General features: G+C 73.2%; 40 protein-coding genes (1 of these 40 only partly in view). 21 read left to right on the forward strand and 19 right to left on the reverse strand.

Translation table 11 applies throughout. The features are described from left to right. Positions 1–453 carry the 3' portion of a MarR family winged helix-turn-helix transcriptional regulator gene (locus ROT00_RS12010; protein ID WP_404775139.1) on the forward strand. Its footprint begins 30 nt before the window's first position, so only the last 453 of its 483 coding nucleotides appear in the window; its start codon lies off the left edge, out of view; the stop codon is at positions 451–453. Positions 454–458: 5 nt separating this feature from the next. Beyond that, positions 459–1,916 (forward strand): MFS transporter, encoded by a 1,458-nt coding sequence (locus ROT00_RS12015; protein ID WP_404775141.1) that lies wholly within the window; start codon positions 459–461, stop codon positions 1,914–1,916. 220 nt (positions 1,917–2,136) lie between these two features. Here ROT00_RS12015 and gdhA read toward each other — a convergent pair whose 3' ends face one another. Both gdhA and ROT00_RS12025 read right to left on the reverse strand, forming a co-directional pair. Then, a complete protein-coding gene (gdhA, locus tag ROT00_RS12020) occupies positions 2,137–3,498 on the reverse strand; it encodes an NADP-specific glutamate dehydrogenase (RefSeq protein ID WP_404775143.1) in 1,362 nt (453 codons plus the stop codon). Positions 3,499–3,646: 148 nt separating this feature from the next. Beyond that, positions 3,647–4,153 carry a hypothetical protein gene (locus ROT00_RS12025; RefSeq protein WP_404775145.1) on the reverse strand — a complete coding sequence of 169 codons (507 nt, stop codon included), beginning with the start codon at positions 4,151–4,153 and terminating at the stop codon, positions 3,647–3,649. A gap of 74 nt (positions 4,154–4,227) precedes the next feature. Here ROT00_RS12025 and ROT00_RS12030 point away from each other — a divergent pair, with 74 nt between their 5' ends. Then, positions 4,228–5,166: a 2-hydroxyacid dehydrogenase gene (locus tag ROT00_RS12030; RefSeq protein WP_404775146.1), complete on the forward strand. Its 939-nt coding sequence runs from the start codon at positions 4,228–4,230 to the stop codon at positions 5,164–5,166. A 110-nt stretch (positions 5,167–5,276) separates the two neighbouring features. Next, on the forward strand, positions 5,277–6,254 hold the full coding sequence (locus ROT00_RS12035) for a serine hydrolase domain-containing protein (protein ID WP_404775148.1): 978 nt from the start codon (positions 5,277–5,279) through the stop codon (positions 6,252–6,254). A gap of 51 nt (positions 6,255–6,305) precedes the next feature. On the opposite strand, the gene ROT00_RS12040 is transcribed toward ROT00_RS12035, so the two are convergent. The 3 genes from ROT00_RS12040 to ROT00_RS12050 form a co-directional block, all read right to left on the reverse strand. Further along, positions 6,306–6,797 (reverse strand): DUF1707 SHOCT-like domain-containing protein, encoded by a 492-nt coding sequence (locus ROT00_RS12040; RefSeq protein ID WP_404775150.1) that lies wholly within the window; start codon positions 6,795–6,797, stop codon positions 6,306–6,308. 207 nt (positions 6,798–7,004) lie between these two features. Beyond that, complete coding sequence (locus ROT00_RS12045; protein WP_404775152.1) at positions 7,005–8,648, reverse strand: serine hydrolase; 1,644 nt, start codon at positions 8,646–8,648, stop codon at positions 7,005–7,007. Between the two features lie 128 nt (positions 8,649–8,776). Further along, entirely contained in the window at positions 8,777–9,769 is a 993-nt protein-coding gene (locus tag ROT00_RS12050; RefSeq protein ID WP_404775154.1) for an aldo/keto reductase, read from the reverse strand. Between the two features lie 66 nt (positions 9,770–9,835). Here ROT00_RS12050 and ROT00_RS12055 point away from each other — a divergent pair, with 66 nt between their 5' ends. The 4 genes from ROT00_RS12055 (at position 9,836) to ROT00_RS12070 (ending at position 13,964) form a co-directional block, all read left to right on the forward strand. Continuing rightward, positions 9,836–10,924: an NYN domain-containing protein gene (locus tag ROT00_RS12055; RefSeq protein WP_404775156.1), complete on the forward strand. Its 1,089-nt coding sequence runs from the start codon at positions 9,836–9,838 to the stop codon at positions 10,922–10,924. Between the two features lie 220 nt (positions 10,925–11,144). Then, positions 11,145–11,897 (forward strand): FadR/GntR family transcriptional regulator, encoded by a 753-nt coding sequence (locus ROT00_RS12060; RefSeq protein WP_404775158.1) that lies wholly within the window; start codon positions 11,145–11,147, stop codon positions 11,895–11,897. Between the two features lie 12 nt (positions 11,898–11,909). Next, a complete protein-coding gene (locus ROT00_RS12065) occupies positions 11,910–13,361 on the forward strand; it encodes an alpha-hydroxy acid oxidase (protein ID WP_404775160.1) in 1,452 nt (483 codons plus the stop codon). Between the two features lie 120 nt (positions 13,362–13,481). Then, positions 13,482–13,964: a peptidoglycan-binding domain-containing protein gene (locus tag ROT00_RS12070; protein ID WP_404775162.1), complete on the forward strand. Its 483-nt coding sequence runs from the start codon at positions 13,482–13,484 to the stop codon at positions 13,962–13,964. Positions 13,965–14,043: 79 nt separating this feature from the next. Here the strand turns inward: ROT00_RS12070 and ROT00_RS12075 are convergent, their stop codons facing one another. Next, complete coding sequence (locus ROT00_RS12075; protein WP_404775164.1) at positions 14,044–14,616, reverse strand: dihydrofolate reductase family protein; 573 nt, start codon at positions 14,614–14,616, stop codon at positions 14,044–14,046. Positions 14,617–14,688: 72 nt separating this feature from the next. Between ROT00_RS12075 and ROT00_RS12080 the strand changes: the two genes are divergently transcribed. Beyond that, positions 14,689–15,261: a TetR/AcrR family transcriptional regulator gene (locus tag ROT00_RS12080; RefSeq protein ID WP_376934347.1), complete on the forward strand. Its 573-nt coding sequence runs from the start codon at positions 14,689–14,691 to the stop codon at positions 15,259–15,261. A 95-nt stretch (positions 15,262–15,356) separates the two neighbouring features. Here the strand turns inward: ROT00_RS12080 and ROT00_RS12085 are convergent, their stop codons facing one another. After that, on the reverse strand, positions 15,357–15,995 hold the full coding sequence (locus tag ROT00_RS12085; protein ID WP_404775165.1) for a glyoxalase: 639 nt from the start codon (positions 15,993–15,995) through the stop codon (positions 15,357–15,359). A gap of 121 nt (positions 15,996–16,116) precedes the next feature. After that, complete coding sequence (locus tag ROT00_RS12090; protein ID WP_404775167.1) at positions 16,117–16,581, reverse strand: hypothetical protein; 465 nt, start codon at positions 16,579–16,581, stop codon at positions 16,117–16,119. A gap of 177 nt (positions 16,582–16,758) precedes the next feature. Here ROT00_RS12090 and ROT00_RS12095 point away from each other — a divergent pair, with 177 nt between their 5' ends. From ROT00_RS12095 to ROT00_RS12110, 4 genes are all read left to right on the forward strand, one after another. Beyond that, entirely contained in the window at positions 16,759–17,415 is a 657-nt protein-coding gene (locus ROT00_RS12095) for a DUF998 domain-containing protein (RefSeq protein ID WP_404775168.1), read from the forward strand. A 44-nt stretch (positions 17,416–17,459) separates the two neighbouring features. Continuing rightward, positions 17,460–17,831 carry a YciI family protein gene (locus ROT00_RS12100; protein WP_404775170.1) on the forward strand — a complete coding sequence of 124 codons (372 nt, stop codon included), beginning with the start codon at positions 17,460–17,462 and terminating at the stop codon, positions 17,829–17,831. 10 nt (positions 17,832–17,841) lie between these two features. Beyond that, the gene (locus ROT00_RS12105) at positions 17,842–19,116 is read left to right on the forward strand and encodes an RNA polymerase sigma factor (protein ID WP_404775171.1); all 1,275 of its coding nucleotides are present in this window, start codon (positions 17,842–17,844) and stop codon (positions 19,114–19,116) included. Positions 19,117–19,224: 108 nt separating this feature from the next. Then, the gene (locus ROT00_RS12110) at positions 19,225–20,259 is read left to right on the forward strand and encodes an NAD(P)-dependent alcohol dehydrogenase (protein WP_404775173.1); all 1,035 of its coding nucleotides are present in this window, start codon (positions 19,225–19,227) and stop codon (positions 20,257–20,259) included. A 91-nt stretch (positions 20,260–20,350) separates the two neighbouring features. On the opposite strand, the gene ROT00_RS12115 is transcribed toward ROT00_RS12110, so the two are convergent. From ROT00_RS12115 to ROT00_RS12130, 4 genes are all read right to left on the reverse strand, one after another. Then, entirely contained in the window at positions 20,351–20,977 is a 627-nt protein-coding gene (locus tag ROT00_RS12115) for a DUF4190 domain-containing protein (protein WP_404775175.1), read from the reverse strand. A 195-nt stretch (positions 20,978–21,172) separates the two neighbouring features. Further along, positions 21,173–23,455, reverse strand: coding sequence for a glycoside hydrolase family 3 C-terminal domain-containing protein (locus tag ROT00_RS12120; RefSeq protein ID WP_404775177.1), 2,283 nt, complete (start codon positions 23,453–23,455; stop codon positions 21,173–21,175). Further along, on the reverse strand, positions 23,452–24,204 hold the full coding sequence (locus ROT00_RS12125; protein WP_404775178.1) for a phosphatase PAP2 family protein: 753 nt from the start codon (positions 24,202–24,204) through the stop codon (positions 23,452–23,454). Before ROT00_RS12125 ends, ROT00_RS12120 begins: the two co-directional genes overlap by 4 nt. After that, complete coding sequence (locus ROT00_RS12130; RefSeq protein ID WP_404775180.1) at positions 24,201–25,526, reverse strand: MFS transporter; 1,326 nt, start codon at positions 25,524–25,526, stop codon at positions 24,201–24,203. The genes ROT00_RS12125 and ROT00_RS12130 overlap by 4 nt, the downstream gene beginning before the upstream one ends. Before the next feature lie 92 nt (positions 25,527–25,618). Here ROT00_RS12130 and ROT00_RS12135 point away from each other — a divergent pair, with 92 nt between their 5' ends. The 5 genes from ROT00_RS12135 (at position 25,619) to ROT00_RS12155 (ending at position 30,461) form a co-directional block, all read left to right on the forward strand. Further along, positions 25,619–26,215, forward strand: a complete 597-nt coding sequence (locus ROT00_RS12135) for a TetR/AcrR family transcriptional regulator (protein WP_404775182.1) — start codon at positions 25,619–25,621, stop codon at positions 26,213–26,215. Next, positions 26,212–27,426, forward strand: coding sequence for an ROK family protein (locus ROT00_RS12140; protein WP_376934355.1), 1,215 nt, complete (start codon positions 26,212–26,214; stop codon positions 27,424–27,426). The genes ROT00_RS12135 and ROT00_RS12140 overlap by 4 nt, the downstream gene beginning before the upstream one ends. A gap of 190 nt (positions 27,427–27,616) precedes the next feature. Continuing rightward, positions 27,617–28,702: a peptidoglycan-binding protein gene (locus tag ROT00_RS12145; protein WP_404775184.1), complete on the forward strand. Its 1,086-nt coding sequence runs from the start codon at positions 27,617–27,619 to the stop codon at positions 28,700–28,702. After that, on the forward strand, positions 28,699–29,352 hold the full coding sequence (locus tag ROT00_RS12150; RefSeq protein ID WP_404775186.1) for an ABC transporter ATP-binding protein: 654 nt from the start codon (positions 28,699–28,701) through the stop codon (positions 29,350–29,352). The genes ROT00_RS12145 and ROT00_RS12150 overlap by 4 nt, the downstream gene beginning before the upstream one ends. Continuing rightward, entirely contained in the window at positions 29,349–30,461 is a 1,113-nt protein-coding gene (locus ROT00_RS12155) for an FtsX-like permease family protein (protein WP_404775188.1), read from the forward strand. The genes ROT00_RS12150 and ROT00_RS12155 overlap by 4 nt, the downstream gene beginning before the upstream one ends. 30 nt (positions 30,462–30,491) lie before the next feature. Here the strand turns inward: ROT00_RS12155 and ROT00_RS12160 are convergent, their stop codons facing one another. Then, positions 30,492–31,772: an alpha/beta fold hydrolase gene (locus ROT00_RS12160; RefSeq protein ID WP_404775190.1), complete on the reverse strand. Its 1,281-nt coding sequence runs from the start codon at positions 31,770–31,772 to the stop codon at positions 30,492–30,494. Positions 31,773–31,933: 161 nt separating this feature from the next. On the opposite strand from ROT00_RS12160, the gene ROT00_RS12165 reads away from it, so the two are divergent. Then, entirely contained in the window at positions 31,934–33,244 is a 1,311-nt protein-coding gene (locus ROT00_RS12165; RefSeq protein WP_404775192.1) for an MFS transporter, read from the forward strand. A 9-nt stretch (positions 33,245–33,253) separates the two neighbouring features. After that, the gene (locus ROT00_RS12170; protein ID WP_404775194.1) at positions 33,254–34,876 is read left to right on the forward strand and encodes a carboxylesterase/lipase family protein; all 1,623 of its coding nucleotides are present in this window, start codon (positions 33,254–33,256) and stop codon (positions 34,874–34,876) included. A gap of 213 nt (positions 34,877–35,089) precedes the next feature. Here ROT00_RS12170 and ROT00_RS12175 read toward each other — a convergent pair whose 3' ends face one another. From ROT00_RS12175 to ROT00_RS12200, 6 genes are all read right to left on the reverse strand, one after another. Continuing rightward, positions 35,090–35,809 carry a polyprenol monophosphomannose synthase gene (locus ROT00_RS12175; RefSeq protein WP_404775196.1) on the reverse strand — a complete coding sequence of 240 codons (720 nt, stop codon included), beginning with the start codon at positions 35,807–35,809 and terminating at the stop codon, positions 35,090–35,092. Positions 35,810–35,838: 29 nt separating this feature from the next. Beyond that, on the reverse strand, positions 35,839–37,311 hold the full coding sequence (locus ROT00_RS12180; RefSeq protein WP_404775198.1) for a peptide MFS transporter: 1,473 nt from the start codon (positions 37,309–37,311) through the stop codon (positions 35,839–35,841). A 110-nt stretch (positions 37,312–37,421) separates the two neighbouring features. Beyond that, on the reverse strand, positions 37,422–38,585 hold the full coding sequence (locus ROT00_RS12185) for a glycoside hydrolase family 1 protein (protein ID WP_404775200.1): 1,164 nt from the start codon (positions 38,583–38,585) through the stop codon (positions 37,422–37,424). Positions 38,586–38,664: 79 nt separating this feature from the next. Then, positions 38,665–39,594 carry a carbohydrate ABC transporter permease gene (locus ROT00_RS12190; RefSeq protein WP_404775202.1) on the reverse strand — a complete coding sequence of 310 codons (930 nt, stop codon included), beginning with the start codon at positions 39,592–39,594 and terminating at the stop codon, positions 38,665–38,667. Between the two features lies 1 nt (position 39,595). Continuing rightward, positions 39,596–40,519: a carbohydrate ABC transporter permease gene (locus ROT00_RS12195; RefSeq protein WP_229781666.1), complete on the reverse strand. Its 924-nt coding sequence runs from the start codon at positions 40,517–40,519 to the stop codon at positions 39,596–39,598. Positions 40,520–40,526: 7 nt separating this feature from the next. Continuing rightward, positions 40,527–41,804, reverse strand: coding sequence for a sugar ABC transporter substrate-binding protein (locus ROT00_RS12200; RefSeq protein ID WP_404775204.1), 1,278 nt, complete (start codon positions 41,802–41,804; stop codon positions 40,527–40,529). 170 nt (positions 41,805–41,974) lie between these two features. Here ROT00_RS12200 and ROT00_RS12205 point away from each other — a divergent pair, with 170 nt between their 5' ends. After that, on the forward strand, positions 41,975–42,676 hold the full coding sequence (locus tag ROT00_RS12205; RefSeq protein ID WP_404775206.1) for a TetR/AcrR family transcriptional regulator: 702 nt from the start codon (positions 41,975–41,977) through the stop codon (positions 42,674–42,676). Positions 42,677–42,764: the final 88 nt, after the last annotated feature.

Genomic DNA, 42,764 nt, shown 5'->3' on the forward strand with positions numbered 1-42,764 from the left:
ACCGACGCACGCCGCCCCGAGGCATCCCGTCGCCGCACCCTCGCCGAGCAGTCGACCGAGCTGCGCATCGCGATCATGCGGCTGTCGCGCCGCCTCCGCCAGGAGCGCAGCGACACCGAGATCAGCGGCTCGCAGTTCTCCACCCTCGGCTGGATCCACAGCGAGGGGCCGCTCACCATCGGCCGGCTCGCCGAGCTCGAGCGGGTCACCGCGCCGTCGATGAACCGCACCGTGAACTGCCTCGTCGACGCCGGCTACGCCGAGCGCTCGAGCGCCCCCGACGACGGCCGCAAGGTGCTCGTCACGGTGACCGAGGCGGGCTCGCGCGTGGTGCTCGAGACCCGCAAGCGGCGCGACGCGTGGATCGCGAAGCGCTACGCCGCCCTCAGCCCCGACGAGCGAGAGACGCTCGCCCGCGCCACGACGATCCTCGGGAGGCTCATCGACCAGTGAGTGCCATGTTCCGTTCCCTCGCCCACGTCAACTACCGCATCTGGTTCATCGGCGCCCTCGTGTCGAACATCGGCGCGTGGATGCAGGCCACCGCCCAGAACTGGGTCGTCCTCACCGAGCTCAGCGACAACGACGCCTTCGCCGTCGGCATCACGATGGCCCTGCAGTTCGCCCCGCAGCTCCTGCTCGTGCCCGTCACCGGCCTGATCGCCGACCGCTTCGACCGCCGCAAGATCCTCGTCGTGACGCAGTCCTCGATGATGCTGCTCGGCCTCGCGCTCGGCCTGCTGCTCATCTTCGGCCACGCCGAGCTGTGGCACCTCTACATCTTCGCCGGCCTCCTCGGCATCGTGAACGCCGTCGACAACCCGGCCAGGCAGACCTTCGTGACCGACCTCGTCGCGAGCTCCGACATGTCGAACGCCGTCGCACTGAACTCCGCGTCGTTCAACACGGCCCGCCTCATCGGCCCGGCCGTCGCCGGCATCCTCATCGTGCTCGTCGGCTCCGGCTGGGTCTTCATGATCAACGCCGCCACCTTCATCGCGGTGCTCGCGGCGCTCGCGATGCTCCGCGGTCGCAAGCTCAAGCGGATGCCCCGGGCGCCCCGCGAGCGCGGCGCCTTCATCGCCGGCTTCCGCTACGTCTGGAGCCGGCCCGACCTCGTCGTCGTCTTCGTCATCGTGTTCCTCGTCGGCGCGTTCGGCATGAACTTCCCGATCTTCTCCTCGACGATGGCGGTCGAGTTCGGCCGGGGCGCGGGCGAGTACGGCCTGCTCAACTCGATCCTCGCGATCGGCTCCCTTGCGGGCGCCCTCCTCGCCGCGCGCCGCGAGCGCGCCCGGATGCGCATCATCATCGTCGCCGCGGCGGGCTTCGGCGTCGCCGCCCTGCTCGCGGCCGTGATGCCCGAGTTCGGCTGGTTCGCGGCCTCCACCGTGCTCATCGGCTTCGCCGCCGTTACGCTGCTCACGACGGCGAACGGCTACGTGCAGACCACGACCGAGCCCGTGCTGCGCGGCCGGGTACTCGCGCTGTATTTCGCGATCCTCTCGGGCGGGACCCCGATCGGCGCCCCGATCGTCGGCGCCGTGGCGAACAGCTGGGGCCCGCGCTGGGGTCTCGGGGTCGCCGCGATCGCCGCGGGGGTCGCCGCTCTCATCGGGCTCGGCTGGCTGGTCGTGTCGCGCGGCATGCGCGTGGTGCGGCATCCGGAGCGGCGCTGGGCGGCGTCCGTGAGCTTCGAGGAGCCGCCGACCGCGGCGATCGCCGTGGTGCCGACGTCGGCCATCCCGGCGGTGCGCACCGAGGCGGTGCCGGTCGTGCCGGCCGAGGCGCTCCAGGTGCCCACCGAGGCGAGTCCCATCGCGGATGCCTCGGACTCGGCCGTCCCGCCGGGCGCCGCGCCGCGCCGCGGCCTGTTCGCCGGCGCCCGCCGGGCCCGGGCCGCCCGGCCGAGGTAGCGCCCGCCCGCACTCCCTCTCTCTCCCTCTCCTCCTCTCCGTCGCCCCGCGGGAGGAGATTGTCGCCCCGGGAGGCCTCCGTCGCGCGAGTCATCCTCCCGCGGCGCGAATCTCCTCCCGGAGAGACGGGGAAGGGGCCGGGGAGCAGGAGCAGCCCGGGGAGCAGGAGCAGCCCGGGGGCAGGGAAGGGAAGCCGGGGCCCGGGGCCCGGGGCCCGGGGCTAGATGACGCCGAGCGAGAGCATCGCGTCGGCCACCCGCGTGAAGCCGGCGATGTTCGCGCCGACCACATAGTCGCCGGGGGCGCCGTACTCCTCCGCCGTCGCAGCGGTGCGCTCGTGGATCGCCTCCATGATCTCAGCGAGCCGCTGCTCGGTGTGCTCGAAGCTCCACGAGTCGCGCGAGGCGTTCTGCTGCATCTCGAGCGCGCTCGTCGCGACGCCGCCCGCGTTCGCCGCCTTACCCGGCCCGAACAGCACGCCCGCCTCGCGGAACACCCGCACCGCGCCCGGCGTCGCGGGCATGTTCGCGCCCTCGGCGACGGCGACGAGGCCGTTCGCGACGAGCTTCGCCGCCTGCGCCTCGCTGAGCTCGTTCTGGGTCGCGCAGGGCAGGGCGACGTGGATCGGCTCGTCGCTCTCGATGTCCCACACGGATGCTCCGGGCAGGAAGCGGGCGCGGCCGCCGCGCTCCTCGGCGTACACCGCGATGCGCTCGCGGCGGCGCTCCTTCACGTCGCGCAGGAGCGCGAGGTCGATGCCGTCGGGGTCGTGGATGGCGCCGGAGGAGTCGGATGCGCCGACCACGACGCCGCCGAGCTCGACGACCTTCTCGATCGCGTAGATCGCGACGTTGCCCGAGCCCGAGACGAGCGCGCGGGCGCCGTCGAAGGAGCGGCCGCGGGTCGCGAGCATGTGCTGGGTGAAGTACACCGCGCCGTAGCCGGTGGCCTCGGTGCGCACGAGCGATCCGCCCCAGGTGAGGCCCTTGCCGGTGAGCACGCCGGACTCGTACTGGTTCGTCATCCGCTTGTACTGGCCGAACAGGTAGCCGATCTCACGGCCGCCGACGCCGATGTCGCCCGCGGGGACGTCGCGGTACTCGCCGACGTGGCGCGACAGCTCCGTCATGAACGACTGGCAGAAGCGCATGATCTCGCCCTCGGACTTGCCCTTGGGGTCGAAGTCGCTGCCGCCCTTGCCGCCGCCGATCGGCATGCCGGTCAGGGCGTTCTTGAAGATCTGCTCGAAGCCGAGGAACTTGACGGTGCCGAGCCCGACGGTCGGGTGGAAGCGCAGGCCGCCCTTGTACGGGCCGAGCGCCGAGTTGAACTGCACGCGGAAGCCGCGGTTGATGCGCACCCGGTTCGCGTCGTCGACCCACGGCACCCGGAAGATGATCTGCCGCTCGGGCTCGCAGATGCGCTCGAGGATCGAGGCCTGCACGTACTGCGGGTTCCGCTCGAGCACCCGGTCGAGGGAGCCGAAGACCTCGCGGACGGCCTGGTGGAACTCGGGCTCGCCGGGGTTCCGGGCCAGGATCTCGTCGTAGACGTCGTCGATCAGATTCGGGGTCGCGGGCACGCGGAACTCCTTCGGACTTGGCGGACGGGAAGCGCAGGGGCGGGGCCGATGCGGGGTCGCCGGGCGACGCGCCGTTGCGTGCGGGCTGGGTCCACCATAGCCAGCCGGAGCGGAGACTCCGCAACTGTGACGAGCTCGGCGCCGAGGGCTAGTGCCCGTGCGCGAGCTGCTGCAGGAGCACGACGCCGGCGCCGAGGGCGACGAGGATGCCGAGGGCGAGGACCTGCTTCCACCAGGCGATCCGCGTGCGCCGCACCGCCGCGTAGCCGATGACGCCGAGGGTCGCGAGGTAGACGATGCTCGAGATGCGCAGCGCCGGTTCGAGCTCCATCACCCCGGCCCAGGCGAGCGCGAGCAGGATGAGCGGCACGCCGGCGGAGGCGAGCGCGGTGCCGGAGACGCGCACCATTCGCGCGGCCTCGGCCCGGTCCGGGAACGCCTCGTGCACCGCGAGATGGGCGATCACGTCGGCCACGAAGCCGGCCGCCGTGATCGCGACGATGCCGACGAGCAGCGTCAGGGTCGCACGCGCCGCGTCGAGGTGCGCGACGTTGGAGTGCTGCACCAGCACGATGGCGAGGCCGGTGAAGGTCGCGTACACGCGCTCCTTCAGGGCATCCGCCCGCTCCTCGCTCGCCCGATCGGACCTGGCCATGCGCCCCAAGCTAGCAGCGGGCGCGCGCCCCGCGCGCTCCTGCGGGTGCACGGCGGCTCTGGAAGGATGGCGGCATGAGCGACGCGCGACTCACGGTGACCGTGCCCGGCGAGACCCTGCTCCGAGCCCTCGAGGCCACGCCGGGCGGCATTCCGGCGGGAGCCGAGGTGCTCGTCTGGGGGCTGGACTCGCCGCCGCCCGCTCCGCGGCTCGATCTCGTCGTGCCGCCGTACATGGATGCCGCCGAGAAGGTCGACGCCCTCGCCGGCGTCGAGTGCCGGCTGGTGCAGTCGCAGTCGATCGGCTACGACGACCTCGTCGGGGTGCTCCCGCCCGGGCACGTCCTCGCGAACGCGGCGAGCGTGCACGAACCCTCGACCGCCGAGCTCGCGGTCGGCCTGATGATCGCGGCGCAGCGCGGCATCCCGGAGTTCGTCCGCGCCGCCGACGAGGGCCGCTGGGCGCCCGTGCGCCGGGCCAGTCTCGCCGACCGGCGGGCGCTGCTCCTCGGCGTCGGCGGGGTGGGCCGCGCGATCGAGGACCGGCTCGCCCCCTTCGAGGTCGAGCTCACCCGCGTCGCGAGCCGCGCGCGCGATGACGAACGCGGCCACGTGCACGGCATTGACGAGCTGCCGGCGCTGCTGCCCTCGGCCGAGATCGTCGTCGTCGGCGTGCCGCTCACCGAGGCGACGACGGGGCTCGTCGACGCCGACTTCCTCGCCGCGCTCCCGGACGGGGCGCTCGTCGTGAACGTCGCCCGGGGCAAGGTCGCCGACACCGACGCGATCCTCGCCGAGGCCCGCAGCGGGCGCCTCCGCTTCGCGCTCGATGTCGTCGACCCCGAGCCGCTGCCCGACGGGCACCCGCTCTTCGCGCTCCCGAACGTGCTGATCACGCCGCACGTCGGCGGCGCCTCCTCGGCGATGATGCCGCGGATGGCCCGGCTGCTGCGCGAGCAGATCGAGCGGATGCTGGCCGGCGAGGAGCCGCGCAACATCGTCTTCCGGAGCTGAGCCGCCGCGGCATCCGCCCGCACCCGGCATCCGCCCGCACGCGGCATCCGCCCCGCCCCGACCCGTCTCGCAGCACCGCCCCGTCTCGCAGCACCGACCGAGAGGACCGCATGCCCGCCTTCGACCACGCCCTCGACTGGACCCGCCGCCACGTCCGGAGCGGCGCCCTGCCCACCGCGGTGCTCGGCGTCGCCGACGCCTCGGGCGTCGTCGCGCTCGAGGCCTTCGGCGAGGCATCCGCCGACGACCACTACCCGCTGTTCTCGATCACGAAGCCGCTCGTCGGCCTCGCCGCGCTCGAACTGGTCGAGCAGGGCCGGCTCGCCACCACGACGCCGCTCGGCGCGGCGCTCCCCGGCTTCCGTCGCGCCGAGGAGGTGCAGCTGCGCCACCTCGTGAGCCACAGCTCCGGCATCGTCGAGGCGCCCATGGACCAGCCGGAGCTCCGCCGCACCCTGCTCGCCGCCGACTCCGACTTCGCCCCGGGCACGGCGACCCGCTACTCGACCCTCGCCTTCGAGGGCGTCGCCGCGCTCATCGAGCACGCGAGCGGGGAGCCGTGGGAGCGACGGGTGCTCGAGCTGACCCGACGCGCGGGGGCCGACGGGGTCACCTTCGACCACGAGTCCACCCGCCACGCGCCCGTCGACGCCGCGGCGTTCGGGCTCGACTGGGAGCGGTTCTCGACGCTCCGGCATCCGGGCGCCGGCGCGTTCGCCCGCGCGAGCGACCTGCTCGCGCTCGGCTCGTCGCTGCTGCGGAACGACGGGCGCACCGTCTCCCCGCTCGCCGTCGAGGCGATGCGCCGGCCGCTCACCGAGGGGCTCACGAAGCTCGAGCCGTTCACCGAGGACCGCGGACAGGAGTGGGGCTTCGCGTGGAATCTGCTCGTCCGCGCGCCGGGGCTGCTCGCCCGCGACACCTTCGGCCACGCGGGCTGGGCCGGCACGCAGTTCTGGATCACTCCGTCCCTCGGCGTCTGCTTCGTGCTGCTCACGAACCGCCCCGACCCGGCGCAGTTCGGCATCGTGATCGATGAGCTGCAGAACGCCGTCGGCGGCGCTGCATCGCGTCGCGCGCTCGACTGAGTCGTCCGCCGGGCTTCGCGGGCGGGCGGATGCCTCGACGACCGGCCCGGGTCAGCGGCGGCGCGTCGAGCCCGGGCCGTAGATGATGATGCCGGCGATCGGGATCAGCAGGAACCAGATCCACGACCAGGTGTAGCTGCCGTACGTCCCCGAGAGGAAGAAGAGCGCGAGCGCAGCGAACGGCACCAGCGCCATGATCGTCGCACCGACGGCCCCGCCGAGCGGACGGACGCCCCGTCCGCCGCCGTACTCGTCGGCATCCGCCCGGCCGGCGCTCGGCTGGGCGTACGGCTGCTGCGCGCTCGGCTGCTGCGCGTAGGCGCGCTCACCGTAGGCCGGCGCCTCGCCGGGCGGCAGATCAGCGAAGAGCGGCACCAGGTCGGCACGGGTGACGGCGCGTCGGGCGGCCGCCGAGCGTTCGCCGAACTCCTCGGGGGTGATGCGCCCGGCGAGCTGCGCCGCCGAGAGCCGGTCGACCGCGGCCTCCCGCTCGGCGGTGCTCAGCCGCTCCTCGGGCCGGTCTGGGTGCGCGTAGTCGTTCACGGGGTCACTCTCCCGCACTCGCCGCCCCGCGTCGACCCCCTTTCCCGGCGTCCTTCCCCATGCGCAACTCAGGAACCCCCGGGCACGACTCAGGAACCGCGTCCGCGTCATCCCCGGAATCCCGGGGCACGGCGGCGCCGCGCGAGACCGAGCGCCAGGACGTTCCTGAGTTGTGAAGAGGGCGAAGCGGATGCCGGCGCCGCCGCCTCAGCGGGTCCAGGTGCCGAGGCCGGTGGTGTCGTAGAAGTTCAGCGTCATCGTGTCGCCGCCCGCGCCGCTCGAGGCATCCCCGCCCGAGGCATCCGCGCCGCCGAGCACGAACGCGGCCGAGGAGCGCGACCCGATCGGGGCGTTCTCGCCGCCGGGATCGAAGGCGAAGACGTCGCCGTGCCACGGTTCGAGTTCGAGCGTCGTCGCCCCGTCCTTGCCGAGCCGCACCACGAGCCCGCCCGAACCATCGGCCGCGGCCTCCACCACGGCCGGGCCGTAGTACGGGTTCTGCCAGGTGCCCGTGTACTCGGCGAGCGGCCCGGGCGGGGCCGGAGTGGCCGGTCGGTCCTCGCCGGCGAGGTCGCCCTGCGGCTCGAAGGAATGGCCGAGCGCCTGCCCGTACGCCTCGAGCCAGTCCCGCGTGGGCTCGCCGTACTGCACCCGGTCGAGGAACTCGGAGACGATCGCCTCCGCCGCCCCCACGGGCGCGCCGTTCGTGAGGGCGACGACGCCGAGGTCGAGCGCCGGGACGAGCTGGAAGTTGGTGCCCGCACCGAGGAGGAACGCGCCCGAGTGCCCGAGCGTCACCCGCCCGCTCGGCTGCGTGCCGACGTTGAAGCCGTAGCCGTAGAAGCCGGCGCGGGCGTCGGGCACGGGCGGCACGCCCGTCGCGATCTCGGGCGCGATCGCCGGCGCCAGGGCGGACGGCGCGATCAGCTCCTCGCCGGCGAACGTCCCGTCGCCGAGCAGGAGGGACATCCACTTGGCCAGGTCGACGACGTTCGAGCTGACGCCGCCCGCGGGCGACTGGGCGTCGGGCTTCCGCTCGTACAGCGGCGCGAACTCGCCGTCGCCGGTCCTCGCGTGCAGGGTCGCCCGGTTGTCGCGGGCGAGGAAGTCCGCGTAGCGGGAGCTCGTCGAGTCCATGTGCAGCGGGGCGTAGAGCTCCCGCTCGGAGAGCGTCTCCCAGTCGGTGCCGGCCGCGTTCGCCACGGCCTGCGCCCCCGTGGTCATGCCGAAGTTCGCGTAGTTGTAGCTGATCCGGAATGGCTGCAACGGCTGGTACCGCAGGTGGTCGAGGATGTAGGCGCGGTCGTAGCCGAGGTCCTCGAGCTCGTCGCCGGCGGCCATCGGCAGGCCGGAGCGGTGGGCGTAGAGGTCGCCGACGGTGAGGTGCTCGGTGACCCACGGGTCGGCGAGCGCGAATCCGGGCAGCAGCGGTGCGACGGGGGTGGTCCAGTCGACCACGCCCGCGCCGACCTGGCTCGCGACGACCGTGGCGCCGATCGGCTTCGACATCGACGCGATCTGGAAGACGGTGTCCTCGTCGACCGTCGCGTCCTTCCCCAGCTCGCGGACGCCGAAGCCCCGGGCGAAGAGCAGCTCGTCGCCCCGCACCACGGCGACGGCCGCGCCGGGCACGCCCGATTCCTCGAGCAGCCGCTCGACCTCGTCCGGCAGCTGCTCGAGCGCGGCGTCGAGCGCGCCGTCGGCGAGCTCGACCGCGTCCTGCGGCGGGATCTCGCCGAGCGCCGCGCGCGGCGCGTACGGCGGCGGCGCGGTGCACGCGGTGAGCGCGGTCAGCGCGGTGATCGCCGCGACGAGCGCCGCACTCCTGCCGATGGATGCCTGTCGCCGCATGCGATCCTCCCCCGATCCTGCGTGCAGCCTAGCGGCGCGGGCCGCCTCCGCCCCCTCGCGCAACTCAGGAACCCCGCGCCGGGGCGCTCCTGAGTTGTGCGGCGGGCGCGATCAGGCGGCGGGAGTGATCAGGCGGCGGGCGCGGATGCCTCGGTGAGCGCGTCGAGCTCGTCGGCGCCGAGCTCGAGCTCCGCGGAGGCGAGCAGCGCGGGCAGCTGCGCCGTCGTGCGGGCACTCGCGATCGGCGCCGCGACGGTCGACCGGCTGCGCAGCCAGGCGAGCGACACGGTCGCGACCTCCGCGCCGTGCGCGGCGGCGATCTCGTCGAGCACCGTCAGCACGGCGTGCCCGCGCGCGTCGAGGTACTCGGCCGCGCCCCCGGCGCGCACGCTCGCGCCCGGCGCCTCGAGGTCGGCCGCGGCGCGGTACTTGCCGGCGAGGAAGCCCTTCGCGAGCGAGAAGTACGGCAGCACCGCGAGCCCCTCGCGCTCGGCGCGCTCGCGCAGCCCGCCCTCGAACTCGCGCTCGACGAGGTTGTAGTGCGGCTGCAGGGCGACCGCACGGTGGAAGCCGTTCTCGGCGGTCACCCGGAACCACTCGTCGATGCGCTCGGGCGTGTAGTTCGAGATCGCGATGGCGCGCACCTTGCCCGCGTCGACGAGGGCGGAGAGCGCGCCGACGGTCTCCTCGAGCGGCACCGACTCGTCGTCGAAGTGGGCGTAGTAGAGGTCGATCCGATCGGTGCCGAGTCGCGTCAGCGAGGCATCCGCCGCGGCCCGGATGTTCGCCGCCGAGAGGCCCGCGAACTCCGGGTGGGTGCTCACCTTGCTCGCGATCGCGAGCTCGTCGCGGTCGCTGCGCCCGGCGAGCCAGCGGCCGATGATCGTCTCGCTCTCGCCGCCGGTGTGCCCGGGGACCCAGTGCGAGTACCCGTCGGCGGTGTCGATGAGCGTGCCGCCGCCGGCCGCGAAGGCGTCGAGCACCTCGAAGGACGTCGCCTCGTCGGCCGTCCAGCCGAACACGTTGCCGCCGAGGGCGAGCGGGAACGGGCGCACCTCGAGGGTCTCGGCGAGGCGGGCGAGGGCGGGGCTGACGGCGGCGGTGGCACTGGATTCGGTCATGCCTCCCGCCAACGGCGACCCCCGCGCGGGTATTCCCCGTTCAGGCGCGCGGCGTAGGCTCGCGTCATGCCGGCATCCAGCGAACCCCGCGTGGCCCTCTATTTCGACTTCGACAACATCGTCATCTCCCGCTACGACCAGCTGCACGGCGACAGCTCCTACCGCCGCGACACCTCGCGGTCGAAGTCCCCGACCGCGGGCACCAAGACCGCGGAGCGACTGCGGGAGGCCACGGTCGACGTCGACGCCGTGCTCGACTTCGCGGCGACGTTCGGCACCATCGCGATCGCCCGGGCGTACGCCGACTGGTCGGGGCACGTGAACGCGAGCTACCGCGGCCAGCTGATCGACCGGGCCGTGGACCTCGTGCAGCTCTTCCCGCTCTCCTCGACGAAGAACGGGGCCGACATCCGGCTCGCGGTCGACGCCGTGGAGGACATGTTCCGCCTCGACGACCTCACCCACATCGTGATCGTCGCGGGCGACTCCGACTACGTCGCGCTCGCGCAGAAGGCGAAGCGGCTCGGCCGCTACGTCGTCGGCATCGGCGTCGCGGGCGGCACGAGCCGGGCGCTCACCGCGGCGTGCGACGAGTACGCCGACTACGACGCCCTGCTCGCGACCGACGCGGCGGTCGGCGACGACGAGGACGAGGCGGCCACGGCCGCAGCGAGCGGCGCTCCGGAGGCGGCCACGGAGCCCGCGCAGAGCGGCTCGCGGCGACGCCGCGGCGGCGGCAAGCAGCAGGATGCCTCGGCCGGGACGGGCGGCGACGCCTCGGGCGCGGATGCCGCGGCGGATGCCGCTGCCGCCTCGGGCGAGGCCGACGAGCCGGCCGCCGCGCCTCCCCGGCGCGCCTCCTCGCGCACGCTGCAGTTCATGCCGCCGGTCGATCCCGCGGAGGAGGCGTCGGGCAGCCCGCGCAACCCCGGGCGACTGCTGCTCAAGGCGATCGAGCTGCTGCGCTCGAAGAACGACGAGGAGTGGCAGACGTCGAGCGCGGTGAAGAACCAGATGATGCGGATGGATCCGACGTTCCAGGAGCGACGACTCGGCTTCGCCTCGTTCACCGAGTTCCTGAAGTCCCGCGGCGGCGTCGTCGAGCTGGACGAGACGGGCCGGGGCCGCGTGCGGATCCGCCCGAAGAAGGGCTGAGCCGGCCCTGCGCGCCGCCCCGATCGACACTTCCCGCGCGCGCCCCGCCGCCCCGACCGACACTTCCCACGCGCCCCCCGCGCGCCCCGGCCGACACTTCCCACGCGCCCGCGCCACTTCGTGCTCGTTGCGCCACCTCTGCTGGCGCAACGCCGCTGAAGTGGCGCGTGTGTGGTCTGACCACATCTGCTAGCCTGTGGTCCGACCACAGGAGGAAGCCGTGAGCGACACCCGCGCCTGGCAGCACGTGCTCGAGCACGTCGAGTCGCGCCTGCTCGCGGGCGAGCTCGCGCCCGGCGACCGGCTCCCCGGCGAACGGGCGCTCTCGGCCGAACTCGGCGTGGGCCGCTCGAGCGTGCGCGAGGCGCTCCGCGTGCTCGAGGCGATGGGGCTCGTCCGCACCGCCACCGGCTCCGGCCCGAGCGCCGGCGCCGTCATCGTCGCGACGCCCGACGGCGGCATGCGCACGCTCATGCGCCTGCAGGTCGCCGCGCGCGGACTGCCGGTCGCCGACCTCGTCGACACCCGACTGCTGCTCGAGGGCGCCGTCGCGGAGCGCCTGGCCGAGGCATCCGCCGCCGGCTCCGGCTCCCCCGCGTCATCCGACGCCGCCGAGGCATCCGCCGCCCCCTCGCTCGCCGCGGCCGAGCGCCTGCTCGACGCGATGGACGATCCGTCGCTCGCGCCCGAGGAGTTCCTCGCGCTCGACGCCGCCTTCCACCTCGCCCTCGCCGAGGCCGCGGGCAACCAGGTCACCCTCGCGACCATGGCGGGGCTGCGCAGCGGCATCGAGGGCTACGTCGTCGCGGGCATGCAGCGCATCGCCGACTGGCCCGCCATGGCCGAGCGCCTGCGCTCCGAGCACCGCGGCGTCATCCGTTCGATCACCGACGGGGATGCCGCGGCGGCCCGCCGAGGCATCCACGACCACATCGCCGGCTACTACGCGGCGATCTCCGACCCCGCACGATAGGACCGAAACGAAATGGTGCAACGCCAGCTGCCGAACCCGCGCGAGATCTTCCAGCTCATGCGGTTCAAGACGCCGACGATGAACCCGACCGACCGCCGCCTCGAGCGCGCGCTCACCATCTGGGACCTGCGCGACATCGCGCAGCGCCGCACCCCGAAGGCGCCGTTCGACTACACCGAGGGCGCCGCCGAGGACGAGCTGTCCCTCGCCCGGGCCCGCCAGGCGTTCCAGGACGTCGAGTTCCACCCCTCGATCCTGCGGAGCGTGCCCGTCGTCGACACGAGCCGCGAGGTGCTCGGCGGTCCGAGCGCCCTGCCGTTCGGCATCGCGCCGACCGGCTTCACCCGCCTCATGCAGACCGAGGGCGAGGTCGCCGGGGCGGGCGCCGCGGGCGCGGCGGGCATCCCGTTCACCCTGTCGACGCTCGGCACCACCTCGATCGAGGGCGTGAAGGCGGCGAACCCGTCGGGGCGCAACTGGTTCCAGCTCTACGTCATGCGCGACCGCGAGATCTCCTACGAACTCACCCGGCGCGCCGCCGCCGCGGGCTTCGACACCCTCTTCTTCACCGTGGACACCCCCGTCGCGGGCGCCCGCCTCCGCGACAAGCGCAACGGCTTCTCCATCCCGCCGCAGCTCACCCTCGGCACGATCGTGAACGCCATCCCCCGCCCGGCCTGGTGGATCAACTTCCTCACCACCCCGCCGCTCGAGTTCGCCTCGCTCTCCTCGACCGGGGGCACGGTCGGCGAGCTGCTCGACTCGGCGATGGACCCGACGATCTCCTTCGACGACCTCGAGGTGATCCGTTCGATGTGGCCCGGCAAGATCGTCGTGAAGGGCGTGCAGACGCTCGAGGACGCGAAGAAGCTCGCGGGCCTCGGCGTCGACGGCATCGTGCTCTCGAACCACGGCGGGCGCCAGCTCGACCGGGCGCCCATCCCGTTCCACCTGCTGCCGAGCGTCGCGCGCGAGGTCGGCGGCGACCTCGAGGTGCACGTCGACACCGGCATCATGTCGGGCGCGGACATCGTGGCCTCGATCGCACTCGGCGCGCGCTTCACCCTCATCGGCCGGGCGTACCTGTACGGGCTGATGGCCGGCGGGCGCCGCGGTGTGGATCAGACGATCTCGATCCTCCGCACGCAGATCGAGCGCACCATGAAGCTCCTCGAGGTCTCGACGCTCGACGAGCTCGGCCCGCAGCACGTGACCCAGCTCGCCCGCCTGCAGCCCGTCGCCCGACCCGTGCAGGCCGCCGCCGAGTTCGCCGCGGAGGCGAAGCCGAAGGCGGTGCGGTCGTCGCGGCCGGCCACCAAGGCGGGTGGCGCCACCAAGGCCGGCAATGGCGCGAAGGCATCCGGCCCCGCGAAGACGGCCGCGCCCGCGAAGGCGTCGGGCGCCGCGAAGGCGTCGGGAACCCCGCGGACGCCGGCGAAGCGCGCGACGCCGAAGGCGGGCTGAGCGCCGCCTCGGCGGAGGCATCTCCTCCCGGTCCGGTAACGCTTCGGTGCCTGCTGGAAACACCCCCAGTGACGCCGGGGGGCGATCGTCGCACCATCGGGCGTCGATTCGGGAGGAACGATGAAGTTCACGAAGTTCATGCAGCGCACGGAGCGCACGGCGGCCGAGCCGCGGCGGGGGCGATGGCATCGGATGACGGCGGTCTTCGCCATCGCGCTCGGCCTCGTGGCCGGATCGGTGGTCGCGGCGGCACCGGCTCCGGCGCAGGCCGCGAACGGCGGCTACTGCTCGAAGCAGGTGATCTACTACCCGTCCGCGGGCACCTACTTCGTGGTGCCGGCCGACGCCAACTTCAACGTGCTGTGCCGCCTCGACAGCGGGGCGAACTCCGTCGCGGTGAAGGCGCTGCAGGGCGGGCTGAACAGCTCCTGCGCTGTCAGCGCGGGGCTCGCGGTGGACGGCGTGTTCGGACCGGCGACGCGGGCCGCGCTGATCCGGGCGCAGCAGAAGTTCGGGGTGACGGCCGACGGCATCTACGGGCCGAACACCGCGCGGGCCTTCAAGTGGGGCACGACGGCGGGCACCTGTCGCTCGATTCCGTGATGCGTCTCGGCTGACGAGCGCAGCCGACCGGCGAGCCACGAGACGGCCCGGCCCCGCATCGGGGCCGGGCCGTCTTCGGCTAGCGCGCCCGCTCGTACTCGGAGAGCACGACGCCGGTCTCGAAGGCCTGCGTGGCGACCTCGGTGAAGCCGCTCGGCGCGTACGGCCGCGGTCCGAACAGCGGGATACCGGCGCCGAACAACAGCGGGTACCGCTTCAGCACGAGCCGGTCGATCTCGTCGGCGAGCGCTGCGGCGAGCGCGCCGCCGCCGCAGAGCCAGATGCCCGATCCCTCCTCGGCCTTGAGTTCGCGCACGACGTCGACGGGGTCGCGACGCACGGTCTCGACGCCGTCTCCGCTCGCCTCGTGCTCCCGGCTGAACACGAGCTGCCTGAGGTGCCGGTAGGGACTGTCGACGCCGAAGGGCAGGCCGACGGCGTAGGTGTTCCAGCCCATCAGCACGGTGTCGAAGCGGCTGCGGTCCTGCGCGAGGCCGAGGGCGGCGGCCGCGTCGGTGGGGACGGTGTCGGCGAACCGCTCGTTGATCGCCGACATGTGGTCGCCCTCCACCGGGAAGGCGTCGAACTCGCCGTTCGGCCCCGCGATGAACCCGTCGAGGGTGACGGCGACGTAGTAGCTGAGTGCTCGCATCCTGCTCCATTCACAACATGTGTAGTGATTGGGAGACTACAACAGATGTCGTGGTTGCGCTAGGGTCGGAGCATGGCGAAGAACGAGGCGCGCCGACGGGCGCTCGCGGATGCCGGGCTCGAGGTCCTCGCCCGTGAGGGCTCGCGCGGGCTCACCCACCGGGCGGTGGACGACGCGGCATCCGTGCCCGCAGGGACGACCTCGAACTACTTCCGCAGTCGCGAGGCCCTCATCGGCGGGCTCGTCGATCGCATCGGCGAGCGCCTGGCGCCGAGCGAGGCCGACCTCGAGGCGCGCGCCGGCGCCGAGCCGAGCCCGGAGCTCTTCGCCGACTACCTCCGCGACATCGTCCGCCGGCTCACGACCGAGCGCGAGGTCACCCTCGCCCTCTTCGAGCTCCGGCTGGAGTCGACCCGTCGCCCCGAGCTCGCCGCGGTGCTCGGCGCCTGGCAGCGCGCCGGCTTCGAGGCCGACGTCGCGTTCAACACGGATGCCGGACTGCCGGGCGGCGCCCGCGAGATCGCCCTGTTCCACTACGCGATCGACGGGCTCCTCCTCGACCGGCTCACGAGCCCGATCGACCCCGGCACCTCCACCGACGAGGTCGTCGACGCCCTCGTCGCGGGGCTCCTCCCCCGCCGCTGAGCTCGCGCGGGGTCGCGAGCCCCGCCGACTCCACCCCGAGTTGCCCGACTTCCATGAAAATTGGGCAACTCGGGGGTGGGGCGGGCGGAGCCCGCTCAGCGGGCGGATGCCTCCCAGGCGAAGCCGTCGGGATCGCTGACCGAGCCGAGCGCACCCGTGATGACGATCCGGTGCGAGCCTGCGCCCTCGGCGGGCACTCCGGCATCCTTCGCGAGGGCGCGCCGCTTGTACAGACCGAGGCCGATGCGGCTGCCGGGGGTCTCGAACTCGACGTAGCTGCCGAAGCTCTTGCCGACGGCGATGCCGCGCTCGGTGTAGAAGCGCTTGCTCGCCGCGACGTCCTCGGCCCCGAGGAGCAGCACGATCCGGTCGAACACGGCGGCGGCGGGACGGACGTCCTTCTTCGCCGAGGTCGCGACCTTCCAGATGGTGCCGTCGGGCGCCTGCACGGTGCCGCCGTAGCCCCAGAGGGACTTCGTGAGCGGCTTCACGACGGTGGCGCCGGCGTCGAGGGCCGAGCGCACGAGCGCGTCGACGTCGCCGGGCTGGGCGGCGATGAGCGAGAGGGTGAAGCCGCGGAAGCCGCTGCTCGGAGCCTCCGCGGGCTGCACCCGCAGGCGGTCGCCGAGGCCGAAGGCGGCTGCGGCGAAGCGCTCGGCCGAGGCGACGTCGTCGGCCTGGATGACGATCAAGTCGATCGCCGGGGCGGTGGTGTGGTTCGTCTTCGTGTCCATGTCGGCCACGCTACGAGCGAGCGGATGCCCCGGGCTTCTCGATTCCTGCTCGATCCGTGCGGGCGGCGCCCGGGCCGCATCCGGGCGGCACCCGGACGACCCGGGCGCCGCCCGCGCTCGCTCACACGCGCGTCATGGTCGACGGGTAGCCGCCGCCTCCCGGGTACACCCACTCGCCGGCCATCACCCGGTCGCCGTCGGAGAAGGTGCCGCGGAAGTAGGCCGGGCTGCCCTTCGCGCCGCCCCAGATCGTGAGCGTGTCGCTGTCGAGCTCGTACACGTAGTCGAGGGTGTTGCCGAGCGAGTCGTAGAAGCGCGACACCACGTCGGTGCCGGCCGGCTCGCCGAACGGGCGGAGCGGCCCGATCACCTCGAAGCCGCTGATCCGCTGCCCGAACTGCTCGAGCTCGACGTGCTGCAGCAGGAAGAACCCGCCCGGCATCCACTCGTACCTGACGAGGCCGGGTGCGCCGCCCTCGACGCGCCACTCGCCGACCAGGCGGTCGAGCGCCCGCAGCTCCGGACTCGGCTGAGGCGCCTCGCCCGCCGACTCGCCCGTGAACTCGTTCGTCGTGTCTTCCGTCATCTCGATCTCCTCGTTCTGCTCGGCCCGGCGGAACACCGGACTCATGGAGGACGACGGAGCCGACCCTCGCGTCTCGACATGCGTCCGGGATTCTGCTCGGACGGATGTCGAGACCGACGACCCCGCTCCGTCGTAGCAGTGTCGGCCCCACCCCGGGGCCGGGATCGGATGACTCCCATGACGGTACGAACGACCACCACGGTCCCCGAGGCGACGGCGACGCGCGGCGCGGGCGGCCTCCGCGCGCTCCTGCTCGGCAGCGCCCTCGCCGGGCCGCTCTTCTACGCGGCATCCCTCGTCCAGGCCCTGCTCCGGGACGGCTACGAGCTCGGCCGCCATCCGCTCAGCCAGCTCGCCGTCGGCGAGGGAGGCTGGGTGCAGGTGCTCGCCTTCGTGATCGCCGGGCTCGGCGGGCTCGGGCTCGCCCTCGGGCTGAGCCGCGTCGGTGAGGGCCGGGTCTCGCGCCGGCTCGCAAGCGGCTTCGTCGCCGTGTTCGGGCTGGGCTTCATCGTCGCCGGCCTGTTCCCGATGGACGCGCAGCACGGCTTCCCGGCCGGCGCACCCGAGGGCGCGGTGCCGCTCTCCTGGCATGCGACGGTGCACGTGGCCGCGGCGGCGATCGCGTTCCTCGCCCTCGCGGGGGCGTGCATCGTGCTGCTCGTCCAGTCGATCCGCCGGCGGCGGGTCTGGGCTTCGATCGGACATGCGGCGACGGCCCTCGTGCTGCTCCTGCCCATGTCGCCGACCGAGTCGAGCGTGCAGATCGCGCTGACCGGGGCGATCGCGTTCACCTGGGTCACCGTGCTGGCGCTGCGGTTGCGGGCGCGGGCATGAGCCGTACCGTTGAGGCAGACGAACTGACGATGCGAAGGGGCACCGTGAAATTCCTGTTGCTGAGCTACACCCCCGCCGACTCCTGGGAGGCGGCGGAGGCCGACGTCCCGAGCCAGGAGGCCCTCGACGCCTTCGCCGCGTACCAGCGGTTCGAGGCGCGACTGCGCGAGTCGGGCGAGTTCGTCCTGAGCGAGGGCCTCGGCCATCCGGCCGTCACGACGACGGTGCGCAAGACGGAACGCGGCGTCATCGCGACCGACGGCCCGTTCGCGGAGCTGAAGGAGGTGCTCGCGAGCTTCGCGGTGATCGAGTGCTCGGGCATGGAGCGGGCGCGCGAGATCGTCGCCGAGATGGTTTCCGTCCTCGGCGAGCCGATGGAGATCAGGCCGATCATGGGCGATGACTTCGCCGCATGACCGACCCCGCGTGACGGTGCGGAGCCGCGACCGGCGCGTCGAGACGGTGCTCCGCGAGGAGGCGCCGCAGGTGCTCGGCGCACTGGTCCGCCGGTTCGGCAGGTTCGATCTCGCCGAGGACGCCACCCAGGAGGCGCTCCTCGCCGCGCACGCCGGCTGGTCGCGCGACGGGCTCCCGGCGGAGCCGCGCAGCTGGCTGATCCGGGTCGGCTATCGCAAGCTCGTCGACCTGCTCCGCTCGGAGGAGGCGGACCGCCGGCGCGAGGGCGAGTGGCTCGGCACGGATCCGCGCCGCGCGGATCCGCTGGCCGCCGCGCCGATCGCGGTCGCGCACGACGACAGTCTGGAGCTGCTCGTACTCTGCGCGCACCCCTCGCTCGCGGAGACGTCGAAGATCGCACTGACCCTGCGGGCGGTCGGCGGCCTCACGACCGCCGAGATCGCGCACGCGTTCGGTGCGTCCGAGGCGACGATGGCGACGCGGATCAGCCGCGCGAAGCAGACCCTGCGCAGGGCGGGAGCGCGGTTCGAGCTCGGCGATGAGCGAGACCTGGTCGAGCGGGTGCCGGCCGTCCGCCGCATCCTCTACCTGATCTTCAACGAGGGATACGCGGCGAGCGCCGGCGCCGAACTCCTGCGGGTCGACCTCACGGCCGAGGCGATCCGTCTCGTCCGGATCCTCGTCGCAGCGCGGCCCGACGACCTCGAGGCCCAGGGACTGCTCGCGGTGATGCTGCTGACGGAGGCGCGCAGGGACGCCCGGCAACTCGACGATCGGCTCGTCCTCCTTCCGGATCAGGATCGCTCGCTGTGGGACCGTGACCGGATCGCCGAGGGCACGGCGCTGATCGAGTCGGCGTGGCACCGGGCCGACGTCGGGCCGTTCCAGTTGCAGGCCGCGATCGCGGCGGTCCATGCGAACGCGGCGACGGCGGAGGACACCGACTGGCCGCAGATCGCCGCCCTCTACCTCTGGCTGGAGCGTCTCGAGCCGACCGGTCCGGTTCGCCTCAGCCGCGTGGTCGCGGTCGCACGGGCGTTCGGCGCACGGCGCGGCTTGGCGCTGCTCGACGAGCTCGACCGGGAGCACGGGCTCAGCGTCGAGCCGCTGACGGCGGCGCGGTCCCGCATCGTCCGCGCGCATCTGCTCGACGAGCTCGGCGAACACGAGGAGGCGCGGCTGGCCTTCGGCGCCGCGGCCGAGCTCGCGACCAACGAGGTGGAGCGGCGGTTCCTCGCCGAGCGGGCCGAGCGGGGCGGGCGGGGCGGGCGAGCCGCCGACTGATGCCCCCACCCGTCCGTCGCTTGCTCGACTGGCGTTCAGGCTCGGGGAGGAGACTGGCCACGAGCCCGCAGCTGGGCGGGCCGGAATCGAGCCGAGGAGTACGTGCACATGAAAGCGCTGCAGTACCGCACGATCGGGGCCGCCCCCGAGATCGTCGAGATCGAGAAGCCCGAGCCCGGGCCCGGCGAGGTGCGGATCCGCGTCACCGCCGCCGGAGCCTGCCACTCGGACAGTTTCATCATGGGCCTGAACGAGGAGCAGTACGTCTACGGACTGCCGCTCACCCTCGGCCACGAGGGCGCGGGCGTCGTCGACAAGCTCGGCGAGGGCGTCACCGGCGTCGAGGTGGGCGAGGCCGTCGCGGTCTACGGGCCGCAGGGCTGCGGCCGGTGCGTGCAGTGCGCGCAGGGCAAGGAGAACTACTGCGAACGCGCCGCGGAGCTCGGCATCCGCCCGCCCGGTCTCGGCGCTCCGGGCGCGATGGCCGAGTACCTCCTCGTTCCCGACGCGCGATTCCTGCTGCCGCTCGGCGACCTCGACCCGGTCGAGCACGTCGCGCTGACCGACGCCGGGCTCACCCCGTACCACGCGATCAAGATGTCGCTGCCGAAGCTCGTGCCCGGCAGCACCGCCGTTGTGATCGGCGCGGGCGGACTCGGCCACGTCGCGATCCAGCTGCTGCGCGCGCTGTCGCCCGCGACGGTCGTGGCGCTCGACGTCAGCCAGGACAAACTGCGGCTCGCGACCGAGGTCGGGGCGCACCACGTGTTCCCCTCGGATGCCGAGGCGGCCGACCGGGTGAAGGAGCTCACGGGCGGGAAGGGCGCTGCGGCGGTGTTCGACTTCGTCGCCATCCAGCCGACGATCGACGCCGGCCACGCCATGCTCGCGGTCGAGGGCGATCAGGTGCTCGTCGGGGTCGGCGCGGGCGCGGTGCCGGCGGGCCTCCTCGCCTCGCCCTACGACTCGACGGTGCGGGCACCGTACTGGGGCTCGCGCGCCGAGCTGTTCGAGGTCTTCGAGCTCGCGCGCGCCGGGCTCGTCAAGATCGAGACGGAGCGCTTCTCGCTCGACGAGGCGCCCGAGGCCTACCGCCGACTGCACGACGGCACCCTGCGCGGTCGCGCGGTCGTCGTGCCCTGACCCCGCTCCGCGACCGGGAACGACGGATGCCCCGGGGCCGATCGGCCCCGGGGCATCCGCGCGTCCGAACGATCGGACGCCGCACGGACGGTCAGCTGCAGGTGATGACCGTGCCGTCCTCGAGCTGCCAGACGCCGGAGCCGAGCTCGGCGCACGCGGCGACGAGGCTGCCCCCGGCGGCGATCGCGACGATGATGGCGATCACGGTCGCGATGATGCCGAGCGCGAGCAGGATCGAGCCGACGATGATGCCCGCTTTGGCGGGACCGTTCTTCTGGCCGGCCTTCTTCGACTGCGAGTTCGCCACGATGCTCAGGATGAGGCCGATGAGCGGCAGGAAGATCGCGAGGATGAGGCCGGCGATGCCGAGGCCCTTGCCCGGGTAGGTGTCGCCGGCCGGGGCGGGCGCGTAGGCCGGCTGGGCCTGCGGGGCGCCGTACGCGGGCTGCCCCTGCGGCGCGCCGTACGCGGGCGGCGCGGCCGGCGGAGCCGCGGGCGGGGCGCCGTAGGCCGGGGCGGCCGGCTCGGCGGGAGCGGCAGCCGGCTCGGCGGGCGCGGCCGGAGCCTCGTACGCGGGCGGCGGGGCGGCGGGCGGAGCCGCGGGCTCGGCCGGCGCGGCGGCGGGCGCCGCCGGCTCGACGGGGGCGGCGGTCTCGGCCGGCACGGCCGGCTCGACCGGCTGCTGCGGCTCGCCCTGGGGGGCGTTGGGGTCGGTCATGATGACTCCTCCGGGTCGCGGACATGGTCCGGGGAGTGTCGCCCCCCGACTGGCCGATCGTAGCGCCACCGGGCGACGGCGGGCCACCATCGGGCGCGATCCGCCCGATCGGCGGCCCGGTTCCGGAACGGAGCCGGGAACGGCGGATGCCCCGGGCGAGTCGCGCCCGAGGCATCCGCCGTCCGTCGGAGCGGCTCAGCGGCCGGCGTTCGCCGCCTGCAGGAGCTGCTCGATCTGCTCGTGCGACACCGGGACGCCGGGGAAGCCCACGAGCCGGCCGATCGGGAACGAGGCCATCATCTTCTCCATGCCCTCGTCGTCGGCCATCGCCGCCATTCCGGGGTTGTCGCCGAAGAGGCCGCCCAGCGCCTGCGCCACGATCGGGCCGGCGACGGGGTCGCTCATGAGGTCGCCGATCGACGACTCCATCGTGAGCGGGATCCGCACCGCGTCGCCCGCGACGGCGACGCTCGCCTCGGCCCGGAGGTCGCGGCTCGAGGCGCCGACCGACACGAGGTACTCGCCGCCCTCGACGACCCAGCGGTCGACGCGGACGTCCCAGTAGGCGAGGTCCTCGCGGCGCACCCGAATCTCGACCTGCTGCGACGCGCCCGCGGCGAGCTCGACGGAGGCGAAACCCTTGAGCTCGCGCGGGGCGCGCTGCACGGCGCTGGCGCCGAGCGAGGTGTACAGCTGCACGACCTCGCGGCCGTCGCGCTCGCCCGTGTTCGTCACCGTGACCCGCGCGACGAGTCCGCTCGCGTCGGCCGACACGACGAGGTCGGAGTACGCGAAGGAGGTGTACGAGAGCCCGTGACCGAAGGGGTATCGCACGGCGGCGTCGCGGGCGTCGTACCAGCGGTAGCCGACGAAGAGCCCCTCGCCGTAGCGGACGTGCCCGAACTCGCCCGGGAAGTCGAGGAACGCCGGTGTGTCCTCGAGCCGGAGCGGGATCGTCTCGGTGAGCCGCCCGGAGGGGTTCACGACGCCGTACAGCACGTCGGCCACGCCGCCGCCGCCGGCCTGGCCGCCGAGCCAGCCCTCGACCACGGCCGAGACCTCCTCGGCGAACGGCAGCTCCACCACGCCGCCGTTCGCGAGCACGACGACGACGTTCGCGTTGGCGGCGCGCACGGCAGCGAGCAGCTCGAGCTGCGCCTCGGGCAGCCGCAGGTGCTCGCGGTCGAAGCCCTCCGACTCCGCTGCGGCGGGCAGACCCAGGAAGGCGAGCACGACGTCGGCGCCCTCGGCCGCGGCGACGGCCTCGGCGATGAGCGCCGGGTCGGCGGCGGCCTTCGCGTCGAGCGTGAAGCCGGGCGCGAAGACGGGAGCGGCGCCGGCGAGCGCGGCGATCTCCTCGAGCGCGGTGTCGAGCCGGGTCGGGTTGATCAGCGAGGAGCCCGCGCCCTGGTAGCGCGGCGTCCGCGCGAACTCGCCGACGACGGCGACGCGGGTGCCGGCGGCGAGCGGGAGCACGCCGTCGTTCTTCAGCAGCACGACGCCGCGGGCCGCGGCCTCGCGGGCCAGGGCGTGGTGGGAGTCGACGTCGTACGAGGCATCCGCGTCGGCGCCGGCGACCGCCTTCTGCGCGAGCTCGACGGCGCGCGTCGCCGCGAGGTCGAGCGCCGACTCGGCGAGCCGGCCGTCCCGCACCGCCTCGACGAGCTGGGCGTCGGTGCGGCCGTCGGAGGACGGCATCTCGAGATCGAGTCCGGCGGGAAGCCCCGCGACGCGGTCGTTCACCGCGCCCCAGTCGCTCACGACGAGCCCCTCGAAGCCCCACTCGTCGCGGAGCACCTTCGTGAGCAGCCACGGGTCCTCGCTCGCGTAGACGCCGTTGATGCGGTTGTACGAGCACATCACGGTCCACGGCTGCGCGTCCTCGACGACCCGGTGGAAGCCGCGCAGGTAGATCTCCCGCAGCGGTCGCGGGTCGACGTCGCTCGACGCGCGCATGCGGTCGAACTCCTGGTTGTTCGCGGCGAAGTGCTTCAGCGAGGCGCCGACGCCCTGCGACTGCAGGCCGCGGACGAGGGCCGCGCCGAGCGCGCCGGAGACGATCGGGTCCTCGGAGAGGTACTCGAAGTTGCGCCCGCACAGCGGCGAGCGCTTGATGTTGATGCCCGGCCCGAGGAGGACGCCGACGCCCTCGGCCCGCGCCTCCTCGCCGAGTGCGCGCCCGACGCGTTCGGCGAGCTCCGGGTCCCAGGCCGAGCCGAGCGCGACGGCGGGCGGGAAGCACGTCGCCGGCACGCTGTCGGCGAGGCCGAGGTGGTCGCTGGAGCCGCGCTGCAGGCGCACGCCGTGCGGGCCGTCGGTCAGCACGATGGACGGGATGCCGGCGCGCTCGACCGCCTTCGTGCCCCAGAAGCTCGCGCCGCTCGTGAGCGACGCCTTCTCCTCGAGCGTGAGTTCCGCGACGAGCTCCGCCGCGTCGCGCGCGGCGAACTCGGCGGTCTGGTCGATGGTGTCGGTCATACCGATGCTCCTTCGTAGGGTGACGCCGGCCGGGCGTCGAGCGGTGCCGGGACGGCCCGGCGGAAGAGTGGCTTGCCGTAGTCCCGCTCGAGCAGGGTCGCGAACGCCCACCAGAGCACGAGCGTCGCCGAGGCGCCGCCGATCACGCCGAAGACGGCGTCCGAGAACCAGTGCGCGTTGATGAGTGTGCGCTGCCAGATCATCCCGACCGCGATCAGCCCGCCGACGAGCCACCACCAGCGCCGCTTCGCGACGGGCAGGAGGGCGGCGACGCCGACGAGCAGGATGCCGGCGCTCACCGAGTGCCCGGAGGGGAACGAGCCGTGGTCGACCTGGAACAGCGGCCCGAAGAGGTTCGCGGCCGCGTCGTCGGCCGGGCGCGGCCGGTCGACGAGGTTCTTCACGAGCTGGGATACGAGGAAGGTGCCGCCGAACTCGGCGGCGAGGAAGAACAGCGCCGAGCGCCAGCGGCGGACGACGAACAGCCAGATCGGGATGAGCAGGATGGTGAGCACCGCGCCCGGCAGTTCGCCGAGGTACTGGAAGAACATCGGCAGCGCCCACGTCTCGCCGCCGGTGCCCGGAGCGAGCCCGACGACGGCGCGCCAGGCGTCGTCGAGGGGCTGGGTGAAGGGGTGCTCCACGTCGGCCGCGACGGCGAACGCGAACACCGCGAAGAGGGCCAGGCCGACGAGGCCGGTGACGAGCAGCACCCGGGGGCGGCGCGGCCGCGAGGCATCCGCGGTCATCGCACGGCCTTGATCGGCCAGACGGCGAAGGCGCCGAGCACGGAGAGGACGATCGCGACCGGGAACAGTCCCGCGAAGCCGAAGGCGAGCACGATCGCGCCGGCGACGCCGGGGGCGAGGGTCTGCGGCAGGGTCGCGGCCATGTTCACGACGCCGAGGTCCTTCGCGAACGACTTCGCCGACGGCAGCACCTCGCTCATGAGCGCCGTGTCGACCGCCTGGAACATGCCGAAGCCGAGGCCGGAGATGAAGGTCATGATCATCCAGGCGGTGACGTCGGGCCAGACCCACGGCAGCAGGAACGCGAGCCCCGTGACGACCGAGGAGGCGAAGACGAAGATCTTGCGGCGGCCGAGCTTGTCGGAGAGGGGCCCCGAGACGATCGTCGCGATGAGGATGCCGGCGAGGCTAATCAGGCCGAGCACGGGGATGACGTCCTGCGGCCGCTCGACGCCGAAGTAGTCGGTGAGCAGGTAGAGCTGGTAGCCGGTCACGGCGAAGTAGCCGGTGTAGAGCAGCAGCCGCCCGGTGAAGGCCCAGAAGAAGTCGGGGTGCTTGACCGGGTTCACCCAGAAGGTGCGCAGGAAGTCGCCGAGCTTGAACGGTTCGACGGGGAGGTCCTTCGAGGAGTGGTCGGGGTTGAACACGATGAAGAGCGTGAGCACCACGATCGCGATCGCGGCGAAGGTGAGGTAGCCCGCGGCGATGCTCTCGAAGAAGAGCGAGCCGACGACCTGACCGCCGAGGGCGCCCACCATGAGGCCGATGCCCGAGAGGGCGGCGAAGGTACCGCGGCGCTTCAGCGGCACCCGGTCGGGCATGACGGCGCTGAGCGGCCCCTGCGCGAAGTTGTAGGTGATCTGCACGAGGGTCCAGGCGATCACGACGCCGACGAGCGAGTCGGCGAAGGCGAGGCCGACGAGCGACAGGCCGCCGGCGAGGGCGCCGAGGAAGATCCACGGCGCGCGGCGGCCGAAGCGCGAGCGCGTGCGGTCGGAGATCTGCCCGGCGATGGGCTGGGCGATCATGGCGCAGAATGCGCCGATGGTCGCGACGATGGCGAGGTTCGCGACCTTGTCGGCCTCGCCGAACAGCAGGGTGACCTGCTGCGGGAGCAGGATGCCGGGGACGGCGCCCCAGATCAGGAAGATGCCGAGGTTCGCGGGGATGATCCAGCCGAGGAGCCGGCCGACGCCCGTGATCGGGGCGGGCGGGTCCTCGTTGCCGGCGGCCTCCTCGACGAAGGCGGCGGCGGCTTCGAGGGATTCGGGATCGTCGGGTCGGGATTCGGCGGCGGGCTGCGGAGCGGACGACATCGTCATCGGGGGAAGTCCTTCCAGGAGGCCTCGTCATCGAGGCGGTGCGAAAACCATACGCCACTCGGTTTTGCTCTGCAAGCGACTACGATTCACGTATGGCACGCAGGGGTTCGTACGCGAAGGGCATCGCGAAGCGCGAGGAGATCCTCACCGCCGCGCTCGACGTCATCGCCCGCAACGGCTACGGGCGCGCCTCCGTGCGCGAGCTCGCCGACGCCGTCGGCCTCAGCCAGGCCGGCCTGCTGCACTACTTCTCCTCGAAGGAGGAGCTCTTCGCGGAGATCCTGCGCAAGCGCGACGAGGTCGACCGCGAGGTCCTCGAGGCCGCCGATGCCGACCACGAGCTCAGCATGATGGACGGCTTCGTCCAGGTGATGCGCCACAACGCCGACGTGCCCGGGCTCGTGCAGCTCTACGCCCGGCTCTCGGCGGAGGCCACCGAGGCCGACCACGCCGCCCGCCCCTTCTTCACGGAGCGGTTCCGGATCTTCCGTGAGATGTCGGTGGAGAGCATCCGCGAGGGCCAGCGCGACGGCACGCTCCGCGCCGACCTCGACCCGGAGAAGATCGCGAGCCTGCTCCTCGCCGCCGCCGACGGGCTGCAGACCCAGTGGCTGATGGACCCCTCGATCGACATGGGCGATCACATCGAGTACCTGCTCGCGTCGCTGAAGCCGCCGGCCGCGGAATGACCGGGTCGCTCGCGAGCGCCGACGTCGGCCGGCACAACCTGGCGCTCGTCGCCGGCCGGCTCGCGGCGCTCGGCAGCGCGAGCCGCAGCGAGCTCGCGACCGCGACGGGCCTCGCGCGCGGATCGGTGACCGCCCTCGTGCGGCGCCTGGAGCACGACGGGCTCGTGCGCGAGACCGCATCGATCGCCCCGACGGGCAAGGGCCGCCCGCGTACGCTCCTCGAGTTGAGCGGCGACCACCTCGCGATCCTCACCGTGCTGATCGACGCCGACCGCGCGGTCGCCGTCGCCTCCTCCCTGCGCGGCGAGCGCCTGCACCGCGCCGAACGCCGGCACGGCCGACCGATGGGCGACCCGGCCCGGGTGGCGGACGTCGCCGCGGCCGTCGTCGGCGAGCTGCTCGCCGAGCTCGAGCCGGCCGGGCGCCGGATCGCCGAGGCATCCGTCGTCGCCTGGGCCCCGGTCGGCGGGGACCCCGCCGTCGTGCTGGCCGACACCGATCTCGACTGGGGCACGGTCGATCTGCTCGCACTCCTCGCCGAGCGCTCGCCCACGATCGCCGCGCTCGCCCGCGCCGGGCGGCTGCGCCTGCTCGCCGACACGGCCGTGGCCGCGGTCGCCGAGCACCTCGACACGGGACGCCCGGCGGAACTGCTGTACCTGAAGAGCGACTCGGGCATCGGTGGCGCGATCGTCGTCGACGGCGCCCCGCTCGACGGCAGCCACCACATCGCGGGCGCGCTCGGCCACCTGCCGGTCGTCCCCGAGGGCGCGGCCTGCGGCTGCGGGCAGCGCGGATGCCTCGTCACGGTCGCCGGCCCCGACGTCCTCCTCGCCGCCGCCGGACTCGACGCGCTCGCCCGCGAGGCGGGCCTCACCGCGGCGCTCCGCGTCTTCGTCGACCGCATCCGGGCCGAGGAGCCCCGCGCGGTCGCGGCCTGGCGGAGCGGTCGCGCCGAACTGGCCCGGGCGCTGCAGATCCTGGTCATGGCGATCGATCCGACGGTGATCGTGCTCGGCGGCTACCTGGCCGAGCTGGCCGACGAGCTCGGCGAGGCGCTCGCGGCCATCCAGCCCGGCATCGACGGGCGGTACCTGACCCCGCCTCGGGTGCTCGGCAGCCGCCTCGGCGCGGATGCGGCGCTCGTCGGCGCCGAGCGCACCGCGGTGGCGCGGCTCCTCGCCGATCCGGCGGCCCTCGCTCGCGACTGAGGACCCGCGACTCGGAGCTGCGGCTCGGGATGCCTCCATCTGGGCCGCCGGCCCCGGCGCATTCCCCGCCAGAGGTGGATACGCTCTGGACTTCCGGCGATGGATGTCGGTCGGTTCGCGTACGCTCGATGCATCGGGATACCACGACGAACGGGTGCGCAGCATGATGGAACGGAATCGACCACCGCACATGACCGCGCGCTGGCCGGCGCGTCTCGTCGTCGCCGCACTGCTGCTCGGCACGGGCGCCCTCGTCGGCTGGTCCGTCTCGGCCGTCTTCGTCCCGCCGAGCGATGCGCTCGCCACCAGCGGCTCCACGCACGTCGAAGTGGTCGCCGGCGAGGTCGGCTCCTCGGTGCAGCTGACGACCGTGGCGTCGTGGCCGCAGACGCCGGCGGGCACGAACCGCGCGGCGGGCACCGTCACCTCGGTCGCGGTGGGCCCCGGCGACGAGGTGCGCGACGGCGCCGAGCTGTACTCGGTCGACCTCCGTCCGGTCGTCGTCGCGACCGGCACGGTGCCGGCGTTCCGCCCGCTCGGCCGGGCGAGCGAGGGCGCCGACGTGCAGCAGCTGCAGCAGCTGCTCGCCGAGCTCGGCCACTACGACGGCCTCGTCGACGGCGAGTTCGGCCCGCTCACCGAGGCGGCGGTGAAGCGCTGGCAGGAGTCGCTCGACGTACCGGCCGACGGCGTCGTGCAGGCCGGCGACCTCGTCTTCGTGCCGGAGCTGCCGGGCCGCATCTCCCTCGACGACGAGCTCGTCCGCCCGGGTGCCGGGCTGGTCGGCGGCGAGGCGGTGGTCTCCACGCTGCCCGCCGAACCGCAGTTCGTGATCCCGGTCGGGCGCTCCCAGGCGGCGTCGATGCCGCCCGGCACGGCCGTGGCGATCCAGGCGCCCGACGGTGCGAGCTGGCAGGCGGTCGTCGCCGAGCAGCTCCCCTCCGGCGAAGCCGACGACCAGCTCGCGCTCGTGCTCGGCGGGGCCGACGGCGCATCCATCTGCGGCGCGGGCTGCGGCGCGCTGTCCGCACGCGGCGACACTCCGCTGCCGTCCACCGTCGTGACCGCCGAGACGGTGCGGGGCCTCGTCGTCCCGGTCGCGGCACTCGGTTCCGCGGCCGACGGCACCGTGGCGGTCGTCGACGAGCGCGGCCGCAGGCATCCCGTCGAGGTCGTGGCGGCCGCGCGCGGCATGGCCGTCGTCGAGGGGGTCGACGCGGGGCTCCGCGTCCGCGTCCCCGCACCCGAGGGCGGCGACCCGGCGGCCGAGGGATGAGCCGGCCTCCGCATGCGGTGCTCAGCGCCGAGCGCGTCTCCTTCCGCTACGAGCCGGCGACCCCGCTGCTCGACGACTGGTCGGCGACGTTCGACCGGGGCGAGCTCGTCGCCGTGACCGGGCCGTCCGGCCGCGGCAAGTCGACGGTGCTCTATCTGCTCGGGCTCATGCTGCGCCCGACGGCGGGCGAGGTGCTGCTCGACGGCGAGCCGATGCAGTCCCGCCCCGATCGCGAGCGCGCCGCCCATCGCGCCGCCCGGTTCGGCTTCGTCTTCCAGGACGCCGCGCTCGATACCACCCGCACCGTGCTCGACAACGTGCTCGAGACCGCCCTGTACCGGGGCGACGACCGCCGGCGGTCCCGGCACCGGGCGCACGAGCTGCTCGAACGGTTCGGGGTGGCGCTCCGCGCCGACGCGAGGCCCGGACAGGTCTCGGGCGGGCAGGCGCAGCGCATCGCGCTGTGCCGGGCGCTCCTCGGCGACCCGCGGATCGTGCTCGCCGACGAGCCGACGGGCAACCTCGACCCCGCGTCGAGCGAGGTCGTGTTCACCGCGCTGCGCGAGCAGGCCGCTCGCGGGGCGGCGGTCGTCGTGGTGACGCACGATCCGGCGCTCGTCGGCCGGTGCGACCGGGAACTGGTCCTGTGAACGCCGTCCGGCGGGCGCGCGCGCTGCTGCGGGAGGCGCTCGTCTCGGCCCTCGCCCAGCCGGTCGGGTCCGTGCTCGGCTTCGTCATGGTCGCCGGGATGTGCGCGGCGGTGCTCCTCACCTCGGGCCGCACGGTCGCGGCCGAGCAGCAGGTCGTCGCCTCGATCGACTCGGCGGGCACCCGCGCCATCGTCGTCCGCGCCGAGCCCGACGCGGGGCTCGACGTCTCGGTGCTCGACCGCCTCGCCCACATCGACGGCATCGAGTGGGCGGGAGCGTTCGGGCTCTCCGAGGATGCGCGCAACACCGCATTCCCCGACGGCGCCCCGGTCGCGCTGCGCCGGGCCTGGAGCGACGACTGGGCCGGGCTCGGGCTGCCGGCGCAGCCCGGGGTCGCGCTCGGCGAGGCGGCGTACGCCTCCGACGCAGCGCTGGCGCAGCTGGGCATGGCGGAGGCCGCCGGCGGCATCGCCGTGCGCGGCGGCACCGCCTACGCGATCGCCGGACGCATCGGGACGCCCGAGCACCTCGCGTTCCTCGAACCGCTCGTCATCGCCCCGCAGTCGGGGGCGGAGCGGGCGGCGCCGGTCGGCGCACTCGTCGTGATCGCGACGCGGCCCGAGCTCGTGGCGCCCGTGACCGACACCGTCCGCACGCTGCTCGACGTCACCGATCCGGACACCGTCGAGATCCGCAGCAGCGAGGCGCTCGCAACCCTCCGCGGGCTCGTCGGGGGGCAGCTCGGGGCGCACGGACGCGCGCTCACGCTCGGCATCCTGGGCGGCAGCGCGCTCCTCGTCGCCGTGCTGCTGTTCGGCATGGTGACGCTCCGCCGCAAGGACTTCGGCCGGCGACGCGCCCTCGGCGCCTCGCAGCGGCTGATCGTCGCCCTCGTGACGACGCAGACGGCGATCACCGCGACCGCGGGCGCCGCCGTCGGCTCGGCGGTCGCCGCGGCGGTGCTCTGGCTCTCCGGCGATCCGGTCCCCGAGTTCGCGTACCTGATCGGCGTCGACGTCCTCGGGGTGCTCGTCGCGACGCTGGCCGCGCTCCTGCCCGCCCTGTCCGCGGCGCGGCGCGAGCCGATCGCGGAGCTCCGGGTGCCGTAGCGGTGCGGGCCGTTGCGCTGCCGACCGGGTTCACCCGCCCGAGGCCCGCTGTTCGACTCGGTCGAGCCAGGCGTCGAGCGCCGGGAGCGCGAGATAGGCGATCGTGGAGTGCGTGGCGCCCGGCACGACGGTCTCGGTGACGTCGACGCCGAGCGACCGCTCGCGGGCGACGAACTCGGCGGTGTCCGCGGGCAGCACGAGCCGGTCGTCGGCTCCCTGCGCGACGAAGAGGGGGACGTCGATCGCGGTGCGTCCGGCGGAGTTCTCCTCGAGGAGACCGGCCCAGGGCTCGATGGCCGTCGGGTCGTGCGCGAAGAAGTCGCCGACGAGCGGCTCGGCGATCGCGTGCAGCCGATCGAGCTCTGGCAGGAGGCACAGCCGGTTCATCTCCGGGAGCTGTGCGATCGCCTCCGGGGTGAGCACCGTGTCGAGCTCGGCGCCGGGCATGGTCGGACCGTACACGTCGGCGTACGCGGCGAAGGCGTAGGACCCGATCGTGACGCCCGAGAGGTCGTCGAGGTGCGAGCCCATGAGGGCGGTGAGGTCGGCCGCCGGCGCGGCGGCCGCGACGGCGGCGATCTCGAGCTCCGGGGCGTAGGCGGACGCCTGTTCGGCGGCGAAGAGCACCGCCTGTCCGCCTTGGGAGTGCCCCCAGAGCACGACGCGGTCGCCAGCCGCCGCCGCCTCGATCGCCTGCGCCGCGCGCACGCCGTCGAGCACGGAGTGCGCGGCGGTGACCCCGACGAGGTATGAGTCGGGTCCCGCGGTGCCCATTCCGGCGTAGTCCGTGGCCACGACCGTGTAGCCGCGGTCGAGCATCAGGCGCAGCCCCTCGATACCGAGGAACGGGTCGTCGCTGCGGGACGGCGCGCAGTCGGGCGAGGTGCCGGTGGTCGGATGCCCCCAGGCGAGCACCGTGCGCTCGCCCATGACCGGGCGGAGCGGGGTGACCACGATGCCCGTGACGGCGATCGGGGTTCCGTGAAGGTCGGTCGAGCGGTACATGATGCGCCAGCCGCGGCTCGCGAGGGGGACGCCGGCGAGCGGCTCGCTCCGGATGATCGTGCCGGGCGCGCCCGTGAGCTCGGCCGCAGCGGGCGCGGCGTAGAACGCGGCGAGGCCGGGGCGTTCCGCCGCGTCGCCCAGCGTGCGCAGGGCCTCCGCCGCCGTGAGCGTCGCGACGATGCCGAGCACGTAGGCCGCGACGAGCAGGCGAGCGCGACGACGTCGGGCCGCTCGCTCCGATGCGCGCCGCGGCCGGCCGGTCGCCGCGGCGGGCCCGGTCTCCCCGTCGGTCGCGTTCTGACTCACGCGGCGATCCTCGCAGATCGCGACCCGCCCGCACACATAATTCGAGACTTGAAGTTTTGCATGCCGCGCGGCACACTGGTGCCACGGATTCCGAACGGCGCTCGGGATTCAGCCTCTGCCTCACCCCACCCGCACCGGCCCACTCGACGATGAGGAGCCCCATGTCCATGCAGCCCCCGATCGACCCCGCCGCGGAGCTCGCCCCCACGGGCGCCATCTCCGCCACCGAGCCCGTGCCGGGCGACCCGCCCGCGAGCCCGCCGCCGACGCGGCGCACCCTCCCCGGCATCCTGCTCGTGGCCCTCACCCTCTTCGCGACCTACGGCGGGCTCATCGCGATCCTCCTGCCCATCCAGGTCGCGATGATCGACGAGGCGAACAAGGTCGCGAACCTCGCGATCGTCTCGACCGTCTCCTTCGTCTTCACCCTCTTCGCCCAGCCGATCGTCGGCGCGATCAGCGACCGCACCCGCACCCGCTTCGGCCGCCGCGCCCCGTGGATGGTGGGCGGCGCGCTCATCGGCGGCATCCTGCTGTTCGGCCTCGGCATGCTCGACTCGATCCTCTGGGTGACGATCTTCTGGGTGCTGATCCAGGTCTCGCTGAACGCCCTCCAGGGCCCGCTGTCGGCGATCACGCCCGACCGTTTCCCGCGCGACAAGCGCGGCGCCGCGAGCGCGATGTTCGGCATCGGCACGCAGCTCGGCATGACCATCGGCGTGATGATCGCCGGCCAGTTCGCGACGAACTTCGGCGTCGGCTACTCGGCGTTCGGCGTCGCGATCATCGTCGTCACCGTGGTCTACGTGCTCATCGACCGCGACTGGTCCTCGAAGGACGCGGCCATCGAGCCGTGGAGCTGGAAGCGCTTCCTCGGCGGCTTCTGGGTGAGCCCGCGGCAGCACCCGGACTTCGCCTGGGCGTTCGCGGCGCGCTTCCTGCTCATGCTCGGCTACTTCGTCGTCGCCGCCTTCCAGCTCTACATCCTCACCGACTACATCGGCATGTCGCTCGAGGGCGCCGCCGGGGCGACCGTGACGCTCACGCTCGTCTCGCTCGTGCCCACGCTCGTGGCCATCGCGCTCTCCGGCTGGTGGAGCGACCGGATCGGCCGGCGCAAGGTGTTCATCTACGTCGCCTCGGTCATCATGGTCGCGGGCTTCACCATGCCGCTCCTCATGCCGAACATGACCGGCATGATCGCGATGGCCGTCATCAACGGCATCGGCTTCGGGCTCTACATGTCGGTCGACGCCGCGCTCATGAGCGAGGTGCTGCCGGGCGACGGCGCGGCCGCGGGCAAGGACCTCGGCATCCTGAACATCGCGACGAACATCCCCCAGGCGATGAGCGCCGCGGTCGCCGGCACCATCATCGGCGTGCTCGGGGGCTACCCGATGCTCTTCGTCTTCGGCATCGTATTCGTCATCATCGCTGCGATCGCCACCGCCCCCATCAAGAGCGTGCGTTAGGAGCACTGCATGTCGCACACCCCCGCCACCGAGCCCCGCCACTCGGCATCCGCCATCGACACCGCCGAGTTCGTGGAGGTGGACACCCTCGCCGGCCGGGTCCGCGGCCGCTGGCGTCCGACCGTCCGCCGCGCGGGCGACGCGAGCGGCGGCCGGGGCGCCGAACGCTCGGCGGCGTTCCTCGGCATCCCCTTCGCAGAGGCGCCGGTTGGCGAGCTGCGCTTCGCGGCCCCGGTGCCGAAGGCGCCGTGGACCGGGGTGCTCGACGCGCTCGAGTTCGCGCCCACCGCGCAGCGCGGCGACCCGGGGGTGACGCTCATCCCCGAGCCGAGCGTGCCGGGCGAGTCGACGCTGAACGTCAACGTGTTCACGCCGTCGCCCGCAGCGCCCGCCGACGGCGGGGCCGGGCTGCCCGTGCTCGTGTGGATCCACGGCGGCGGCTACTTCGCCGGCTCCCCCGCGAGCCCCTGGTACGACGGCCGCAGCTTCAACCGCGACGGCGTCGTCACCGTCACGATCTCCTACCGGCTCGGCTTCGACGGGTTCGGTTGGATCGCGGATGCCCCGTCGAACCGCGGCGTCCGCGACTGGCTGCTCGCCCTCGAGTGGGTGCAGCGGAACATCGCCGCGTTCGGCGGCGACCCCGGCCGGGTGACGATCGCCGGGCAGTCGGCCGGCGGCGGGGCGGTGCTCACCCTGCTCGGCATGCCGGCGGCGCAGCGGCTGTTCCACGGCGTGTACGCCCTGTCGGGAGCGCTCGCCGACGTCGCGCCGGCGCGCAGCGAGGCGTTCGGGCGGGCGCTCGCCGAGCAGGCGGGCGTCGAGCCGACGCGGGCGGGCTTCGGCAGCCTCCCCGAGGAGCGGATCCTCGAGCTGCAGAAGCGGGCGACGGAGCTCGGCCCGGACTCGCTCGGCTCGATCATCGACGAGGGGCTGCCGCTCGGCCCCACGATCGACGGCGAGCTCCTCGAGCGGCCGACGCTGGAATCCCTGGCGGCCGGGGTCGGCCGAGACATCCCGCTCGTGCTCGGCGCGACCGACGACGAGTTCACGATGGCGTTCGCCGAGGCGGAGAAGAAGCTGCGCTGGGTCCCGAAGTCGTTCCTGCTGAAGAAGCTCGGCATGCCGAAGGAGCGCCTGAAGCCCTACCTGCGCGCGAACGCCGACGTCGCCGCGAAAGGCACGGCGCGGATCGCCGGGCGCTTCCTCAGCGACCGGATGTTCCGCACCGCGCTGCTCCGCGTCGTCGAGGCGCGCGAGGCCGGCGCGGGCGCGGCGGGCGCGGGTTCGGCGGCAGCGGGTGCGGGTTCGGCGGCACTGGGCACGGATGCCTCGGCCGGCACATGGCTCTACCGCTTCTCGTGGCCCTCGGGGACGTTCGGCTTCGCCGAGCACTGCCTCGACGTGCCGTTCTTCTTCGACTGCCTCGACGGCCCCGCGATGGTGCCGCTCGCCGGCCCGAACCCGCCGCAGGGGCTCGCCGACGAGCTGCACACCGCCGCCGTCTCCTTCATCGACCGGGGCGATCCCGGCTGGCCCGCCGCGCACGGCGCGACCCCGACGGCGAAGGTGTGGGACATCCCCTCCAGGGTGCAGCCCGACGCCTACGCCTCGGTCGCTCCCCTCCGCTGACCGCCGACCCACTGCCCGCCCGCCCGCGCCCGCGCCCTGCCCGCTGCCTGCCCCTCCCCACACCTGCCCGTCCCCTGCGAGTTGCACGACGGAACGCGCGGCACGCCCCCGCAGCACGGCGCGGCGCGCGTTCCGTCGTGCAACTCGCCGAACCGGCAGGGTGCGGGCGGGCAGGCAAGCGGGCGGGCGCAGGCAGGCAGGCCCAGGCCGGGGTCAGCGGCGGCGGAAGCGCGCCGTGAGGCCCCAGCCCGTGACCCGCAGCATCGCCTCGAGCACGATCCCGACGCTCATCTTCGAGCGTCCGAGCTCGCGCTCGACGAACGTCACGGGCACCTCGACGACGGCGAGCCCCGCCTCGTGCGCGTGCCAGAGCATGTCGACCTGGAAGCCGTACCCCTTCGTGTGCACCTCGTCGAGCCGCATCCGGCGCAGCCCCTCGGCGCGGAAGGCCCGGTACCCGGCGGTCGCGTCGCGGGTCGGCAGCCGCAGCACCCATCGCGCGTAGGCGCTGCCGCCCCGGGACAGCAGCTCCCGGTACCTGGGCCAGTTCTCGATGCGGCCGCCCGGGATCCAGCGCGAGCCGATGACGAGGTCCGCCTCGGCGTCGAGCGGTGCGAGGAGCGCGTCGAGCTGCTCGGGCAGGTGGGAGCCGTCGGCATCCATCTGCACGATCGGGTCGTACCCCGCGGCGAGCGCCCAGCCGAAGGCGTCGAGGTAGGCCGCACCGAGCCCCTCCTTGCCCGCCCGGTGGCGCACGAGCACCTGCGCGTCGGCGGCGGCGAGCTCGTCGGCGAGCGCGCCGGTGCCGTCGGGCGAGGCGTCGTCGACGACGAGCACCGCGGCGGCGGGCACCGCTCGCCGAACCCGGCCGACGATCGCGGCGAGGTTCTCACGTTCGTTGTACGTGGGGATCACCACGAGCGGGCTGGGCATCCCTCGAATCGTAACCGGTCGGTGACCGCTCAGCGCACGCCGCGCATGAGCCGCAGCACGCCGCGGCTGCCGACCGCGAGCGCGAGGCCGAGCACGATCGCGATGCCGCCGAGCACCCCGAAGTAGCCGACCTCGGTCGCCGCCGAGTAGAACTCCGCGAGCCGGCCCGAGATCGCGGTGCCGAGCGCCACCGAGAGGAAGAACAGCGCGACCATCTGCGTGTGGAACACCTCGGGCGCGAGCTTCGTCGTGACCGACAGGCCGACGGGCGAGAGCAGCAGCTCCGCGACGGTGAAGACGAACAGGATGCCGATGATCGCGAGCAGCGGGGTGGAGTTCGGGCCGCCGCCCGCGAACGGGATGAACAGCAGGAACGCGACGCCCATGATCGCCGTGCCGAGCGCGAACTTCACGGGAGTGGACGGCTGACGCGCGCCGAGCTTCGTCCAGATCGCGGCGAAGACGCCCGAGAGGATGATGATGAACACGGGGTTGATCGACTGCACCCACGACACCGGCATCTCCCAGCCGAAGAGGTCGCGGTTGAGCTGCTTGTCGCTGTAGATGGTGAGCACGGTGAACTGCTGCTGGTAGAGCGACCAGAACGCGACGCTCGCGATGAACAGCGGGATGAAGCCGACGACGCGGCTGCGTTCGGTCGCACTGATCCGGCGGCTGGAGAGGATGACCGCGAAGTACGCGATCGCCGCGACGATCGTGGCGCCGATCACCCAGGTGACGAGGTTCTCCGCGGTGATGAGCCCGGTCGCGACGAGCACCGCGATGACGACGACGCCGGCGACGCCGACGCCGATCGCGAGACCGATTCGTCCGCGCGGCAGCGGATTCGGGACGACGGATGCCTCGGCCGGCAGCCGCTTGCGGCCGAAGGAGTACTGCAGGAGGCCGATCGCCATGCCGAGCGCGGCGAGCCCGAAGCCCCAGTGGAAGCCGAGGGTCGACTGCAGCAGCCCCGTGAGGATCGGCCCGAGGAAGCCGCCCAGGTTGATGCCGAGGTAGAAGATCGAGAAGCCGGCGTCGCGGCGCACGTCGTCCGGCGCGTAGAGGGTGCCGACGACGCTCGTCGCGTTGGCCTTCAGCCCGCCGGAGCCGAAGGCGACGAGCACGAGGCCGACGCCGACTCCCACGAAGCCGGGCAGCAGGGCGAGCGCGAGGTGCCCGGCCATGATGACGATGGCGCTGAAGAACAGCACGCGCTCGCTGCCGAGCAGGCGGTCGGCGATCCACGCGCCGAGGATCGTCGAGAGGTAGACCCCGCCGCCGTAGGCGCCGACGATGCCGGCGGCGGAGGTCTCGGGCAGGCCGAGGCCGCCGTCGGCGACCGAGTAGTAGAGGTAGATGAGCAGGATGCCCTGCATGCCGTAGAAGCTGAACCGCTCCCACATCTCGACGCCGAAGATGTTCGCGAGCGCCCGCGGCTGCCCGAAGAAGCCCCGGTCGTTCCGGGCATCCTGATCGGTCGTGGCGTGCTGATCCCCCATGCCGCTCACCCTACTCCCGCCCCGATTCCGCCCCCGCCCGCCGCTCCCTCTCGAGTTGCCCGACTTTCATGGAAATCGGGCAACTCGAGAACAGCAGCGGGACGGCGTCGTCAGGCCAGGCGGCCCGTGCGGGCGACCTCGCCGAGCCAGGCGAGGCTCGGCTTCGGGTGCCGCTCGAAGGTCTCGCGGTCCCAGCCGATCAGGCCGAAGGTGGGCGCGAAGCTCCCCCACTCGTAGTTGTCGAGGGCCGACCAGTGCAGGTAGCCGCGCACGTCGACGCCGTCGGCGAGGCATCCGGCCACCGTCTCGAGCGCGCCCCGCGTGTAGTCGATGCGGCGCGCGTCGTCGGCGGTCGCGATGCCGTTCTCGGTGACGTAGACGGGCACGCGGCTGCGCGACCAGGCGTTGCGGATGCCGTCGCCCACCGCCGGCGGGTAGTACTCCCAGCCGGTGAGGGTGCGCTCCGCGCTCTCCGGGATCGGCAGCGGGCCCTCGGGTCCGATCTTCGTACGGGTGTACGCCTGCACGCCGACCCAGTCGTCGCCCTCGGCGGCGTCGAGGAAGACGTCCTCGCGGGAGCGGCCGTAGTCCGCGGCGACCTGCTCCGATCCGGGCTCGGGCTGGTAGGCCTGCGTGGCGATCGTCCAGCCCGCCTGCGCCCCGGCGCCGCGCACGAGCTCGACCGCGCGCCGGTGGGCGGCGATGAGCCGATCGGTGACCGCCGGCACGCCCGGGGGCAGTCCGATCGAGGGGAAGCCGACCGCGGGGTCGGCGAGCACCGACACCATGTTCGGCTCGTTGATGGTGCAGACGTGCGCGACGTCGTCGAGGATCGGCAGCGCGATCTCGACGAAGCGCGCGAAGTGGTCGACCGAGGCATCCGTCAGCCACCCGCCCTCGCGGGCGAACCAGACGGGGTTCGTGAAGTGGTGCAGCGTCACCGAGGGCTCGAGCCCGAGCGAACGGGCCGTGTCGACCATGCGCCGGTAGTGATCGAGCATGGCCCGCGAGACGAAGCCGCGCTCCGGTTCGATCCTCGCCCACTCGATGCTGAAGCGGTAGGCGTTCAGCCCGGCGCCGGCGAGCAGCGCCATGTCCTCCGGATAGCGGTGGAAGCTGTCGGCGGCGTCGCCCGAGGGCTCGGCGACGGGCGGCCCGGGCAGGTGCCCGTGCTCGCGCTGCCACCAGTCGGAGTTCACGTTGTTGCCCTCCACCTGGTGGGCCGCGGTCGCGGCGCCCCAGAGGAAGCCGTCGGGGAAGGCGGGGTTCGTCATGCGGTGCTGGTCTCCTGAGTCGTTCGGATGGCGGATGGATCGGATGCCGGAGCTCGGCCGGATGCCCCGGCCGCCCGGCTCACTTGATGCCCGTGAGCGCGATGCCCTGCACGAAGTAGCGCTGGAGCACCACGAAGATGGCGAGCACCGGCACGACGACCACGACGGCGCCGGCCATCATGAGGCCGTACTGCGCGGCGTTCTGGCCGACGGAGTAGAGCGCGAGCGCCACCGGCAGGGTGTACTTGTCCTCGCTCGTCGCGACGACGAGCGGCCAGAGGAAGTTGTTCCAGCTGGCGAGGAAGGTGAGGATCGTGAGGGTCGCGACGGCGGGCCCGCAGAGCGGCATGATCACCCGGAGGAAGATCCGCCACTCGCTCGCCCCGTCGATGCGCGCCGCCTCGATGAGCTCGTCCGGCAGCGACAGCATGAACTGGCGCATCAGGAACACCCCGAGCGGGGTGATCAGGAACGGCAGGATGAGGCCCGGGTACGAGTTCACGAGGCCGAGGTTCGCAGTGAGCACGAAGAGCGGCACGAAGGTCACGACGCCCGGCACCATGAGGGTCGCGAGCACGAGGCCGAAGAGCAGCCGCTTGCCGCGGAACTCGAGCTTCGCGAGCGCGTAGCCCACCATCGAGGAGAACACGATGTTGCCCGCGGTCACGAAGAACGCGACGATCAGGCTGTTCGCGAAGTAGCTCGCGAAGTCGAGCCGGCCGAACAGCTGCGCGTAATTGTCGAGCGTCGGATCGATCGGCCAGAAGTTCGTGGGGTGCTGGCGGATCTCGGCGTTCGTCTTGAACGAGCCGAGGATCATCCAGACGAACGGCATCACCATCGCGACGAGTCCCGCCGCGAGCACCAGGTACAGCCACCAGCGACGGGCGCCGCGGCGGCGTCGCGGCGGGCGCGCGGCCGTGCGTGGGGCGGCCGTGCCGACGGGCGGGACGACGGATGCCTCGGCCGCGGCGCCGGCCGCGGCGGGCGGGTCGGTGAGCTGGGTCATGTCAGTCCTTCCGTCCGAGGAAGCGGAACTGGATGAGCGAGAGCGCGACGATCGCGAGGAACAGCACGTAGCTCGCGGCGGAGGCGTAGGAGTAGTTGCCGAAGCCGAACTGCTGGTAGGTGTACATCGCGGTCGAGAGCGTGGAGTCGAGCGGGCCGCCGCGGGTCATCACGAAGGGCTCCTCGAAGAACTGGAGGAAGCCGATGCCGGTGATCACGGCCGCGAACAGCAGCGTCGGCCGGAGCGCCGGGAGGGTGATCGAGCCGAAGCGCTGCCACGCGTTCGCGCCGTCGACCATGGCCGCCTCGTGGTGCTCCTTCGGCACGCCCTGCAGGCCCGCGAGGAAGATCACCATGAGCGTGCCGATGTTGCGCCAGACGGCCATCATGATGAGCGAGGGCAGCGCCCAGCTCGTCGACTGCAGCCAGTTCGGGCCCTCGATGCCGAACCAGCCGAGGAAGGCGTTCAGCAGGCCGTCGGGCTGCAGGATGAATCGCCAGACGATGGCGATGGCGACGATGCTCGTGACGACCGGGGCGTAGTAGCCGACCCGGAACACGGTGCGGAACTTCGCGATCCCGGTGTTCAGCGCGAGCGCCACGGCGAGCGCGAGCGCCATCGTGACGGGCACGCCGACGAGCACGAAGATGCCGGTGTTCAGCAGCGAGCGCACGAAGCGCGGGTCCTCGAAGAGGCGCAGGTAGTTGTCGAGGCCGACGAGGTTCACGTTGAACGGGGTCTGCAGGTCGCGCGTCGTCAGGTCGGTGAAGCTCATCCCGAGCGAGGCCACGATGGGGCCCGCCATGAAGACGAGGAAGAGCACGACGAACGGCGCCGCGAAGCCCCAGGCGACGAGGGTTGCGCGCCGGCTCCGGCGCCGCGCCGCACGGGCGCGGGCCGGGGCCGGCGTGGGCAGGGCGGTCACGACCGGATCACTGCCCCGTGCCGATGGACTCGGCCTGCTGCTGCACCGAGCTCAGGGCGTCGTCGACGCTCGACTCGCCGCGGGCGACCTTCTCGAGCTCCTGGTCGATGACGGCCGAGACCTGCGCCCAGGTCGGGATGGCGGGCGGCGCCTTCGAGTCGGTGAGCTGCTCGCCGAAGACGCTGAGGTAGGGGTCGTCGGCGAAGGTCGTGTCGTCCCAGGCGGCCTCGACGCTCGGCAGGTCGGTGGAGACGTCGTACCAGGCGATCTGCGTCTCGGGCTGGCTCAGCCAGCGCACGAACTTCCACGCGGCATCCCGGTTGCCGCTGTCGTCGAAGACGGCCAGGTTGCCGCCGCCGGTGAAGCTCGTGCGGCTGTCGGCGCCCGGCACCATCGCGACGGCGAACTTGTCGGCGAAGTCGGCGCCGCCCTGCTCGAGCAGGAGGCTCACGTGGAACGGGCCGCTGAAGAAGGAGCCGACGTCGCCGGCGATGAACTTCTGCTCGATCTCGCCGCCCTCGAGGCGGACGGGCTCGGCGATGCCGTCCTCGAAGAAGCTGGCGTAGAACTCGAACGCCTCCTTCCACTCGGGGCTGTCGAGCGCGAAGCTCTGCCCGTCGTCGGCGAGGATGTCGCCGCACTGCTGCCAGGCGAGCGGCGCGACGTACTGCCAGGAGTCGAAGCCGCCGGGCGGCAGCGAGACGCCGGAGGCGGCGCCCTGCTCGTGCAGGGCCTTCGCGAAGGCGTGGTACTCGTCCCAGGTCGCGGGGGCCTCGACCCCGGCGGCCTCGGCGAGGTCGGTGCGGTAGTAGAGCACGCGGGTGTCGACGTACCAGGGCACGCCGTAGGCGGTGCCGTCGACGACGGTCGTGTCCCAGGAGCCGTCGAAGAAGCTGCCCTCGTCGACGAGGCCCTCCGGGGTCGGCTCGAAGGCGCCTGTGGCGGCGAACTCGCCGACCCAGGTGGTGCCGAGCATCGAGATGTCGGGGGTCTCGCCGCCCGCGATGGCGGTGGCGATGCGGTCGTGCGCGCTCTCCCAGGGCACGGCGGTGACGTCGATGGTGACGTCGGGGTTCTCCTCCTCGAACTTCGCGGCGAGCTCGCCGAGGACCTCGCCCTCGTTGCCCATCGCCCAGATCTCGACGGTGCCCTTCGCGGGCTGGTCGTCGATCGCGCCCTTGCTCTCCTGGCCGCCGCCGGCGGCTCCGTCGCTCCGCCCGCAGCCGGCGAGCACGGTCGCGCCGACCGCCATGACCGCCCCGGCGAGCAGGGCGCGGCGCGCCATCCGGTGTGATCTCCATCGATTCATCGTTCGGCCTCCATCGGTCGTGGTCCGCACGGCAGGGGGTTGTCTCCGCCGGATCCGGTCGCGGCGCTCGGCCGCGACCGGCCCACCATAACCCAAAAACCTTACAACCGATAGGTTTTCATGCTCAGGTGCGATAGATTCGGTCCATGCAGGACGACGAGGCGCAGCGCACCGCGCCGGACGCGCGCGGCGGAGCGGACGAGACCCCGACGACCGCGGATGCCCCGGGGCATCCGGATTCCCCCGCCCGCACCCGCGGCGCGCGCGGCAGCTACGCGAAGGGCCAGGCGAAGCGGCAGGAGATCGTTGACGCCGCGCTCGTCGTCTTCGGCCGCAGCGGCTACCACAGCGGCTCGTTGCGCGAGATCGCGAAGCGCGTGAACCTCACGCCCGCCGGCCTCATGCACCACTTCTCGGGCAAGGACGAGCTGTTCAGCGAGGTGCTCCGCCAGCGCGACGCCCACGTGCAGGCCGCAGCCGGCGACGTCTCCGAGTCGACCCTGCTCGAACAGGTCCGCAAGGTCGTCGCCTACAACCAGACGACGCGCGGGCTCACCTCGCTCTACACGGTGATCTCCGCGGAAGCCACCGACAGCGAGCACCCCGCGCACGAGGAGTTCGCCCGCCGCTACGCCGTCTCTGCGGCCTCCTCGAGCCAGGTGCTCGCCGACGCGCAGCGCGACGGGCTGATCCGCGCCGACATCGACACGGCGCACGCCGCTCGGCTCATCTCGGCGGTCATGGACGGGTTGCAGCAGCAGTGGCTCCTCGACGACTCGGTCGACATGACCGCCCTCTTCGACGAGTTCGTGCGCGGCTACCTCCTCCCCCCGCCGCCCGCTACCTGACCCCACCCGCCTGACCCCCCCCGCCCGTCCGCCCCCCCCCCCGCCCGGCTTGGGGAAGTGGGTGGTGGTGTGAATTAGTTTCTCAAAC

It is taken from the genome of Agromyces mediolanus (genome assembly GCF_044917495.1).
Classification (GTDB): Bacteria; Actinomycetota; Actinomycetes; order Actinomycetales; family Microbacteriaceae; genus Agromyces; species Agromyces mediolanus_B.

Excerpts from the sequence above, each read along its gene's own strand:
- ROT00_RS12175 (WP_404775196.1), bottom strand. The coding sequence starts at position 35,809 with ATGCCCAGCCCGCTCGTGGTGATCCCCACGTACAACGAACGTGAGAAC.
- ROT00_RS12080 (WP_376934347.1), top strand. The coding sequence starts at position 14,689 with ATGGCGAAGAACGAGGCGCGCCGACGGGCGCTCGCGGATGCCGGGCTC.
- ROT00_RS12085 (WP_404775165.1), bottom strand. The coding sequence starts at position 15,995 with ATGGACACGAAGACGAACCACACCACCGCCCCGGCGATCGACTTGATC.
- ROT00_RS12090 (WP_404775167.1), bottom strand. The coding sequence starts at position 16,581 with ATGACGGAAGACACGACGAACGAGTTCACGGGCGAGTCGGCGGGCGAG.
- ROT00_RS12135 (WP_404775182.1), top strand. The coding sequence starts at position 25,619 with ATGGCACGCAGGGGTTCGTACGCGAAGGGCATCGCGAAGCGCGAGGAG.
- ROT00_RS12130 (WP_404775180.1), bottom strand. The coding sequence starts at position 25,526 with ATGACGATGTCGTCCGCTCCGCAGCCCGCCGCCGAATCCCGACCCGAC.
- ROT00_RS12050 (WP_404775154.1), bottom strand. The coding sequence starts at position 9,769 with ATGACCGAATCCAGTGCCACCGCCGCCGTCAGCCCCGCCCTCGCCCGC.
- ROT00_RS12140 (WP_376934355.1), top strand. The coding sequence starts at position 26,212 with ATGACCGGGTCGCTCGCGAGCGCCGACGTCGGCCGGCACAACCTGGCG.
- ROT00_RS12025 (WP_404775145.1), bottom strand. The coding sequence starts at position 4,153 with ATGGCCAGGTCCGATCGGGCGAGCGAGGAGCGGGCGGATGCCCTGAAG.
- ROT00_RS12045 (WP_404775152.1), bottom strand. The coding sequence starts at position 8,648 with ATGCGGCGACAGGCATCCATCGGCAGGAGTGCGGCGCTCGTCGCGGCG.
- ROT00_RS12035 (WP_404775148.1), top strand. The coding sequence starts at position 5,277 with ATGCCCGCCTTCGACCACGCCCTCGACTGGACCCGCCGCCACGTCCGG.
- ROT00_RS12120 (WP_404775177.1), bottom strand. The coding sequence starts at position 23,455 with ATGACCGACACCATCGACCAGACCGCCGAGTTCGCCGCGCGCGACGCG.
- ROT00_RS12095 (WP_404775168.1), top strand. The coding sequence starts at position 16,759 with ATGACGGTACGAACGACCACCACGGTCCCCGAGGCGACGGCGACGCGC.
- ROT00_RS12150 (WP_404775186.1), top strand. The coding sequence starts at position 28,699 with ATGAGCCGGCCTCCGCATGCGGTGCTCAGCGCCGAGCGCGTCTCCTTC.
- ROT00_RS12125 (WP_404775178.1), bottom strand. The coding sequence starts at position 24,204 with ATGACCGCGGATGCCTCGCGGCCGCGCCGCCCCCGGGTGCTGCTCGTC.
- ROT00_RS12190 (WP_404775202.1), bottom strand. The coding sequence starts at position 39,594 with ATGACCCAGCTCACCGACCCGCCCGCCGCGGCCGGCGCCGCGGCCGAG.
- ROT00_RS12185 (WP_404775200.1), bottom strand. The coding sequence starts at position 38,585 with ATGACGAACCCCGCCTTCCCCGACGGCTTCCTCTGGGGCGCCGCGACC.
- ROT00_RS12065 (WP_404775160.1), top strand. The coding sequence starts at position 11,910 with ATGGTGCAACGCCAGCTGCCGAACCCGCGCGAGATCTTCCAGCTCATG.
- ROT00_RS12030 (WP_404775146.1), top strand. The coding sequence starts at position 4,228 with ATGAGCGACGCGCGACTCACGGTGACCGTGCCCGGCGAGACCCTGCTC.
- ROT00_RS12110 (WP_404775173.1), top strand. The coding sequence starts at position 19,225 with ATGAAAGCGCTGCAGTACCGCACGATCGGGGCCGCCCCCGAGATCGTC.
- ROT00_RS12070 (WP_404775162.1), top strand. The coding sequence starts at position 13,482 with ATGAAGTTCACGAAGTTCATGCAGCGCACGGAGCGCACGGCGGCCGAG.
- ROT00_RS12115 (WP_404775175.1), bottom strand. The coding sequence starts at position 20,977 with ATGACCGACCCCAACGCCCCCCAGGGCGAGCCGCAGCAGCCGGTCGAG.
- ROT00_RS12170 (WP_404775194.1), top strand. The coding sequence starts at position 33,254 with ATGTCGCACACCCCCGCCACCGAGCCCCGCCACTCGGCATCCGCCATC.
- ROT00_RS12205 (WP_404775206.1), top strand. The coding sequence starts at position 41,975 with ATGCAGGACGACGAGGCGCAGCGCACCGCGCCGGACGCGCGCGGCGGA.
- ROT00_RS12180 (WP_404775198.1), bottom strand. The coding sequence starts at position 37,311 with ATGGGGGATCAGCACGCCACGACCGATCAGGATGCCCGGAACGACCGG.
- ROT00_RS12075 (WP_404775164.1), bottom strand. The coding sequence starts at position 14,616 with ATGCGAGCACTCAGCTACTACGTCGCCGTCACCCTCGACGGGTTCATC.
- ROT00_RS12165 (WP_404775192.1), top strand. The coding sequence starts at position 31,934 with ATGTCCATGCAGCCCCCGATCGACCCCGCCGCGGAGCTCGCCCCCACG.
- ROT00_RS12200 (WP_404775204.1), bottom strand. The coding sequence starts at position 41,804 with ATGGCGCGCCGCGCCCTGCTCGCCGGGGCGGTCATGGCGGTCGGCGCG.
- ROT00_RS12145 (WP_404775184.1), top strand. The coding sequence starts at position 27,617 with ATGACCGCGCGCTGGCCGGCGCGTCTCGTCGTCGCCGCACTGCTGCTC.
- ROT00_RS12015 (WP_404775141.1), top strand. The coding sequence starts at position 459 with ATGTTCCGTTCCCTCGCCCACGTCAACTACCGCATCTGGTTCATCGGC.
- ROT00_RS12055 (WP_404775156.1), top strand. The coding sequence starts at position 9,836 with ATGCCGGCATCCAGCGAACCCCGCGTGGCCCTCTATTTCGACTTCGAC.